Source organism: Actinomycetospora flava, from assembly GCF_037400335.1.
Classification (GTDB): Bacteria; Actinomycetota; Actinomycetes; order Mycobacteriales; family Pseudonocardiaceae; genus Actinomycetospora; species Actinomycetospora flava.
On record NZ_JBBEGM010000008.1, the window covers coordinates 57,672 to 113,307 of the forward strand.

General features: G+C 74.9%; 60 protein-coding genes (2 of these 60 only partly in view). 38 read left to right on the forward strand and 22 right to left on the reverse strand.

Annotated features, from left to right (window positions below):
- Together WCD58_RS19105 and WCD58_RS19110 are read left to right on the forward strand one after the other, a co-directional pair.
- Window positions 1–4 carry the 3' portion of a rhodanese-like domain-containing protein gene (locus tag WCD58_RS19105; protein ID WP_373696250.1) on the forward strand. It extends 335 nt beyond the left edge of the window, so the window shows 4 of its 339 coding nt (coding positions 336–339); its start codon lies beyond the left edge, outside the window; the stop codon is at window positions 2–4.
- Window positions 5–13: 9 nt separating this feature from the next.
- Entirely contained in the window at window positions 14–1,093 is a 1,080-nt protein-coding gene (locus WCD58_RS19110) for a DUF4328 domain-containing protein (protein ID WP_337704655.1), read from the forward strand.
- Here WCD58_RS19110 and WCD58_RS19115 read toward each other — a convergent pair.
- From WCD58_RS19115 to WCD58_RS19135, 5 genes are all read right to left on the reverse strand, one after another.
- Window positions 1,022–1,576: a ferritin gene (locus WCD58_RS19115; RefSeq protein ID WP_337704656.1), complete on the reverse strand. Its 555-nt coding sequence runs from the start codon at window positions 1,574–1,576 to the stop codon at window positions 1,022–1,024. The two genes, WCD58_RS19110 and WCD58_RS19115, sit on opposite strands and share 72 nt — an antisense overlap.
- Before the next feature lie 28 nt (window positions 1,577–1,604).
- Window positions 1,605–2,975, reverse strand: a complete 1,371-nt coding sequence (locus WCD58_RS19120; protein ID WP_337704657.1) for a ferric reductase-like transmembrane domain-containing protein — start codon at window positions 2,973–2,975, stop codon at window positions 1,605–1,607.
- A gap of 325 nt (window positions 2,976–3,300) precedes the next feature.
- Window positions 3,301–4,044, reverse strand: coding sequence for a class I SAM-dependent methyltransferase (locus tag WCD58_RS19125; RefSeq protein WP_373696254.1), 744 nt, complete (start codon window positions 4,042–4,044; stop codon window positions 3,301–3,303).
- Window positions 4,045–4,332: 288 nt separating this feature from the next.
- Window positions 4,333–5,271, reverse strand: a complete 939-nt coding sequence (locus WCD58_RS19130) for a Rieske (2Fe-2S) protein (RefSeq protein WP_337704878.1) — start codon at window positions 5,269–5,271, stop codon at window positions 4,333–4,335.
- A 165-nt stretch (window positions 5,272–5,436) separates the two neighbouring features.
- Window positions 5,437–6,624: an arginine deiminase gene (locus tag WCD58_RS19135; protein ID WP_337704658.1), complete on the reverse strand. Its 1,188-nt coding sequence runs from the start codon at window positions 6,622–6,624 to the stop codon at window positions 5,437–5,439.
- Between the two features lie 90 nt (window positions 6,625–6,714).
- Here WCD58_RS19135 and WCD58_RS19140 point away from each other — a divergent pair, with 90 nt between their 5' ends.
- A complete protein-coding gene (locus tag WCD58_RS19140; protein WP_337704659.1) occupies window positions 6,715–7,626 on the forward strand; it encodes an SDR family NAD(P)-dependent oxidoreductase in 912 nt (303 codons plus the stop codon).
- A 55-nt stretch (window positions 7,627–7,681) separates the two neighbouring features.
- Here WCD58_RS19140 and WCD58_RS19145 read toward each other — a convergent pair whose 3' ends face one another.
- Window positions 7,682–8,497, reverse strand: coding sequence for a CPBP family intramembrane glutamic endopeptidase (locus tag WCD58_RS19145; RefSeq protein ID WP_337704660.1), 816 nt, complete (start codon window positions 8,495–8,497; stop codon window positions 7,682–7,684).
- A gap of 56 nt (window positions 8,498–8,553) precedes the next feature.
- On the opposite strand from WCD58_RS19145, the gene WCD58_RS19150 reads away from it, so the two are divergent.
- The 3 genes from WCD58_RS19150 (at window position 8,554) to WCD58_RS19160 (ending at window position 10,600) form a co-directional block, all read left to right on the forward strand.
- Window positions 8,554–9,753, forward strand: coding sequence for an FAD-dependent monooxygenase (locus WCD58_RS19150; protein WP_337704661.1), 1,200 nt, complete (start codon window positions 8,554–8,556; stop codon window positions 9,751–9,753).
- 65 nt (window positions 9,754–9,818) lie between these two features.
- Window positions 9,819–10,265 carry a hypothetical protein gene (locus WCD58_RS19155; protein WP_337704662.1) on the forward strand — a complete coding sequence of 149 codons (447 nt, stop codon included), beginning with the start codon at window positions 9,819–9,821 and terminating at the stop codon, window positions 10,263–10,265.
- Complete coding sequence (locus tag WCD58_RS19160) at window positions 10,262–10,600, forward strand: DUF3817 domain-containing protein (protein ID WP_337704663.1); 339 nt, start codon at window positions 10,262–10,264, stop codon at window positions 10,598–10,600. Before WCD58_RS19155 ends, WCD58_RS19160 begins: the two co-directional genes overlap by 4 nt.
- Here WCD58_RS19160 and WCD58_RS19165 read toward each other — a convergent pair.
- Window positions 10,572–11,408, reverse strand: coding sequence for a DUF2470 domain-containing protein (locus tag WCD58_RS19165; protein WP_337704664.1), 837 nt, complete (start codon window positions 11,406–11,408; stop codon window positions 10,572–10,574). The genes WCD58_RS19160 and WCD58_RS19165 overlap by 29 nt on opposite strands.
- Before the next feature lie 135 nt (window positions 11,409–11,543).
- Here WCD58_RS19165 and WCD58_RS19170 point away from each other — a divergent pair, with 135 nt between their 5' ends.
- The 3 genes from WCD58_RS19170 to WCD58_RS19180 are packed head-to-tail and all read left to right on the forward strand — an operon-like array spanning window position 11,544 to window position 14,104.
- Window positions 11,544–12,446: a hypothetical protein gene (locus WCD58_RS19170; RefSeq protein WP_337704665.1), complete on the forward strand. Its 903-nt coding sequence runs from the start codon at window positions 11,544–11,546 to the stop codon at window positions 12,444–12,446.
- 33 nt (window positions 12,447–12,479) lie between these two features.
- On the forward strand, window positions 12,480–13,451 hold the full coding sequence (gene pheA, locus WCD58_RS19175) for a prephenate dehydratase (protein ID WP_337704666.1): 972 nt from the start codon (window positions 12,480–12,482) through the stop codon (window positions 13,449–13,451).
- Window positions 13,448–14,104 (forward strand): histidine phosphatase family protein, encoded by a 657-nt coding sequence (locus WCD58_RS19180; protein ID WP_337704667.1) that lies wholly within the window; start codon window positions 13,448–13,450, stop codon window positions 14,102–14,104. Before pheA ends, WCD58_RS19180 begins: the two co-directional genes overlap by 4 nt.
- Window positions 14,105–14,122: 18 nt before the next feature.
- On the opposite strand, the gene WCD58_RS19185 is transcribed toward WCD58_RS19180, so the two are convergent.
- Both WCD58_RS19185 and WCD58_RS19190 read right to left on the reverse strand, forming a co-directional pair.
- Window positions 14,123–14,470 carry a metallopeptidase family protein gene (locus WCD58_RS19185; RefSeq protein WP_337704668.1) on the reverse strand — a complete coding sequence of 116 codons (348 nt, stop codon included), beginning with the start codon at window positions 14,468–14,470 and terminating at the stop codon, window positions 14,123–14,125.
- An 11-nt stretch (window positions 14,471–14,481) separates the two neighbouring features.
- Window positions 14,482–15,723, reverse strand: a complete 1,242-nt coding sequence (locus WCD58_RS19190) for a septum formation family protein (protein WP_337704669.1) — start codon at window positions 15,721–15,723, stop codon at window positions 14,482–14,484.
- Between the two features lie 117 nt (window positions 15,724–15,840).
- On the opposite strand from WCD58_RS19190, the gene WCD58_RS19195 reads away from it, so the two are divergent.
- From WCD58_RS19195 to WCD58_RS19215, 5 genes are all read left to right on the forward strand, one after another.
- Window positions 15,841–16,758, forward strand: coding sequence for a hypothetical protein (locus tag WCD58_RS19195; RefSeq protein ID WP_337704670.1), 918 nt, complete (start codon window positions 15,841–15,843; stop codon window positions 16,756–16,758).
- A 37-nt stretch (window positions 16,759–16,795) separates the two neighbouring features.
- The gene (locus tag WCD58_RS19200; RefSeq protein WP_337704671.1) at window positions 16,796–17,956 is read left to right on the forward strand and encodes a glutathionylspermidine synthase family protein; all 1,161 of its coding nucleotides are present in this window, start codon (window positions 16,796–16,798) and stop codon (window positions 17,954–17,956) included.
- A 60-nt stretch (window positions 17,957–18,016) separates the two neighbouring features.
- Complete coding sequence (locus WCD58_RS19205) at window positions 18,017–21,127, forward strand: arabinosyltransferase domain-containing protein (RefSeq protein ID WP_337704672.1); 3,111 nt, start codon at window positions 18,017–18,019, stop codon at window positions 21,125–21,127.
- A 77-nt stretch (window positions 21,128–21,204) separates the two neighbouring features.
- A complete protein-coding gene (locus tag WCD58_RS19210) occupies window positions 21,205–21,615 on the forward strand; it encodes a DUF350 domain-containing protein (RefSeq protein WP_337704879.1) in 411 nt (136 codons plus the stop codon).
- A gap of 92 nt (window positions 21,616–21,707) precedes the next feature.
- Window positions 21,708–24,842 (forward strand): arabinosyltransferase domain-containing protein, encoded by a 3,135-nt coding sequence (locus WCD58_RS19215; protein ID WP_337704673.1) that lies wholly within the window; start codon window positions 21,708–21,710, stop codon window positions 24,840–24,842.
- 3 nt (window positions 24,843–24,845) lie between these two features.
- Here the strand turns inward: WCD58_RS19215 and WCD58_RS19220 are convergent, their stop codons facing one another.
- A complete protein-coding gene (locus tag WCD58_RS19220; protein ID WP_337704674.1) occupies window positions 24,846–25,451 on the reverse strand; it encodes an endonuclease in 606 nt (201 codons plus the stop codon).
- A gap of 83 nt (window positions 25,452–25,534) precedes the next feature.
- Between WCD58_RS19220 and WCD58_RS19225 the strand changes: the two genes are divergently transcribed.
- The 4 genes from WCD58_RS19225 (at window position 25,535) to WCD58_RS19240 (ending at window position 28,538) form a co-directional block, all read left to right on the forward strand.
- A complete protein-coding gene (locus WCD58_RS19225; RefSeq protein WP_337704675.1) occupies window positions 25,535–26,347 on the forward strand; it encodes an HAD family hydrolase in 813 nt (270 codons plus the stop codon).
- A gap of 126 nt (window positions 26,348–26,473) precedes the next feature.
- Window positions 26,474–27,055 carry a phosphatase PAP2 family protein gene (locus tag WCD58_RS19230; RefSeq protein WP_337704676.1) on the forward strand — a complete coding sequence of 194 codons (582 nt, stop codon included), beginning with the start codon at window positions 26,474–26,476 and terminating at the stop codon, window positions 27,053–27,055.
- Complete coding sequence (locus WCD58_RS19235; RefSeq protein ID WP_337704677.1) at window positions 27,052–28,086, forward strand: decaprenyl-phosphate phosphoribosyltransferase; 1,035 nt, start codon at window positions 27,052–27,054, stop codon at window positions 28,084–28,086. Before WCD58_RS19230 ends, WCD58_RS19235 begins: the two co-directional genes overlap by 4 nt.
- On the forward strand, window positions 28,086–28,538 hold the full coding sequence (locus WCD58_RS19240) for a GtrA family protein (RefSeq protein ID WP_337704678.1): 453 nt from the start codon (window positions 28,086–28,088) through the stop codon (window positions 28,536–28,538). The genes WCD58_RS19235 and WCD58_RS19240 overlap by 1 nt, the downstream gene beginning before the upstream one ends.
- 3 nt (window positions 28,539–28,541) lie before the next feature.
- Here WCD58_RS19240 and WCD58_RS19245 read toward each other — a convergent pair whose 3' ends face one another.
- The 3 genes from WCD58_RS19245 to WCD58_RS19255 are packed head-to-tail and all read right to left on the reverse strand — an operon-like array spanning window position 28,542 to window position 31,326.
- Window positions 28,542–28,988 carry an FHA domain-containing protein gene (locus tag WCD58_RS19245; protein WP_337704679.1) on the reverse strand — a complete coding sequence of 149 codons (447 nt, stop codon included), beginning with the start codon at window positions 28,986–28,988 and terminating at the stop codon, window positions 28,542–28,544.
- Window positions 28,985–30,217, reverse strand: a complete 1,233-nt coding sequence (locus WCD58_RS19250; RefSeq protein WP_337704680.1) for a PP2C family protein-serine/threonine phosphatase — start codon at window positions 30,215–30,217, stop codon at window positions 28,985–28,987. The genes WCD58_RS19245 and WCD58_RS19250 overlap by 4 nt, the downstream gene beginning before the upstream one ends.
- 5 nt (window positions 30,218–30,222) lie before the next feature.
- Entirely contained in the window at window positions 30,223–31,326 is a 1,104-nt protein-coding gene (locus WCD58_RS19255; RefSeq protein WP_337704681.1) for a protein kinase domain-containing protein, read from the reverse strand.
- 335 nt (window positions 31,327–31,661) lie between these two features.
- On the opposite strand from WCD58_RS19255, the gene WCD58_RS19260 reads away from it, so the two are divergent.
- Entirely contained in the window at window positions 31,662–32,102 is a 441-nt protein-coding gene (locus WCD58_RS19260; protein WP_337704682.1) for a hypothetical protein, read from the forward strand.
- A gap of 98 nt (window positions 32,103–32,200) precedes the next feature.
- Window positions 32,201–32,578, forward strand: a complete 378-nt coding sequence (locus tag WCD58_RS19265; RefSeq protein ID WP_337704683.1) for a hypothetical protein — start codon at window positions 32,201–32,203, stop codon at window positions 32,576–32,578.
- 109 nt (window positions 32,579–32,687) lie between these two features.
- On the opposite strand, the gene WCD58_RS19270 is transcribed toward WCD58_RS19265, so the two are convergent.
- The 4 genes from WCD58_RS19270 to WCD58_RS19285 form a co-directional block, all read right to left on the reverse strand.
- The gene (locus tag WCD58_RS19270; protein WP_337704684.1) at window positions 32,688–34,319 is read right to left on the reverse strand and encodes a peptide chain release factor 3; all 1,632 of its coding nucleotides are present in this window, start codon (window positions 34,317–34,319) and stop codon (window positions 32,688–32,690) included.
- Between the two features lie 73 nt (window positions 34,320–34,392).
- On the reverse strand, window positions 34,393–35,361 hold the full coding sequence (locus tag WCD58_RS19275; protein ID WP_337704685.1) for a TIGR03557 family F420-dependent LLM class oxidoreductase: 969 nt from the start codon (window positions 35,359–35,361) through the stop codon (window positions 34,393–34,395).
- 244 nt (window positions 35,362–35,605) lie between these two features.
- Window positions 35,606–35,896: a PASTA domain-containing protein gene (locus WCD58_RS19280; protein WP_133826614.1), complete on the reverse strand. Its 291-nt coding sequence runs from the start codon at window positions 35,894–35,896 to the stop codon at window positions 35,606–35,608.
- A gap of 20 nt (window positions 35,897–35,916) precedes the next feature.
- Window positions 35,917–36,375 (reverse strand): ATP-binding protein, encoded by a 459-nt coding sequence (locus tag WCD58_RS19285; protein ID WP_337704686.1) that lies wholly within the window; start codon window positions 36,373–36,375, stop codon window positions 35,917–35,919.
- Between the two features lie 169 nt (window positions 36,376–36,544).
- On the opposite strand from WCD58_RS19285, the gene WCD58_RS19290 reads away from it, so the two are divergent.
- The 15 genes from WCD58_RS19290 to WCD58_RS19360 all read left to right on the forward strand — a co-directional run bounded on the left by WCD58_RS19290 (window position 36,545) and on the right by WCD58_RS19360 (window position 49,115).
- Window positions 36,545–38,059 (forward strand): alpha/beta hydrolase, encoded by a 1,515-nt coding sequence (locus tag WCD58_RS19290; protein ID WP_337704687.1) that lies wholly within the window; start codon window positions 36,545–36,547, stop codon window positions 38,057–38,059.
- Window positions 38,060–38,067: 8 nt separating this feature from the next.
- Complete coding sequence (nhaA, locus tag WCD58_RS19295; protein WP_337704688.1) at window positions 38,068–39,363, forward strand: Na+/H+ antiporter NhaA; 1,296 nt, start codon at window positions 38,068–38,070, stop codon at window positions 39,361–39,363.
- Between the two features lie 128 nt (window positions 39,364–39,491).
- Window positions 39,492–40,544 carry a ParA family protein gene (locus WCD58_RS19300; RefSeq protein WP_337704689.1) on the forward strand — a complete coding sequence of 351 codons (1,053 nt, stop codon included), beginning with the start codon at window positions 39,492–39,494 and terminating at the stop codon, window positions 40,542–40,544.
- Window positions 40,541–41,242 (forward strand): PadR family transcriptional regulator, encoded by a 702-nt coding sequence (locus tag WCD58_RS19305; RefSeq protein ID WP_337704690.1) that lies wholly within the window; start codon window positions 40,541–40,543, stop codon window positions 41,240–41,242. The genes WCD58_RS19300 and WCD58_RS19305 overlap by 4 nt, the downstream gene beginning before the upstream one ends.
- A gap of 434 nt (window positions 41,243–41,676) precedes the next feature.
- Complete coding sequence (locus WCD58_RS19310) at window positions 41,677–42,588, forward strand: hypothetical protein (protein WP_337704691.1); 912 nt, start codon at window positions 41,677–41,679, stop codon at window positions 42,586–42,588.
- The gene (locus WCD58_RS19315) at window positions 42,581–43,825 is read left to right on the forward strand and encodes an SRPBCC family protein (protein ID WP_337704692.1); all 1,245 of its coding nucleotides are present in this window, start codon (window positions 42,581–42,583) and stop codon (window positions 43,823–43,825) included. Before WCD58_RS19310 ends, WCD58_RS19315 begins: the two co-directional genes overlap by 8 nt.
- A 149-nt stretch (window positions 43,826–43,974) precedes the next feature.
- Window positions 43,975–44,325, forward strand: a complete 351-nt coding sequence (gvpJ, locus tag WCD58_RS19320) for a gas vesicle protein GvpJ (RefSeq protein WP_373696251.1) — start codon at window positions 43,975–43,977, stop codon at window positions 44,323–44,325.
- Window positions 44,326–44,336: 11 nt separating this feature from the next.
- The gene (locus WCD58_RS19325) at window positions 44,337–45,146 is read left to right on the forward strand and encodes a GvpL/GvpF family gas vesicle protein (RefSeq protein WP_337704694.1); all 810 of its coding nucleotides are present in this window, start codon (window positions 44,337–44,339) and stop codon (window positions 45,144–45,146) included.
- Between the two features lie 11 nt (window positions 45,147–45,157).
- Window positions 45,158–45,391 carry a gas vesicle protein GvpG gene (locus tag WCD58_RS19330; RefSeq protein ID WP_274283050.1) on the forward strand — a complete coding sequence of 78 codons (234 nt, stop codon included), beginning with the start codon at window positions 45,158–45,160 and terminating at the stop codon, window positions 45,389–45,391.
- Window positions 45,388–46,644 (forward strand): gas vesicle protein GvpO, encoded by a 1,257-nt coding sequence (gene gvpO, locus WCD58_RS19335; protein WP_337704695.1) that lies wholly within the window; start codon window positions 45,388–45,390, stop codon window positions 46,642–46,644. Before WCD58_RS19330 ends, gvpO begins: the two co-directional genes overlap by 4 nt.
- A gap of 68 nt (window positions 46,645–46,712) precedes the next feature.
- A complete protein-coding gene (locus WCD58_RS19340) occupies window positions 46,713–47,207 on the forward strand; it encodes a gas vesicle protein (protein ID WP_337704881.1) in 495 nt (164 codons plus the stop codon).
- A complete protein-coding gene (locus tag WCD58_RS19345) occupies window positions 47,204–47,968 on the forward strand; it encodes a GvpL/GvpF family gas vesicle protein (RefSeq protein ID WP_337704696.1) in 765 nt (254 codons plus the stop codon). The genes WCD58_RS19340 and WCD58_RS19345 overlap by 4 nt, the downstream gene beginning before the upstream one ends.
- 41 nt (window positions 47,969–48,009) lie before the next feature.
- On the forward strand, window positions 48,010–48,273 hold the full coding sequence (locus WCD58_RS19350) for a gas vesicle protein (protein ID WP_337704882.1): 264 nt from the start codon (window positions 48,010–48,012) through the stop codon (window positions 48,271–48,273).
- Window positions 48,266–48,574, forward strand: a complete 309-nt coding sequence (locus WCD58_RS19355) for a gas vesicle protein K (RefSeq protein ID WP_337704697.1) — start codon at window positions 48,266–48,268, stop codon at window positions 48,572–48,574. Before WCD58_RS19350 ends, WCD58_RS19355 begins: the two co-directional genes overlap by 8 nt.
- Window positions 48,575–48,629: 55 nt before the next feature.
- Complete coding sequence (locus tag WCD58_RS19360) at window positions 48,630–49,115, forward strand: Asp23/Gls24 family envelope stress response protein (protein WP_337704698.1); 486 nt, start codon at window positions 48,630–48,632, stop codon at window positions 49,113–49,115.
- Between the two features lies 1 nt (window position 49,116).
- On the opposite strand, the gene WCD58_RS19365 is transcribed toward WCD58_RS19360, so the two are convergent.
- On the reverse strand, window positions 49,117–49,722 hold the full coding sequence (locus tag WCD58_RS19365) for a dTDP-4-dehydrorhamnose 3,5-epimerase family protein (RefSeq protein WP_337704699.1): 606 nt from the start codon (window positions 49,720–49,722) through the stop codon (window positions 49,117–49,119).
- Window positions 49,723–49,782: 60 nt separating this feature from the next.
- On the opposite strand from WCD58_RS19365, the gene rfbB reads away from it, so the two are divergent.
- Together rfbB and rfbA are read left to right on the forward strand one after the other, a co-directional pair.
- Window positions 49,783–50,778, forward strand: a complete 996-nt coding sequence (gene rfbB, locus WCD58_RS19370) for a dTDP-glucose 4,6-dehydratase (protein ID WP_337704700.1) — start codon at window positions 49,783–49,785, stop codon at window positions 50,776–50,778.
- Window positions 50,775–51,674: a glucose-1-phosphate thymidylyltransferase RfbA gene (gene rfbA / locus WCD58_RS19375; protein ID WP_337704701.1), complete on the forward strand. Its 900-nt coding sequence runs from the start codon at window positions 50,775–50,777 to the stop codon at window positions 51,672–51,674. The genes rfbB and rfbA overlap by 4 nt, the downstream gene beginning before the upstream one ends.
- Window positions 51,675–51,708: 34 nt before the next feature.
- Here rfbA and WCD58_RS19380 read toward each other — a convergent pair whose 3' ends face one another.
- The 3 genes from WCD58_RS19380 to WCD58_RS19390 form a co-directional block, all read right to left on the reverse strand.
- Window positions 51,709–52,104, reverse strand: a complete 396-nt coding sequence (locus WCD58_RS19380; RefSeq protein WP_337704702.1) for a DUF2267 domain-containing protein — start codon at window positions 52,102–52,104, stop codon at window positions 51,709–51,711.
- 91 nt (window positions 52,105–52,195) lie between these two features.
- Window positions 52,196–52,348: a hypothetical protein gene (locus WCD58_RS19385; RefSeq protein WP_337704703.1), complete on the reverse strand. Its 153-nt coding sequence runs from the start codon at window positions 52,346–52,348 to the stop codon at window positions 52,196–52,198.
- A 106-nt stretch (window positions 52,349–52,454) separates the two neighbouring features.
- Window positions 52,455–52,700 carry a hypothetical protein gene (locus WCD58_RS19390; RefSeq protein WP_337704704.1) on the reverse strand — a complete coding sequence of 82 codons (246 nt, stop codon included), beginning with the start codon at window positions 52,698–52,700 and terminating at the stop codon, window positions 52,455–52,457.
- A 74-nt stretch (window positions 52,701–52,774) separates the two neighbouring features.
- On the opposite strand from WCD58_RS19390, the gene WCD58_RS19395 reads away from it, so the two are divergent.
- Window positions 52,775–53,035, forward strand: coding sequence for a hypothetical protein (locus tag WCD58_RS19395; RefSeq protein ID WP_337704705.1), 261 nt, complete (start codon window positions 52,775–52,777; stop codon window positions 53,033–53,035).
- 3 nt (window positions 53,036–53,038) lie between these two features.
- On the opposite strand, the gene WCD58_RS19400 is transcribed toward WCD58_RS19395, so the two are convergent.
- Window positions 53,039–55,636 carry the 3' portion of an arabinosyltransferase domain-containing protein gene (locus WCD58_RS19400; protein WP_337704706.1) on the reverse strand. The gene runs 672 nt beyond the window's last position, so 2,598 of the gene's 3,270 nt are visible here — the last part of the coding sequence; its start codon lies off the right edge, out of view — the gene reads right to left on this strand; the stop codon is at window positions 53,039–53,041.

Genomic DNA, 55,636 nt, shown 5'->3' on the forward strand with positions numbered 1-55,636 from the left:
CTGAGGTGCGGCCGTGATCTGTCCGCGGTGCGGGCGGCCCCAGCCGCCGCCGGACTCGCCGGGTGCGCCCCGTGCCGGGGCCACGCGCTACTGCGTGCACTGCGGACGCGTCCTCGCCGGCGTGCGGTGGGTGGCCCTGCCGCCCGACGCGCTGCGCCCGCGCGAACCACGCCGGCCGCGCCGTCCCTACGCCGGCCCCCCTCGCTACGCCGCGACGCCGCGCTGGAGCCTGCGCGCCTGGATGCCGGCCCCCGCACCGGGCCCCGAGGGCGCGCTGCCCGCCCCGCCGCCCCGCGAGCCCGACGAGGTGCTGCGCGGGGCCGCGGAACTGCTCGTGCGGGTCGCGACGGCGACGCTCGTGCTCGCCGGTCTCGGTGCGCTCGCCGAGGCGTGGCGCTACGGGCTGCTGGTGGCGAGCCGCAGCTCGGCGCTGTCGTCGGGGCCGCTGGCGGTCTCGGACGGGCTCGTTACACTCGTGGGGCTGCTGGCACCGGTCGGGGCGCTCGCGACCGGCGTGCTGTTCCTGCGCTGGCTCCACCTCGGCCGGGAGATCGCCGCGGCCTACTCGGGGACGCGCCCGGCGCGTCGGATGTGGGCGGTCGTCGTCGGCAGCGTCCTGCCCGGCCCGAACCTCACCGTCCCCGGCGCCGCGCTCACCGAGCTCGAGCACACGGCCTCGGCGCTGCCCGCCGACACGCGTCCCCGGCCGTCCACGCCGGTGCTGCGCTGGTGGGTGGCGTGGGTCGCGAGCGTCGTGCTCGGCGTCGCGGCCGTGCTGCGAGGGCTCGGCGTGAGCACCCAGGCGCTCGCCGACTCGGTGCTCCTGCACGCGATCGCCGACGTCGCCGCGGCCGTCGCGGCGTGGGCGACGATCCAGGTCGTCACCCACCTCACCGAGCTGCTCGCGCCCGAGCTGCGGCCCGCGGGGCGGGAGGCGGTGGTGGGACTGGGGCCGTCGACCCGCGCCGAGTCGACCCCGGGCGCGGAGGAGTCGGGCGCCGAGGAGTCGGGCGCCGGGGAGTCAGGCGCCGCCGAGGACCGCGTTGCCGCCGGCGGCGGGCGGAGCGGTGGGGTCGGTACCGAGGTCGGGTGACATCTCGCGGGCGACGAAGTCCTCGACGTGGAAGAGGTTGTCGCCGGCCCGGCGGACGATGCGCAGGAGCGTCGTCATGGAGGCGACCTCCTCGACCTGCTCCTTGAGGTACCACTGCATGAACTGCTCGCCGAGGTAGTCGCCCTCGTCGCGGGCGGTGCGCGCCAGCGTCGCGATCTGCTCGGTGACCGTGCGCTCCTGGTTGAGCACCAGCTCCACGACGTCCTCGACGTTCGCGAACTCGGTGCGCACGTCGTCGATGCCCGGGATGGTGACGGGCAGGTCGTTGTCGAGCAGGAACTGCACCATGCCCATGGCGTGGTTGCGCTCCTCGAGCGCCTGGGCGTAGAAGTGCGCGGCGAGCTGGGGGAGGTCCTCGTCGTCGCAGTAGACGGCGGTGGCCGTGTACTGCTGCGAGGCGGTGAATTCGTTGCGGATCTGTGCCCGCAGCAGCTCGTGGAACTTCGACGTCGGCGCGGACATGTGGCCGAGTGTAGGCGGCGCCCCGAGCTCAGGTCTTGGCCGATCGCCGTCCGTGACGACTGCCATGGCGCTGGGAAGGCACCGCGGCGTCCGAATCGGGCAGCGGGATGGCGCCCGACCAGCCGAACTGCTCGGTGTGGATGCGCGCGTCCGGCACCCCGAGCTGCTCCAGCGCGGCGAGCGAGCCGGCGAGCACCGAGGGGGAGCCGCACACGAAGTAGTCGAGGACCCGCCGCGCGGCGGGCTCGTCGGGCAGCACCTCGGTGAGCAGGTCGGCGTCGATGCGGCGGCCCTCGGTGCGCAGGACGCGCAGGTCGAGGCGCCGGGCCAGCGCGGTGAGCTCGTCGGCGAACAGCGGCTCGGTGCCGCGCTCGGCGAGGACGAGGCGGTGGGTGCGGCGGTCGCCGCGGTCGGCGAGCGTGCGCAGCATGCTCATCATCGGCGTGATGCCGACGCCGCCGGCGAGCAGCACGAGGCCGGCCGCGTCGGGGGCCGCCTCGTCGGTGAACGAGCCGTGCGGGCCGTCCAGCCACACCTTGCTGCCGGTGCGCAGCGTCGCGAGCAGGCCGGAGAAGTCGCCCTGGTCGCGGACGGTGAGCTCGAGGCGGCCGGTGACCCGGGCGCTCGAGGCGATCGTGAAGGGATGCTCCTCGGTGCCGACCACGGCGCGCTTGAGGCGCAGCCACACGAACTGCCCGGGGGCGAAGCGCAGGCCGCCGCGGCGCAGGTGCACGGGCGCGAGCACGAGGGTGCTGACCGTCGGGCTCTCGCGCCGCACCCCGTAGACGACGTAGGCGCCCTGGCGGGAGAACAGCGGGCGCCACACCCAGCGGTGGGCGAGCACCCCGAGCAGCGCCAGGGCCAGCGCCGAGAGCACGACCCGCATGACGGGGTCGGTCACGAGGTTGCCCAGCCAGAACACGTGCAGGCCGGCGAGGACGAGCGCGGCGGCGGCGAGCAGGACGTGCAGGCGCGCCCAGATCTCGTAGCGGGCCCCGGGCCGCCGACCGCGGACCGCGACCAGCCCGACCAGCAGCAGCGCCGCCACCGACGTCCACCCGGCCTTCGCCGCCGAGGTGGCCTGGAAGGGGTTGAGCAGCTGCGGGTGGTTCGCGATCGCGACGCCCATGTGCAGCGCGACGAGCAGGATGGCCAGCGTCCCGAGCCAGCGGTGCAGGCCGAGGACCTTCTCGACCCCGAACGCGCGGGTCAGCGAGCGGACGCGCGAGGGCACGACGACGACCACGATCAGCAGGCTCAGGGCGAGCAGGCCCAGCCCGACGGAGAGCATGCCCGCCACCGACGTCCCGCCCGCCCGCGAGGCCATGAGGACCACCGGGACCACCACGAGAGCGGCGAGCACCGCGATCCAGAGCGCACGAGTCAGCTTTGCCGGCACGGCGCGGAACGGTAGGCAGTGTGGATCAGCGTCCCCGGCGCGTCTGAGAGTCCGTCCGGGCACGGCGCGACGACGGGCGCCCACCGCGCGCCCAGGCGCCGCGGGTACCCCCGATCGGGCGAACCTGTGCTCCGTCTGCCTCGCCGCCCTCTCAGGTTCCCCGGGGGGACGTGCGCCCGGCGGTGCGAGCGATGCGGCGTCGCTGGCGTGTGACGCCAGGATCGCCACATCCTCGCGGGCGCGACACGCCGCGGGGGCTTGGCCTGGCGTGTGTCAGCGTGGCGGCCACGCTGACGTTCAACGTCAGGAAATCCACCGGCTCGGGTCAGCGGCGGCCGAGCACCGTGTGCACGATGCCGCGCTGCCAGCCGTCGACGGGGCGCGTGTGCACCTCGCGCAGACCCGCGTCGCGCAGCCGCTGCTCCAGGCGTGTGAGCCCGTCGAAGGCGAGCACGCTGCGCCAGAGGTAGCGGTAGAGCGAGGCGTCGCCGGTGACGCGCCGGCCCAGCGGGATGATCACGGCCCAGCACACGGCGCTCCACACCGACCGGGCGTAGGCGGAGTCGGCCACGGAGTACTCGTGGACGGCGATCGGGGCGCCGGGCGTGAGGTGGTCGACGAGCACGGCGACGCCGGCGTCGCGGTCCGGGAGATTGCGGACCAGGTACGCGGCGAGCAGGCCGTCGAACGGGCCCTCGAGGCCCTCCCGCGCGAGGGCGGCCGTGAGGTCCTCGGCCCGCGAGTGGACGAATCGGACGGTCTCCGGCCAGGCCTTCTCGCGCGCCTTGGCCAGCATCTCGGCCGACGCGTCCACGGCGACGACGCGGGCCTCGGGGTAGGTCTCGACCAGCGCCGCCGTCGAGAGCCCGGTGCCGCAGCCGACGTCGAGCAGCACCGCGCCGGCGCCCCGGTCGGGCAGGCCGAGGCGCTGCGCGGACAGGCGCAGGTGCTCGTGGTAGCCGGGGTTGGCGCCGACGAGGCGGTCGTAGGACGCGGCGTCCTGGTCGAACTGTGCCGACACCCCGGCCGCGGCGGACTCACGGTCGAAGGCGCCCTCCCGGCCACGCAGGGCCCGCCAGGCCGGCGGCACGAGGGCCACCGTGGCCGCCGCGAGGGCGAGCGCCGCGGGGGCGCGCAGTCGGGTCCGGCTCGATCGCGAGGTCACGCGCGCATCCTTCCGGTCGGCGCCGCCTCGGGCGCGAGCTGGGGGATCTCCTGACGTTCAACGCCAGCGTGGCCGCCACGCTGGAACACCTCGGAACTCGCTCGGTCGGCGTGTCGCGCGAGCGAGGATGTGGCGATCCTGGCGTCAGACGCCAGCGACGCCGCATCGCTCGAACGGGCGCTGGCGAGCGGATCAGCCGCGGCGGCGGGCGGCGCGGACGGCGTAGGTGCGTTCTGCGTACTCGATGTCGTCGGTCCACAGGCGTCTCGCCGCCCACTCCATCGCCGGGCGCACGAGGCCCTGCACGCGGCGGGCCTTCGCGAACCCGGGCCGCGGGGAGTGGGCGATCGTCGCCTCGACGACCGCAGTGCGGGGGCGGCCGTCGGGGTGCGGGGCCAGCGGGGTCGCGTGGGTCTCGACGACGCTGCCGGCGCCCTCGCCCTCGGTGATGTGCATGACGATCGTGCGCGGCTCCGGGCACGTGAACCGCGCGCGCACCGGCACGCCCCAGTTCTTCGAGATCCGGAACGCCACGCGCAGGTCGAAGTGGTCGTCGGCCTCGGCGGCGTCGCGGGCCGGCGCGCTCTCCACGCGCAGGTCGGCGAACGAGTGCGGGTGGAACCACGCCCCGTGCCAGGGGTCGAGCCGGTTGGCGATGACGTCGGCGGGCTCGCACGTGCCGACCATCGACGCCACGGCGACGAGGCTCTCGGGCACCGGCGGGCGCACCGGGAGCACCGGCGCCTCGGTGGGCTCCTCGCCCCCGACCGCGTCGACGCGGACCCACGCCAGCGCGCCGTCGTCGTACGCCGGCAGCGTCCGCCACCCGGCGCGCCCCGAGGGTCCGAGCGCCAGGCCGTGCCAGCGGCAGATCAGCTCGCAGCCCTGCTGCACGGCGGTGGACATGTCCGCGCCCAGGTGCGGGCACGCGCCCGGCCCGGCGTGCAGCGAGCCGTCCGGCGACCGCCACACCACCAGCTCCACGCCCGCCACCGACGTGCCGAACGGGGTGCCGGTGCGGATGTCGCGGCTCGCGCCGACCACGTACCAGTTGCCCGAGGGCCGCGCCGTGGCGCGCGAGAGCGCCGCGTCGATGACGCCGACCTTCGCCTCGCGCCACGTGGGCTCCATCGCCGCCCACTCCTGGCCGGAGAGCCGTCGCAGCGGGTGCACCGGCGTGCGCCGTTCCGCCTTCTTCAGCACGAACCGGACGCTAGGCCGGGTGTCGCAACAACGCAGTGAGGGGACGCGGGCTGTGGCCGGACGCACGTCGTGCTGCGCCGAACGTGCAGCCCCTCACTCCACAGGGGCACGCTCCCAGGGGCACGACAGGCACCGCGGGCCACCACGCCCCGACCCGAGCTCGAACCCCGCGATCGTGAGGACCTCGATCCCGGCGGCCTCCAGGCGGGCGTTCGTCGTCGTGTTCCGCTCGTAGGCGACGACCCGCCCGGGTGCGACGGCGAGGGTGTTGTTGCCGTCGTCCCACTGCTCGCGCTCGGCGGCCACCGATTCCAGCCCGGTGTCGACGGCGCGCAGCGTGTCGATGCCCATCGCGCGGGCCGCCGCCGGGCGGAACGGCTCGGGACCGGTGATCCGCAGACCGGAGGGTCCCTCGGGGCGCACGGTCCACGCCTCGAGCCCCTCGAGCACGCCGGGGTAGATGACCATCGTGTCGACGTCGACCATCGTCGCCACCGTGTCGAGGTGCATCGTCGCGCGGCGCTGGGTGATCGGGACGGCGAGCACGGTGTGCGCCAGGCCGTCGGCGAACATCGCCCGCGCGAACGACTCCGCGCCCGCGGGGCTGGTCCGTTCGCCCACGCCGATCGCGAGCACCCCGGGCGCCAGGAGCAGCACGTCGCCGCCCTCGACCGCCGACGGGTCCCGCGGCGCCGTGGGGATCACGACGCCGAGCTCGGGGTGGTGGCGCTGGGCCAGCGCGACCAGCGACGCCTCGCGACGGCGCGCCGGCATCCCCATCGAGGACGCCACGACCCGCGGGCCCACGCGGACCGACGAGTCGCGCGTGAACATGAGGTTGGGCAGGGGGTCGACGGCGAAGTCGTGCGGCCCGGCCATCGCCCGCACCAGCGAGTGGCCGGTGACGCCGAGCTCGGCGAACGTGCGTCCCCCGACGAGGGCGTCCGCGACGGCGTCGTCGTCGAGGCTCGCCAGCTCGGTGAACACGGCCGCGGCCAGCTCGCGGCCCAGCGCGCGCTCGTCGACGGCGGCCTCGATGCCCGCCTCCCGGGCGTCCGGGGCGGCCGCCAGCGACTCGCGCAGCACGTCGCCGAGCAGCAGGACCCGCACGCCCTCGGCGCGCAGCAGGTCGGCGAAGGCGTCGTGCTCGATCTGCGCGCGCTCGACCCAGGGGATCCCGTCGAACAGCAGCCGGTCGGCGTTGCGCGGGGTGAGGCGCTCGAGCTCGGGACCGGGGCGGTGCAGGACGACGGTGCGCAGCGCGCCGACCTCGGAGTCCACGCGCGGGAGACGGAGCGCAGCGGAGCTCGACCCTGACAGCGGCACGTCCACGGTCGGCGACCCTAGGGCGCCCGCTCTACTGTGCGCGGCATGGGACTCCTCGAGGACAAGGTGGTCGTGGTCACCGGTGCCGGTCGCGGCATCGGTCGCGGTGAAGCGCTGGAGTGCGCACGGCAGGGCGGAGCCGTGGTCGTCGCGGAGTTCGACGGCGAGGCGGGCGAGGAGGTCGCCAAGGAGATCGTCGCCGCCGGCGGGCGCGCGGTCTCGGTGGCCGGTGACGTCGCGGACGCCGACGTCGCGGACTCGCTCGTGACGGCGGCGGTGGAGAACTTCGGCGCGCTCGACGCCGTCGTCAACAACGCCGGCATCCTGCGCGACCGCACGCTGGTCAAGATGTCGGACGCCGAGTGGGACGACGTCATCCGCGTCCACCTGCGCGGGCACTTCGCCCCGACGCGCGCGGCGTGTCGCTACTGGCGGGAGAGCTCGCGCCCCGGGCACCTCGTCCACACCGCGTCGACCTCGGGGATCCTCGGCAACTTCGGCCAGTCGAACTACGGCGCGGCGAAGGCGGGCATCGCGGCGTTCTCGACGATCACGGCGATGGAGATGGCCCGCTACAACGTCACCTCGAACGCCATCGCGCCCTCGGCGCTGACCCGGATGACCGAGTCGCTGCTGCCGCCGGAGGTCCGCGAGGCGCGCGAGGCGATGCTCGCCCGCGGAGACTTCGACTTCTTCGACCCCGAGAACGTCGCGCCGTTCGTCGCCTACCTCGCGTCGGACCACGCGGCGCACATCAGCGGCAAGGTCTTCGGCGTCCAGGGCGACTCGATCGAGCTCTACCAGCCTTTCACCTCGGTCGCGGAGATCCGCGGCGACGGGCACCGCTGGGACCCCGAGGCCATCCCGGAGCGCATGGCCGAGCTGTTCGACGCCGCGGGGATCGACCCGGCACCGGAGAACATGATGGCGCGCTCGCGCCACAAGATCATCAGCTGAATCGAGCGCGTGGCGTGACGGACACTCATCGTCTGCAGCGCCACGCCGCTGACATCTACGCGGGCAGGAAGGGCAGCGCGCCGCGCAGGAGCGCCGAGCCGACGAAGGCGATGACGTCGAGCAGGGCGTGCGCGCCGACGAGGGGCCAGAGCCGGCCGGTGCGCTGCCACACCCGCCCGAACACCAGGCCCATGAGCAGGTTGCCGAGCCCGCCGCCGAAGCCCTGGTAGAGGTGGTACGAGCCGCGCAGCACCGCCGAGATCGCCAGCGCCCTGTTCTCCGAGACGCCGAGCCGGCGCAGCGCGTGCAGCAGGTAGCCGACGACGAGCACCTCCTCGGCCCAGGCGTTGGCGCACGCCGAGACGACCAGCACCGGGACCGTCCACCAGTACTGGTCGAGCAGCGACGGGATGACGGTCGTGTTCAGGCCCAGCGCGCGGGCGGCGAGGTAGAGCCCGAGGCCCGGGATGCCGATCAGGGCGGTGAGGCCGACCGCGCCGAGCGCGTCGCGCCCCGGCCGGCGCCCGTCGAGCCCGATCGCGCGCGGTCCCGCCCCGGCCCGCACCAGCAGGTACAGCCCGAGGCAGCCCCACGCGACGAGGACGAACGACCCGGCGAGCTGGGCGGCGAGGTCGGCCCACGGGTTGCGGGCGAGGGTCTCGTCGATGGCCGTCGTGCGCTGGTCCAGCGGCACCGGCGACGAGAGCGCGTCGAGCAGCGAGACGAGGCTGCGCACGCCCGAGAGGCCCAGCGTCACCGAGAAGACGATCACCAGCTCGGTGCGCAGCAGCCGCCGGTCGCGTTCCCCGAGCGGAGCGACCGCCGGGCCGGCCGGGCGCGTCCACCCGCGCCACACGTCCCGCGCCGTCACGCGCGCCACGGTAGGGGCAGCGTGGCGGGCGTGCCGGTCGCGGGTACCGCTAGCCGGTGAGCCGCCACGCCCTGATCTCCGGTGCCAGCATCGCCGGTCCCGCCGTCGCCCACGAGCTGAACGCCCGCGGGTGGCGCACCACCGTCGTCGAGCGCGCCCCCCGGCTGCGCGACGAGGGCCAGAACATCGACGTCCGGGGCGCCGGGCGCGAGGTCCTGCGCCGCATGGGCCTCGAGGACGCCGCCCTGGCGGCCGGCACCGGCGAGGTGGGCCTGCGCTTCGTCGACGACGACGGCGCCGCGGTCGCCGAGTTCCCGGCGGGCGAGGGCGACACGGCCGGCGGCACCGCGGAGATGGAGATCCTGCGCGGGGAGCTGTCGCGCCTCATCCACGAGCGCACCCGCGACACCACCGACTACCGGTTCGGCGAGCAGATCCGCGAGCTGACCGAGCACGGCGACCACGTCACCGCCCGCCTCGCCGGGGGCGAGGAGATCGACGCCGACCTCGTGGTCGTCGCCGAGGGCACGCGCTCGCGCACCCGCGACCTGGTGCTGCCCCCCGACGAGGCGGCCGAGGTCACCGAGCTCGGCCTCCAGGTCGCCTACCTGACGATCCCGCGCACCGGGGACGACGACCGCTGGTGGCGCTGGCACAGCGCCCCGGGCTCGCGGAGCACCAGCCTGCGTCCCGACAACCGCGGCACCACGCGCGCGATGCTCGCGTTCCTCTCCGACGTCCGCGGGCTCGGGGAGCTGGACCGCGACTCCCAGATCACGATCCTGCGCCGCACCTACGCCGACGTCGGCTGGCAGGCCCCGCGGGTGCTGGCGGCGCTCGAGGACGCGTCGCTGTACTTCGACGCCGTCGCCCAGGTCCGTCTGCCGCGCTGGAGCACCGGGCGCACCGTGCTGCTCGGCGACGCCGCCTGGGCCACCGGCCCGTTCGGCACCGGCACCACACTCGCGCTCGTCGGGGCCTACATCCTGGCCGGCGAGCTGGGCGACGGACAGGACACCGGTGCGGCCCTGGCCCGCTACGAGCAGCGGATGCGGCCCTTCGTCGCGCAGGCCCAGGACGTCAAGCCGGCGGCCCTGCGCGCGATGAACCCGCGGTCCGGGGCAGGCCTGGCGGTGCAGCGCCGGGTGCTCGGTCTCGCCGGGTCGCTGTCGTCGGTGTTCGGCGGACTGGTCGAGAAGCTCGCCGGCCCGCCGGCCGAGGGCATCGAGCTGCCCGAGTACCGGTTGACGGCCTGACGACGACGCTGTCCGGATCGCGGCAGCTCCGCTCCGCTTCGTGCCGCGGCGGTAACCTCGGTGCCGTGCTGCGCCTGCTCGTCACCCCCCGCTGGATCGGGTGGACGCTGTTCGCGCTCGCGGCCGTCGTCGTGTGCGGCGGGATGGCGTACTGGCAGGTCGTCCGGGCCGAGTCGCCCGGCGGGTCGCTGCTCAACGCGGGCTACGCGTTCCAGTGGCCGCTGTTCGGCCTGTTCTTCGCCGCCCTGTGGTGGCGCATGCTGCGGGCCGAGGCGAAGGCGCTCGACGAGGTGCAGGCCGCGCGGCGGGTCCGCGAGGCGCCGGAGCCCGTGCGCGCCGCCCCGGCGGACTCGCCGTTCGGGCCGCGGCCGGTCGGGGTCGCCGCGGGGGTGATGGACGGCGCCGTGGACGGGACGTCGTCACCCGAGCGTGCGCGCTGGAACGCCATGTACGCCGAGCTGGCGGCCGCCGAGCGAGGCCCGACCCCGAACGAGGAGACCGATCCACGGTGACCACGAGTGAGACCCAGGCCCCACCCACCCCGGAGGTCGTGGCCGCGCTCAAGCGCTACCGCGTCGGGGCGTGGGTGGTCGGTGTCGGCCTGCTCGTGCTCGTGCTGATCGGGATGCCGCTGAAGTACATCGGGGGTGACGGCACCGTCGTGGCGATCGTCGGCCCGATCCACGGCTTCCTGTACATGGGCTACCTGCTGCTCACCGCGGACCTTGCCTACCGCGACCGCTGGCCGGTCGGGCGCGCGGTGCTCGTGGCGCTGGCGGGGACGATCCCGTTCGTGTCGTTCGTGGCGGAACGGAAGATCACGCGCCCGCTGCGGGACGCGACGTAGGACGCAGGCCGGGCACGTCGTCGTCGCAGCCGATGAGGCTGCGGACGGCCTGGCCGAGCTGACCGGGGCACGACAGCGGCGCCGCGAACGGCAGGCGCACGTCGTGGTCGCCGGGCTCGGGGCCGTCGGTCTCGACGCGCAGCCGCAGCCCGAACCGGTCGACGCCGAGCGGTGAGATCCGATGGCCCGGGCGGCGCAGGTGCAGCGGGAGCCGCGGCACGAGCGCGGAGAGCGTGCCGGCGTGCGCGGCGGCGAGGTGGGCGAGCCACGGGTCGCCGGTGGCCGCGACGGGGTCCGGCGGCGCGGCGGCCATCGCGGTCGGCGCGAGCGCCTCGGTGCCCTCGGCGTCGGAGAGCACGACCATCGCCGGCTCGAGGCGCAGCAGCGTCTCGCCGTGGCCGACGTCGAGGAGGCGCTCGTCGGGGAGCTCGGCGGCGATCCGCAGCGCGGCGCGCCGGGCCACCCGCATCGGGAGCACGCGCAGCCGCCCGCTGACCCACAGCAGCCCGCGCACCGGCCGGCGCACCGTCACCGGCGCGACGTCGGCCAGCTCGAGCATCACGGGCAGCAGCGACTCACCGCGCTCGCGCACCCGCAGCACCAACGGGTGGTCCTCGGGGAACTGCAGTGTCGCCGCGCCCGTCGAGGGCACGTGGTGCAGCGTCGGGGTGGCGCGCAGCTCGCCGTCCTCGTCGGCGGACCCGACCGCCTCCCCGATCACCGCGGCGTGCCGGGCGCGGCCCGCGAGTGTCCGCGCGCGCTCGGCGGGCGGCGGGACGGGCGGGGCGGGCGGTCGGCTCCTGGCCATCGGACTCCCTCGGTGCGGACGAACTAAGGGGAGCCTAATCAAACTTCCGGGTCCGGCGCGAGACCCTCGTGAGCCACAGTGGATCCCCGGTACCGGTGGCCGGTGCCGGGCGGGCGCCCCGCTACCGTGCGGGACGTGTCCACCGTCCCCGAGGCCGGCGGGGCACCGGTCGACGGTGTGCCCGCTCTGCTCCGAGCGATCGTCGACGACGCCGCGCTCGTCGCCGAGGGCACGCGACCGGACATGGCGACGGTCGTCGACGAGCACCTCGCCGCCCGCGCCGACGACGCCGGCGGGCTGCTCGGCTCGCTGGTCGTGCCCGTGTCGCGGCTCTCCGAGCTGGTCAGCGTGCTGGTCAAGCGGCGTCCCTCCGCGCCGCTGCCGATCGCCCTGGCCGTCGACACCGGGCTCGGCGGCGTCCCCAAGGCGCTGTCGCTGACCTCCTCGCGCGCGGCCCTGCTCGACCCGCGCACCGTCGAGATGCCGGCGCCGCACGACGTCGACACCGTGTGGCTCGAGCGCGTCACCGAGTTCGTGCCCGAGGACGTGGTCGCGGTCGTCGAGCCGCGCCGCCCCGACGCCGACGGCTCCGAGGACTGGCTCGACGGGGTCCGCCGCGTGGTCGACCACGGCTGCCGGCCCAAGCTGCGCTGCGGCGGCGGCCGGGCCGGGGCGTTCCCGGGCGTGCAGGACGTGGCGGGCTTCCTGGCGCTGGCCGTCGGGGCCGGGCGCTCGTTCACCGCGAGCATCGGCCTGCAGTCGGCGGTCCGGCACACCGACCCCGACACCGGGTTCACCCACCACGGCTGGCTGAACCTGCTGGTGGCCACCGTGCGCGCGCTCGCCCCCGGCACCGACAGCCCGGTCGAGGAGCGCATCGGCGAGGCCCTGCTCGTCGACGACGGCGACGCGCTCGCCGCCGAGCTCGGGGAGGTCGGGTCCGACGCCGCGGTGCGGGTGCGCTCGCTGTTCTCGTCGTTCGGGTCGACGGCGGTCGCCGTCCCGGGCCCGGAGCTCGCGCGCCTCGGCCTGCTCTGACCCTTCGCGCGCGGCCCCGTACGCTCCTTGGACGTGACAGGGTTTCGGGTCGCCTTCCTCGGGCCGCACGGCACCTTCTGCGAACAGGCCCTGCGCACCCTGACGCCCGCCGTGCTCGGCGACGCCCTGGGCGAGCCGGAGCCGGCGCTGCTGCCGTTCGCGAGCACCACCGCGGCGCTCGACGCCGTGCGCGCGGGGGACGCCGAGGCCGCCTGCGTGCCCGTGGAGAACTCCGTCGAGGGCGGGGTGCCGGCCACCATGGACGGGCTGGTGGAGACGCCGCCGCTGGTGATCGTGCGCGAGATCCTGCTGCCGGTGCGCTTCTCGGTGCTCGTCCGTCCGGGCACGACGGCCGACGAGGTCGGCAGCGTCGCCTCGCACCCGCACGGCGAGGCCCAGACCCGGCGCTGGATCGCCGAGCACCTGCCCGCCGCGGAGGTCCGCCTGACGTCCTCGACGGCGGCGGCCGCCGCGCAGGTCGCCGCGGGCGAGGTCGACGCCGCGGTGTGCGCGCCGGTGGCCGCGGCCCACCACGGGCTCGTCGAGCTCGCCTCCGGGGTGCACGACACCGGGGACGCCGTGACGCGGTTCGTGCTGGTCCGCCCGCCGGGCGCGCCCGGGCTGCCCGCGCCGACGGGCGCCGACCGCACCTCGATCGCCGCGACCACGGTCAACCAGCCGGGCGCGCTGCTCGCGGTGCTCACCGAGATCGCGGTGCGCGGGGTGGACCTCACCCGCATCGAGTCGCGCCCGCTCAAGGACCGCCGCGGCGACTACTGGTTCTTCCTCGACGGCACCGGCCACGTCGCCGAGCCCGCGATGGGCGAGGCCCTGGCCGCGCTGCGCCGGCGCTGCACCGACGTCCGGTTCCTCGGCTCGTACCCGCGCGCGACCGTCGCGGGCGAGGAGGGGCCGGGCGGCGACCCCGGGCCCGGCCAGACCGTCAAGGACTACACGGAGTCGGCGTCCTGGCTCGCGGCGCTGCGCGACGGGAGCGGTGCATGAGCGACCTGCGCCTCGTGCTCGCCCGCCACGGCCAGACGCCGTCGAACGTCGAGCACGTCCTCGACACCGTGCTGCCCGGACCCCCGCTCACCGACCTCGGCCGTGCCCAGGCCCACGCGCTGGGCCGCGAGCTCGCCGAGGGCACCGAGGGCCGCGTGACCGCGCTGTACCACTCGCCGGCGCGGCGGGCGGTGGAGACGGCGGAGCTGGTCGCCGAGCACCTGGGCCTGGACCCGATCGAGGTCGAAGGCGTGCACGAGGTGCAGGTCGGCGACCTGGAGGGCCGCAACGACGAGCCCGCGGTCGCCGCGTTTCGGCGGGTCGTCGACCGGTGGCTCGACGGCGACCTCGACGCCCGGCACCCGGGCGGCGAGAGCGGGCAGGACCTGCTCGACCGCTACGAGCCCGTCGTCGCCGACCTGCGCGAGCGCCACCCCGACGGCGGCACGATCGTGCTCGTCAGCCACGGCGCCGCCCTGCGCCTCGCGGCCCAGGAGCTCGTCGAGCGTGTCGGTGTGCCGGCCCGCGACGAGGAGCACGTCGGCAACTGCGGGCGCGTCGTCCTGCGCCCGCGGGGCAGCAGCTGGGAGCTCGTGGCCTGGCGCAGCGCCGTCCCCGGCGGCCTGCCCGCCACGAACGACCCCACCGGATAGGTCTCACGCACGTAGAGGTCAGCCCCAGCCCAGGCGGTGCAGGGTCGCCTCGTCGATGCCGAAGTGGTGCGCGATCTCGTGCACGACGGTGACGGCGACCTCCTCCCGGAGCTCGTCCTCGTCGGCGCACACGTCCGCGAGCGCGAGGCGGTAGAGCGTGATCCGGTCGGGCAGGACGCCGCCGTAGTCGCTGTAGCGCTCGGTCAGCGCCACGCCCTCGTAGATCCCGAGCAGGTCGGGCTCCTCGCCGTGGCGGTCCTCGACGAGCACGACGACGTTGTCCATCGCCCGCGTCAGCGGCTCCGGGAGCTCGTCCAGCGCGTCGGCGACGAGCTCCTCGAACCGCTCGGGCCCGACGTCCACCACGGAAGAGGACGCTAGCCGCCGCCGAGGCCCGGGACCGGCAGCGAGGGCACCGGCAGGCCGGGCTGCTGGCCGGAACCGGGCTGCGTCGCACTGCCGCCGGCCGCGCCGCCCTCGGGGGCCGGGGCGGCGGTCGTCGAGCCGGGCACCGACGCCGGCGCGCCGGGGCGCAGGCTCGGCACCGTGGACGCCGGCGCCTCGCCGCCGATGGTGACGCCCTCGGCGGCCTTGCCGGTCAGCGGGGCGAACCCGGAGCTGTCGGCGAGCAGCGAGCCCAGGTTGCAGCTCACGCGGCGGGTGCCCGCGGTCCAGGACTCCTCGGCGAGGTTGGTCCAGTACACAGTGAGCTTCGAGTCGGTGAGCTTCTGCGCCGAGCCGACGTACTGCTCGGCGATCCGCTGGCAGGTCGGCTGCAGGTAGTTGTCCTGTTCGTCGACCGACGGGAAGCCCTGGCGGAACTGGGTGCCGAGGTCGACGGTGCCCGCCACCTCGGCGGCGTGGGTCTCGCCGCACGCGGTGGGGTCGGAGACCTCCTTGCCCGCGAGCCCGAGGCAGGTGCCCTGGTCGAACACGACGGCCTGGTCGGCGTCGGTGACCCGCCCGGTCGACGAGAAGAGCGCCCCGGTGCGACCCGGTGCCTGCAGCCCGCAGCGCACGGTGCGGTCGCCGGCGTCCCACGCGGCCTGGGTCGGCTTCAGCGCGCCCGCCTTGTAGCGCCCGGCCGGGTCGAGCTTGCCCTGCAGGTAGGTCCGCGCCTGCGGCGTGCACTGGTCGGTGACGAGCTGCTGCCACGCCGGGTCGGCCGGGAACGGCGCGCCCGGCGGCTGCGCGGCGTCGACCGCACCGACGCTCTCGAACAGGTGCGACTGGGCGCAGTCGACCTCGCGCACGTCGCCGGCGTCGTCACGGCTCCACGTCAGGCAGGCGCCGGGCTGGGTGGTCAGCGGGGGCGGCCCGTCGTCCTCGCCCGCCGAGGACGCGCCGGCCGGCCCGGACGACGACCCCGAGAACCCGAGGACCTCGGGGCCGGACCCGGTGGCGGCGAGCGCGGTGGCGGCGATCAGCATGATCAGCGCGCCCGCCAGCACGCCGACGACGCCGCGGCGGGCGGCGCGGCGGCGGGGGTCGGCGGCGTCGTCGGCGCCGAGGACGCGGTCGAGCCAGCGGTCCACACCGCGGGCGTCACCGTCAGCGTTGTACTCGCCGTCGGGGCCACCGTCACCGGACGGCCCGGACTGGCGTTCCCGGAGCAGCATCGCCCTGTCATCATGCCGCTCCGGGATTCCCCGGGCCGGGTGACCCCGAGTCGGGCAGGATCGGTGGTGACCGGTGCGCGCCGGACGGTGCCGGCGAACGGTTGGGCGGAGGGGACCATGACAGGCCGAGGCGACGAGCGGGACCAGCCGTCGGAGCGACGGACCGAGAAGGTCGACCTGAACGCCTTCTCCGAACAGGCGGCGGATCCGTCTCAGCGGCCCACCGAGAAGGTCGACACGTCCGCCGTCGCCGGCGGGCGCCACCGCGGACCCGACGACACCCCCGACACGCCGGGCGCACCGGACACCGACGACACCGCGACGCCCCCCTCGGGCGTGCCGGCGGCCACCGCGGGATCGGGCAGCGGCGCGCTGGCGGCCGTGGGTGCGGACGCCGGCGCGGACGAGGGCGAGCAGCGCCGCGGTCGCGTGCGCTACCAGGACCCGGCGACCACCAAGCCCCGCGAGCCCACGGTGGCCGAGCAGCGCGCCCGCCGCGAGGCGCAGCGCCGCGAGCGTGCCCAGCGCGACGCCGCCGCGGCCGCCGAGGAGCGCAAGCGCAAGATCCGCAAGCGCGTGCTGGTCGGCGGCGGGGTGGCGGTCGGCGTGGTCGCGCTCGTGGCCGTCGTCTACGCGGCGAGCTCGCCGGACGAGGTCGAGGCCCAGTGCGTCGACCCGCAGGGCGTCGTCGTGCCCGACGAGAACTGTGGCGGCACCCAGCAGGGCGGCTACTACAACAGCAGCGGCGTCTTCGTCCCGATCTTCATCGGGGGCTTCGGCAACCAGTACCACTACAACTACGGCTCCAGCTCGCCCGTCGGCACCGTTGCCTCGGGCGGGAGCACCTCGCCGCCCGCCAGCGGCACCTCGGTGCGCAGCGGCACCTCGGGCAGCAGCCTGGGCAGCACCAGCAGCAACGGCACGGTCAGCCGCGGCGGCCTCGGCGTGGGCGGCAGCTCGAGCAGCGGCAGCAGCAGCGGGTCGGGCAGCTCGAGCAGCGGCTCGTCGTCGGGCGGCAGCTCGTCGGGTAGCTGACAGAGGAGCCGACCGGAGATACGGCAGGATCACCGTCGTGCAGCGCGCGACCGGAAAGCCCCGCCCCGGCTGGCAGCAGAAGATCGAGGAGCAGGGGCTGGTGTTCGGCACGCCCGCGGCCGGTCTCAACGGCGCCCGGCCGTACTGGGACGAGTCGGTGCACTACGTCCTCGACATGGCCGAGGTGCTCTCGCTCGAGGCGGACGTGGAGCTCCTGCACTCGATGTGCCTCGAGGCCGTCGACCACGTCGTCACCACCGAGCGGTTCCGAGACTTCGCGCTGCCGGAGTGGTGCTGGGAGCAGGTCGCGGCGTCGTGGCGCCGCGGCGACCCGCACCTCTACGGCCGCTTCGACCTGCGCTACGACGGGTCCGGGCCGGCCAAGCTCATGGAGTACAACGCCGACACCCCCACGACGCTGCTCGAGGCGTCGATCTGCCAGTGGTACTGGCTCAAGGACGTCCACCCCGACGACGACCAGTGGAACTCGCTGCACGAGAAGCTGGTGGAGCGCTGGGGCGAGATCGCCGCGAAGCTGCCCCGCAACGAGGTCCACTTCTGCTGGTCGCAGGCCGACCCGACCGGCGAGGACCACGTCACGACGGCCTACCTGCAGGAGTGCGCCGCCGAGGCCGGGCTCGACACCGTCGGTCTCGCCATCGAGCAGCTGGGCTGGGACTCCGCGCTCGACCGGTTCGTCGACCTCGAGGAGTCGCCGATCGCCGTCGTCGACAAGCTCTACCCGTGGGAGTGGGTGCTCGGCGACGAGTTCGGCAAGCACGTCACCCGCAGCCTGCCCGAGACCACGTGGATCGAGCCGCTGTGGAAGACGCTGCTGTCGAACAAGGCGCTGCTCGCCGTGCTCTGGGAGATGTACCCCGGGCACCCGAACCTGCTCCCGGCCTCGCTCGGGGACCCGGGGATGCTCACCGAGTACATCCGCAAGCCGCTCCTGGGGCGCGAGGGCGCGAACATGGCGGTCGTCGCCCCCGGCTACGAGACCGAGACCGGCGGGGTCTACGGCGAGGAGGGCTACGTCTACCAGCTCTTCGACCCGCTGCCCGAGTTCGACGGCTACCGCCCCGCGCTCGGCGCCTGGATCGTCGGCGACGCCTCCGCGGGCCTCGGCATCCGCGAGACCACCGGGCTCATCACCGACAACGGCGCCGCGTTCGTGCCGCACCGCATCCCGGACTGAGCCACCCCGGTCCGGGGGGTCCTCGGCGGGGGAGCCCGGACGACCTAGGCTCCCGGGACGTTGTCCGCCCCGCCCGAGACCCCGGCCCGCGCCGAGGCCCCGATCCCGGAGGACACGACTCCCCGCGCCGGCCGGTCGTTGTTCGTCTGGGCCCTGCTGACGATCCTGCTGGGGATCGCGGTCCCGCTCGCTCCGGTGACCGCGCAGGACACCACCGTGACCTGGCCCGACCCGGGCGCGGCCGCCGGCGCGCCGCTGTCCACCACGCTCACCCTGAGCCCCCCGCGCCCGCTGGCGTTCGCGGCGACGGTGCCGTGCAGCGCGCTGCGGGCCGGCGGCGACGTCCTGCGCACCCTGCCCGCCGACGCGGGCGGTGCCGGGCTGACGGTCTCCTCGACCGGCGCCGCGATGCAGGTCGACGTCTCCGGGCGCGCGGTGCTCACCGGCTCGGTCCCGCCCGGCGACTGCCGTCTGGACCTCGCGGTCGACGCGCAGGGCCTGCGGGCCGCGCTCGACGGGCGGGCGCTCCCGCTGACCTGCGGGGCGTGTGACGACGTCCTGCCCCCGCAGGTCAGCAGGCTCTCCACGAGCACCGACGGCACGCCCGCGTCGGCGGGTCTCGGGGCGACGCTGCGGACCGACGACCGCTACGCCTCGACCCCGGGCCCGCTGAAGACGGTGCTGCTGGCCGGGCACCTGATCGCCCTCGCGGTGCTGCTCGTGCTGGTGCACCGGCGCGGCACGCACCGGCACACCCGGCGGGGCGCGCACGGCCGGGTCGGCGCCCGCGGGTGGTTCGACCGGCTGCGACGCCACGCGTCGTGGGCGGACGCGATCGTCGTGGCGGTCTCGGTCGGCTGGCTCGTGGTCGGCCCGCTGGACTTCGACGACAGCTGGTACCCGCTGATGGCCCGGGACGCCGGCGAGGCGGGCTACGTCGGCAACGCCGTCTACATGTTCAACGTCACCGAGAACCCCTTCGTCGCGTCGCAGTACGCGACCCAGCTGTGGGGGGCGATCGGCGGCTACGGGCTGGTCTGGCAGCGGTGCCTGCCCCTGCTGTTCGGCCTGCTGACGTGGGCGATGCTGCGGGCGTTCTTCGTCCTGCTCGCCCGCCGCGTCGACGTCCGGCCCGCCCGGGTGCCGTGGGCGCTGCTGCTGGCCCACCTCGTGTGGTGGCTGCCGTTCGGGCTCTCGCTGCGCCCGGAGCCGCTGATCGTGCTGCTCTCGGTGGTGGTGCTCCTGCTCGTCGAGCTGGCGCGCGACCGGGACGCGCCGGTCCTCTGGGCCGGCGCGGTGATGGCGGCCGCGCTGGCGCTGACCTGCTCGCCGACCGGTCTCGTGGCGGCCGCGCCGCTGCTGGTGGAGATCCCGCGGGCGGGGCCGCGGATGCTCGCCGCGCCCCGCGCCGAGGCGCTCGGCGCCGTGCTGGTCGCGGGCGCGGCGGCGAGCGTCGCGATCCCGATCGCCTTCGCCGACGCCTCGCTCGGGGACGTCCTCGAGGCCTCGGCCGTGCACGCCTGGTACTACGACACCGTCCCCTGGTACGACGAGCTCGACCACTACGAGACCCTCCTGCGCCCCGGCGAGACGCCGTGGGGGCAGCGGGCCCCGGTCCTCGTCACGCTCGCGACGGCGGCGCTGGTCGCGGCGGGCAGCGCCCACCGCGGGCCCGACGACGACGCGCTGCGCCGGGTGCTGCTGCACTCCGCCGCGACCACCGCCGTGGCGTTCGCGCTCGTGGCCGTCAGCCCGACCAAGTGGGTCCTGCACTTCCCGGCGGTGGCCGCCTCGGGCACCGTGCTCCTCGCCGTCGCGCTGCTGCGCGGGCCGATGCCGCGCCACGAGCGGGCCCTGGCGACGACCGGGGGCGTGGCCGTGCTCGTCGTCGCCGCGGCCGTGAGCTTCGCCGGGTGGAACGTGTGGCGCCCCTACAGCGACCGCGGCCAGCCCTTCGGCGACCACGCCGACCCCGACCCGACCGCGCTGAGCGAGAACCTCCTCGCGCCCCACCTCGGTCCGGTGTTCCTGCGCAACCCGCTCGTGTGGATCGGGGTCGCGCTGCTCGCCGCGGCCTGGGGGCAGTGGGCCCGACGGCGGTGGCCCGCCCGCGACCTGCTCCGCCCCGAGCCCGAGCGGGCCGTCCTCGCGGCGGTGTGCGTCGCGGTCGTGATCGGCATGGTCGGCGTGATGGTGCTGGCGCCGCTGCGGCAGTACCCGGGCTGGACGGTCGCGCTCGGCAACGCCGAGGACATCGCGCGCGGCGAGTGCGGGCTGGAGAGCAACGTGACCGTGCTCCGCCCGTCCCCGGTCCCGCTCGGCGCGCCGACGGGGCCCGCCGTGCCGTCGGGCGACATGGTCGACGACACCCGCGTCCCCCCGCCGCGACCGGTCCCCGGGCTCGGACGCGTCTGGCACGACGACGTCCCCGGCTCCACGGGGCGGGGTGGTCTCGTGACCGGCTGGTACCCCGTGCCGGCGGGCACCGGCGCCTCCGACGTCCTGGTGCCCCTGCTCGCCGCGAACGATCCCGACGAGTCCGTCGCGGTCGAGTTCGGCCGCGGCGGCGGCGTCGTGGGGCGCACGGGGATCGACGACCTGCCCAACACCGACGGCCGGGCCTGGCAGGAGCGGCCCGTCTCGCTGGTGGACGCGCCGCCGGGCGTCGACGCGGTGCGGGTCGTCGTCGAGCGCGGCGGCTCGGTGGGCGAGGACCGGCTCGCGGTGGCCGAGCCCCGGCTGGCGCGCCCGGAGCCGATCCAGGGAATCGTGGACGGCGCGCCCGCGCTGGCCGACCAGAGCTCGTCGAGCCTGTGGCCGTGCGTCGACCAGGTCGCCGTGCACGACGGCATCGCCCCGGTGCCGGCGTTCCGGCTCTCGGTCGACGAGGACCTGACCGGCGCGACGATCAACTCCCAGGACTGGAACGCGCGCGGTGGCGTGTGGCGCCTCGACGACCTCGAGTCCACCTACGTCGCGCTCGCGACCGCGGTGCGCCCCGGCGGCGTGCCCGCGAAGCCCTGGGGCCGGGTCGAGGCGGTGGTCCGCGACCTCCCCGCCGGGCGCTACGGGGTGATCACCACGGAGCGCCCGAAAGCCGGCTGGGAGCGCGGTCCGACCCTGGCGAGGGAGGACTACGCCGACGTGGAGTACCAGGGCGCCGTCGGCTAGATCAGTGCCCTAGTCTGGCGCCCCGTTCGTCCGGATGGAGGGCCCCTGCGGTGCTCGCTCCCGAATTCTGGCCCACCATGGGCGTGAACATCGGCCTCATCGTGGTCTACGCGGTGATCGGCGCGGTGCTGATGTACATCGGCTACTTCGCGATCGACCTGACGACCCCGGGGGACCTGCGCGGCCTGGTCCGCGAGGGCCGGCCGAACGCCGTGGTGGTGTCGGCCGCGGGGCTGGTGTCGATGGCGCTGATCATCGTCACCGCCATCTACGTCTCCGGCGGCGGCTTCGTGGCCGGCATCCTCAACACGTCGATCTACGGCCTGGTCGGGATCATCGCCCAGGTCCTCGCGGTTCGCGGTCTCGAGCGCGTCGCACGCCTGGACGTCGACGGGTGCCTGCACGACGACCGGTTCACCTGGGACTCGGCGATGATCGCGGCGATGCACGTCGCCCTCGGCCTCGTCGTCGCCGTGGCCGTCATCTAGGGACACGCCGCGACCCCCGGGGCCTGACGGGGCCTTCACAACTTATCCTCCATCACGGTGCGTACTCCCCGGTTCCCCACGCTCACGACCCCGTGCCGTCCGCGGGGCGACCGGTGACGACGCTGGTGCGCGCCGGCGAGGCCGCGCCCCGCGGCGAGGAGCCCGATCGGGCGCCGCGGCTGGGCGCCCGCGCCGTCGTCGTGTGGGCGATGCTGACGATCCTGCTGGGGATCGCCGTCCCGCTCGCCCCGGTGACCGCGCAGGACAGCACCGTCACGTGGCCGGACCCGGCGGCCGCCCCCGGCACGCCGGTGTCCACGCAGCTCGCGCTCAACCCGCCCCGCCCGCTCGGGTTCTCGGCCGAGGTCCCGTGCTCGGCGCTGCGGGCGGGCGGCGACGTCCTGCGCACCCTGCCCGGCGACCCGCGCGACGGCGGGCTGGTGCTCGCGTCGGGCAACGGGCTCGCGAGCCTGACCGTCTCCGGGCAGACGGTCGCCGCGGGCCCGGTCCCACCCGGGGACTGCACGCTCGCGATCACCGTCGACGAGGCGGGCCTGCGGGTCACCCAGGACGGCGTCCCGCTGCCGCTGGCGTGCGGCGACTGCGCCGCCGTCCTCCCGCCGATCATCGCCCAGCTCTCGACGAGCACCGACGGGACGCCGGCGTCGGCGGGCCTCGGGGCCACGGTGCGCACCGACGACCGCTACGCGTCCACCCCGGGCCCGCTGAAGACGACCCTGCTCGTCGCGCACCTCGTCGCGCTCGCGGTGCTGCTCGTGCTCGTCTACCGGCAGGGTCGCTGGCGGAAGGTCCGGGGGCTCGTCGCGCCGCGGACCTGGCCCGCGCGCCTGCGTCGGCACCTGTCATGGGCCGACGGCCTGGTGGTGGCGATCTCGGCGGGCTGGGTGCTCGTCGCCCCGATGAACTTCGACGACAGCTGGTACCCGCTGATGGCGCGGGACGCCGGCGAGGCGGGCTACGTCGGCAACGCCGTCTACATGTTCAACGTCACCGAGAACCCCTTCGTGGTCTCGCAGTACGCGATGCAGGCCTGGGGGGCGATCGGCGGGTTCGGGCTGGTCTGGCAGCGGTGCCTGCCGCTGCTGTTCGGCCTGCTGACGTGGGCGCTCCTGCGCGCGTTCTTCATCCTGATCTCGCGGCGCACCGCGGTGCGGCGGGGCTGGGTGCCGTGGGCCCTGCTCGTCGCGCACCTGCTGTGGTGGCTGCCGTTCGGGCTGACGCTGCGTCCGGAGCCGCTGATCGTGCTGCTGTCGGTCGTCGTGATCCTGCTGGTGGAGGTCGCCCGCGACCGCGGCACCCCCATCCTCTACGTCGGTGCGGTGATGGCGGCGGCGCTCGCGCTGGCCTGCTCGCCGACGGGTCTCGTGGCGGTCGCGCCGCTGCTGGTGGAGATCCCGCGCGCCTGGCCGCACATGATGGCCGCCCCGCGGCGCCAGCAGATCGCGCTGCTGGTGGTGCTCGGGGCCGCGTCCTCGATCGCCGTCCCGTTCGCGTTCGCCGACGCCTCGCTGGGCGACGTCATCGAGGCCTCGGCCGTGCACGCGTACTACTACGACACCGTCCCCTGGTACGACGAGCTGGTCCACTACCAGACCCTGCTCGGGCCGGGCCGGACGCCGTGGGCGCAGCGCGCGCCGATCCTCATCACGCTCGCGGTGACGCTGCTGGTGGCGGCGGGCAGCGGGCGCAGCGGGCCGGAGGACGACGCCCTGCGCCGGGTGCTCCTGCACGCGGCGGCGACCACGGCGCTCGCCTTCGTGCTCGTCGCGGCCAGCCCGACCAAGTGGGTGCTGCACTTCCCGGTGATCGCGGCCTCGGGCACCGTGCTGATCGCCCTGGCCCTGCTGCGCGGCCCGATGCCGCGCCACGACCGGGCGCTCGCCACCGTCGGCGGGGTCGCCGTGCTGGTGATCGCGACGTCGGTGAGCTACGCCGGGTGGAACCTGTGGCGGCCCTACACCGACCGCGGCCAGTTCTTCGGCGACCACGCCGACCCGTATCCGACGCCGCTGAGCCTCAACCTGCACGCCCCGCACCTGGGGCCGGTGTTCCTGCGCAACCCGCTCGTCTGGGTCGGGGTCGCGCTGCTCGCGGCGGCGTGGGCGGCCTGGTCGCTGCGGCGCTGGCCGGACCGCGACCTGCCCCGGCCCGAGCCCGACCGCGCGCTGCTCGCGGTCGCGTGCGGCAGCGTCGTCGTCGGGCTGATCGCGGTCATGGTGCTGGCCCCGGTGCGCCAGTACCCGGGCTGGACGGTCGCGCTCGGCAACGCCAAGGACATCGTGCGCCAGGGCTGCGGGCTCGAGGACAACGTCAGCGTCCTACGGCCGACCCCGACGGCACTCGGTCCGCCGGTCACGCCGGCGGTCACGACCGGCGACTTCGTCGATGACACCGTGGCGCCGACACCGCAGCCGGTGCCCGGACTGGGCCGGGTGTGGCACGACGAGACCGACGACTCCAGCGGGCGCGGCACCCTCGTCACCGGCTGGTACCCGGTGCCGCCGGACTCGGGGGCCTCCGACGTGGTCGTGCCGCTGCTGGAGTCCGGCCCGCCGGACGAGCGGGTGTCGGTCGAGTTCGGCGACGGGCCGGCCGCGAACCCGCGCGTCCTGGGGCGGACCCCGATCGACTACCTCCCGCAGGCCGACGAGCGGACCTGGCAGCAGCGGCCCGTCTCGCTGCGCGACGCCCCCGGCGACCCGACGTTCGTGCGCGTCGTCGTCGACACCACCGGCGAGCGCGGCACCGACCGGCTCGCCGTGGCCCAGCCGTTCCTGGCGAGGCAGGAGCCGATCGGGCCGCTGCTCGAGGACCAGCCGGTGCTGGTCGACCAGATGTCGGCCGTGCTGTGGCCGTGCGTGGACCAGGTCGCCTCGCACGACGGCATCGCGCCGCCGTCGACGGTCCGCATCCACGTCGACGAGGACCTCAACTCCTCGTACTACGGGCTGCAGGACAACCGGTACCGCGGCGGCGTGTGGCGCTTCGACACCGTCGGCGTCACCTACGTCCGCCTCGCGACGGCGGTCGCCCCGGGCCGGGAGGCCGCGAAGCCCTGGGGGCGGGTCGACCTCGTGGTGCGCGACCTCCCCACGGGCCGCTACGGGCTCACGACGACCGAGCGCTCGAAGTCCGGGTGGGAACGCGGACCGACGCTCGCGCGCGAGGAGTACGTGGGCGTGCAGTACCAGGGCGCCGTGGGTTAGCTCTCAGCTCTCCGCCCGCACGTCGGTGCGGACGAGGGCGGCGGCGAGGCGGGCGACGTCGTCGCCGGCGACCTGACCGGCGAGCTCCCCGGCGTCGCGCGGCAGGCCGAGCGCCCCGGCCGCGGCGAGGGCCTTGTCGTCGAGGTGCGGGCGGAACTCGGGCCACACGGCCTGCACCTCGCGCACGAAGATGGACGCGCCGACCGGCCCGAGGCGGGGGACCTCGGTGAGGTGCCCGCGCAGGGTGTCGAGGTCGCCGTCCGCGGCCTCGCGCATCCGGCGCAGGTCGCCGCCCCAGCGGTCGGCGACGAGCTCGGCGCCCTGCTGCAGGGCGTCGGTCGTCTGGTCCTTGCTGAGGAACTTCGCGCGCTCGAGGGCGTCGTGGACCGCGGAGCGCTCGGCGTCGCGCATCCGCTCCGGGGTCCCGAACCCGGAGTCGACGAGCTCGCGGCAGGCGCGCGTGCCGAGCTGGGCCTGCACCCGGCTGGACAGCAGCACGCTGAGCACGAGCAGGCGGTAGAGCGGGGCCGGCTCGTCCTTGAGCGTGATCCCGGCCTCGTCGGCGAACGTGCGGCCGGACTCCTCGAGCAGCGTGTCGATGGTGGTCATCGGGGCGGGTACCCGCAGGTGAGCGATCTGGGTCGCCATGGCGACCCAGGTCGCTCACGTGGCCGGAGGCCATAGTGGAGGGCGTGCAGAGCCCACGCCTGGTCGCCACCGACGTCGACGGGACGCTGCTCGGCGCCACGGAGGACCCGTCGCCGCGCACGCGCGCCGTGATCCGGCGGATGGTCGACGCCGGGGTGCCGCTCGTGCTCGCGACCGGCCGTCCCCCGCGGTGGGTGCCGCGGGTCTGCGAGGCGCTCGGGGTGCACGCGCTGACCGTCGCCGCCAACGGCGCCGTGCTCTACGACGCCGCCGACGACCGTGTCCTCGCCGCCGAGACCCTCGGCGTGGACGCGCTCGCCGAGGTCGCCGCCGGCCTCCGGGAGGCGATCCCGGGCTGCGGGCTCGCCGTGGAGCGCGTCGGGGCCGGGGCGTTCGACCGGCGCGAGGAGCAGTTCGTCTCCGAGGCCGAGTACGTGCACGCCTGGCCGCACCCCGACCACCGCCGCGTCGCGCCCGGCGACCTGCTGGGCGAGCCCGTCATCAAGGTGCTCGCCCGCCACCCCACGATGACCAGCGCGGACATGGCGCGCGCGGCCGTGCCGGCGGTCGGGCACCTCGTCGACATCACGTACTCGGCGGGCGGCGGGCTGCTCGAGTGCTCCGTGCGCGGGATCGACAAGGCCCACGGCCTGGAGCGCGCCGCCGCCCACCACGGGGTGACCGCGGCCGAGGTCGTCGCCTTCGGTGACATGCCCAACGACCTCGCCATGCTGCGGTGGGCGGGCCACGGTGTCGCGGTCGCCAACGGTCACCCGGATGTGCTCCACGTCGCGGACGAGGTCACGGCGAGCAACCTCGAGGACGGCGTCGCGTCCGTGCTGGAGAGGTGGTTCTGACCGACCCGGGGCGAACCGCCGCCCCGCGTGGCGCGATGGACCACTGCGGGGCCGTTGTCAAGGCCCGCGTAACATCTCGCGCCGGAGCCCGATCAGGACATCCTCGCCGGCAGGAGGGACGACCACGTGCTCGATCGTGCCGAGGGACCCGAGGTCGCGGTCCTGCGCACCGTCCAGCGCCGCGTCGGCACCCCGCCGGTGGTCGGGGCGGCCCGGGCGATGTCGTTCTTCGGCGAGCACGCCGCCGGGTGGATCGCCCTCGGCGCCCTGGGCGCGGCGCTCGACGCCCCGCGCCGGCGCCAGTGGGCCACCGCGGTCGGCGGGGTCGTCGCGGCCCACGGCACCTCGATCGTCGTCAAGCGCGTGGTGCGCCGCCGCCGGCCCCACGACCCGCGGGTGGCCGTCCACGTCGGCACCCCCAGCCGTCTGAGCTTCCCCTCCTCGCACGCCTCGTCCACGACCGCCGCCGCCCTGCTCTACGCCGGGATGGTCGGGGGAGCCTCGGTGTCCCATGGTCGAGCTCCGCTCCGCTCCGTCTCCCGGGGCGGCGCGAGCCTCCTCGTGCCCGGCATGGCGCTCTCGCGCCTGGTGCTGGGCGTCCACTACCCGACCGACGTGCTGGCGGGCACGGCGCTCGGAGCGGCGTGCGCCCTCGGCGCGCGACGCCTCGTGCGCCGCGGCTCGATCGGCCGCTGGAGGACCGCATGACACCCGTCACGCCGCCCAGCCCCGCCCGCGAGCAGGAGGGCACGGAGACCGCCGTCGACACGGCCGGTAGCCCCGCGACCGCCGACGCCCCCGAGCCCGCGCCCGCGACGAAGGACCGGCCCCGCCCGGTCGCGGTGCCGCTGGGCCTGCTCAAGGCCATGCGCCCGCGCCAGTGGGTGAAGAACGTCCTCGTGCTGGCGGCGCCGTTCGCGGCGGGCCGGCTGCTGGACCTCACGGTGCTGCCGGACGTCGCGCTCGCGTTCGTCGCGTTCTCGCTGGCCGCGTCGGGCGTCTACCTGATCAACGACACCAAGGACGTCGAGGCGGACCGGGCGCACCCGAAGAAGCGCTACCGCCCGATCGCGGCCGGCATCGTGCCGCCGACGCTCGCGGTGGTCACCGGCATCGTGCTGTTCGCGGCGGCGATCGCGGTCAGCTTCGTCGCCGACCCGGACCTCGCGCTGGTCACCGCCATCTACATCGTGGTGCAGCTGGCGTACTGCCTGTGGCTCAAGCACGAGCCGGTCATCGACATCTGCATCGTCTCGTCCGGCTTCCTCATGCGGGCGATCGCCGGCGGCGCCGCGGCCGGGCTGTACCTCTCGCCGTGGTTCCTGCTGACGATGGCGTTCGGCTCGCTGTTCATGGCCTCGGGCAAGCGCTACGCCGAGATGCGGCTCTCCGAGCGCACCGGCGCGAAGATCCGCAAGTCGCTCGAGCGCTACTCGGCGTCCTACCTGCGCTTCGTGTGGTCGCTCTCGGCCACCATCGTGATCATGGCCTACGGGCTGTGGGCGTTCGGCATCGGCGTCACGGCCATGCCGGGCCGGCTGCCCTCGGCGCCGTCGACCTGGGCCATCGTCTCGGTCGTGCCGTTCGTCATCGCCGTGCTGCGCTACGCGGTCGACGTGGACGGCGGCAACGGCGGCGAGCCCGAGGAGATCGTGCTCGGCGACCGCGTCCTGCAGGTGCTCGGCCTGGTCTGGGTCGTGCTCATGGGGCTCGCGGTCTACACGGCGGTGGCCCACTAGTGACCGCCCGGCCGGTGCGCGAGCTCCTCGGGGGGCTCGTGCGCTACGGCCTGGTCGGGCTGGCCAACGCGGCCACCTACTACGGCACCTACCTGCTGGCGCACCCGTCGGCGGGCTACCTCGTCGCGCACGCCGTCGGGCTGGGCGCGGCGATGGTCGTGTCGTTCTTCCTGAACTGCCGGTTCACGTTCCGGGTGCGCCCGACGTGGACGCGGTTCCTGCTCTACCCCGCCTCGCAGATCGTCAACGTGCTGGCGACGACGGTCGGGGTCGTCGGCCTGGTGCACCTCGGGGTCGACGAGCGCCTCGCCCCGCTGCTCGCCGCGGCGCTCGCGCTGCCGGTGAGCTTCCTCGCCGCCCGGCTCGTCATCACGCGCGCGCTGGTCGGCCCGGTGCCGCCCGCGGTGTCGTGGGACGCGCCGACGGGCCCGATCGCGCTCGGCGGACGCTGAGACTCAGCGTCGTTCGACGGTCAGCGTGGTCCACGCGCCGACGTGGATGCAGTCGCCGGAGCGCAGCGCCACCGGGGTGTCCGGGGTCAGCGGCGCCTCGGCGTAGTTCAGCGTCGTGCCGTTGGTCGAGCCCGCGTCGATGACCACCCAGCGGTCGCGGGGCAGCGCGAGGAGCACGGCGTGCAGCTTCGAGACACCCGGATCGCGCGGCGGGCCACCCAGGTCGATCTCGGGGGTGTCCGGGCCGCCTCGGCCGACCCGCGTCTCCTCCGCGGTCAGCACGATCTCCCGCGGCGGCAGGTCGGCGGGGAACTCGCCGGGGGTGGAGGTGTCGTCGGCGCCGCCGCGGGCGAGGACGAGCTCGTGGTAGTCGCGGTCGGCCCACACCGTCACGACCCAGGTGCCGGCCGTGACGTCGGCGGGGGGATCGGGTGGGACGTCGGTGCTCACCGGTCGACCACCCCCTCCCCGTCCAGCGGGATGGGCCCGGTGCGCTCGTCGGGGCCGCGACCGTCGACGGTCACCGAGGCGCGCCCGCCGGCGTCCGCGGGCGGCACGATCGGGATCAGCGCGAGCGTCGCGTTGTCGTGGCCGCCGTCGTCGAGCGCGGCGGCGAGCAGCGCGGCCGCGGCGGCGAGCGCCGGGTGGTCGGGCACGCCGGTCTCCTCGACGTTCTCCGCCGCGGCGGTGCCGCCGAGACCCGGGCGCGCGAGCCGGGCGAGGATCTCGGCGTCGGGCAGGTGGTTCCACAGCCCGTCGCTGCACAGCAGGAGCAGGCCGGGCACCCCCAGCCGCACGCGGCGGGCGTGCGCCGGGCCGCTCGGGGCGTCGCGGCCCAGCCACCGGGTCAGGACGTGCGCGCGGCGGTCGCGCGCGGCCTCCTCGCGGGACATGATCCCGGCGTTGGCGATCTCCTCGGCCCACGAGTCGTCGGTGGACAGCAGGCGCGACGACCCGTCGGAGGCGAGCCAGTAGGCCCGGCTGTCGCCGATCCACGACACGACGGCCTCGCCGCCGCGCACGACGGCCGCGACGTAGGTGCACGCGGGGCTGTCGCCGCCGCCGAGCCCGAGGTCGGCGGCGGCGGTGGCGGCCGCCGCGGAGGCCGCGGTGGCCAGCGCGTCCAGCTCGCCGGACACCCCGGTGCCCGCGCGGCCGCCGGAGGTCGGGGTCTCGCCGGTGGTCGCCTCGGCGTCGGCCCCGCCGTCGTCCGCGCTCTCGGTCGGCACCGGGCCGGTGTCGCGGGTCGAGATCGCCGGGAAGCCGGTCGGCGGGGTGGCGGGCGCGGCCGCGGTCTCCAGCGCGGCGCCCACGGCGGCGCCGACGGCGACCAGGGAGGCCTCGTCGCCGCGGCGCGCGGAGGCCACGCCGTCGCAGACCACGGCCACCCAGGTCTCGACGCGGTCGTCGCCGCTGCCCTCGACCCGCCGGCCGAGCTCCACGGCGTCCTCGTTGCGGCGGCGGCGCCGCCCCCGGTCGGTGATCGCGGCGGCGTCGCCCAGGGTCAGCTCGACGTGGTCGCGCAGCACGGGGCGCGTCGCGCCGCAGGTCGGGCACGTGCCGTCGGGCGCCGCCGGCTCCTCGTCGCCGCACTGCGGGCACGGCGGCGGGGTGCCGTCGGCGAGCTCCGCGCGCAGGTCGGTGCGCTCGACCAGCGGGCCGCCGCCGGTCCCGGCCATCTCCATCACGGGATCGGTGCTCCTCGGGCCTCGCGGTGGTCGCCGGCGGGGTCGGCCGGACGGCCCCCGCCACGTCTGGTGGATCCATCTTCCGGGTGCGCGCCGACGCCCACGCCGGAGTCGCCCGGTCGGGCGGTGCCGTCCGGGGCGCGGCCGGCGGGGTAGCGCTCCCGGACCCGCTGCGCCTCCGCGGCGAACGCCTCGACGCTGCGGTGCCGGCGGGCGGGGTCGGCGTCGGTGGCGCGGGCGAGCAGCGCCACCAGGTCCGGGTCGTCGCGCAGGACCGGCACGCCCGCGGGGTCCGGCAGGCGCAGGGCGTGGTTGCGCAGGTGGTCGAAGTCGGCGAGCAGCACCGCGAGCGTGCGTCCGAGCGCGAAGACCTCGGAGGCCACCGAGGGGCCGGGGCCGCCGGGGTGGATCTCGGGCGCCACGAAGCCGGTGGTGGACCACACGTCGCTGTGCCGGTCCTCGACGCGCCGGACGCTGCCCAGGTCGAGCACGGTGATGCCGTGGGGCCCGCGCAGCAGGTTGCTGGGGTTCAGGTCGGCGTGCAGCAGGCCGTGCCGGTGCAGCGCGGCGACCGGGGGCACCGCGCCGAGCACGGCGTCGAGCGCGTCGGCGGGCGGGACGGGCCGGGACGCGGAGAGCACCTCGCCGGGCACGTGGTCGAGCACGAGCAGGCGCACCGCGCCGTCCCGCCCGTCGGCGTGGACGACGTCGCGGGCGTGCACGAGGCCGGGCACGTCGAGGGCGAGCAGCACCTCGGTCTCGTCGACCGCCAGCGCGCCGGCGGCGGGCCCGTCGGGGCCCTCGAGCCTGCCGAGGACGACCAGCGCGCCGTCGTGCCCGCGCGTGGCGGTGTACGACCAGCCCCGCGCGCCGCGCACCAGCGGGGCGCGCACCCGGTAGCGGTCGGCGCGCCCGGCGAGCTCGGTGCCCGTCGCGATGTCCGGCCGGACGTCGTACGCGGCGCCGCACCACGGGCACGTGCCGCGCTCCGGCCCCGGCCGGCCCGAGCGGCCCCGGCCCACGGGCCCGTCGCAGCGCGCGCAGAAGCGCGCCTGCTCGGGGACCGGAGGACCGCTGGTCCCCGGGCCGGGTCCGTCCATGCCGTTGTCCGCCGTTCCGCGCCGTTCCGCGCTGTTCTGCCGGTGTCTGGTGAACCATCGTGTCATCGCCGTGCGCGCGACCGCTCTCCGCCGTCGGACGTGGATCATCAGCGGCCGGAGGACACTCCTCCGTCCGGGTGGCGAGCGACACCCGCTCGGCTCAGGTGCACGTCGATCAGGGTTTCCGGGAGCGCTCTCGGGGAGGGTGCCCGGGCCGATCGGGCCGTGGCCTGCCATGCTGTCGCGGCACCGAAGCCGATCGGGGGGTTGGGTGCCGCGCCTAACAGCAGGCCCGGCGCGCGGCCTTCCGCGCGAGAAAGTCCGGAGGTCGTGCCGTGAGCGCCACCGACGACGCCGAGCGTCCCGTCGGATCCCCCGTGGGATCCGACGAGCTGACCGGGGACCGGTCCGCCCAGCACCGCCGGCCGGAGGCCGACGACTTCGCCGACCGGGGCAGCATGCCCGGCCCGGGGGCCTCGACGCCCGCCGCCACGCCGGGCGGACCCGGATCCGACACGACGGCGCCGACGCCCACGAGCACCTCGGGCGCTGCGGGCACCTCGGTCACCGCGGGCACCTCCGACGCCTCGTCCATCTCCGACGCGGCGGCCGAGGCGGAGCGCGCCCTGGCGCAGGCCGCGCGCGACGCCGAGCAGGCGGTACGCGACGCGCACACCGACGGCACCCAGGCCGTGGAGAAGGGCTTCGCCGACGCCCAGCGCGCCACCGAGCGCGCCTACGAGGAAGCCGCGGCGAAGAACGACCGGCTGTCCTGATCCCCCGGCCCTCTCGCCGGACCAGGTCGCGTCGTCGTCCTCCGGCGACGCGCGTGGTCCGGCGACCGAGGTCGCTCCGCGCACGAGGCAGGTGAGACATGGCGGTCCAGGTCCGCATCACCGCGGACGGCCTCGTCGTGCGCTTCACCGGCACCGACCGCGTGTGGGCCTGCCGCCGCGGCGTCTACCTGCCGCTGAGCCGCGTGCTGCTCGCCCGGCCCATGGCGCGGCGTGACGCGGTGACCGCGAGCCCCCGGGTCCACCTGCCCGGGGTCAGCGTGCCGCGGGTGCTGCGCGCCGGCTCGTACGGCGTCGGGGAGCGCCGCCAGCTCTGGATGGTGCGCCGGGCGGAGCGCCTGCTCGCGATCTACCTGCGCGGCGACCCGTACCACCGGGTCGTCGTCGAGGTCGCCGACCCGGAGGAGACGAGCCGGACGATCAACGACGCGCTGCCCCCGCGTCGGCTGCCTGCTTGATCGGGTCGAGCTCCGCTCCGCTTCGTCTCCCTGCTTGATCGGGTCGAGCTCCGCTCCGCTTCGTCTCCCTGCTTGATCGGGTCGAGCTCCGCTCCGCTTCGTCTCCCGCCTAGAGGGTGTCGGCGACCAGCGGCGCCAGCAGCATGTCCGGGTTGTTCTGGGCGACGGCCTGCAGGCGCCACTTGTGCGGGAACAGCGCCAGCAGCTCGCCGTCGAGGCGCCGCGTGAGGACCTCGATGCCCACGGCGCCCTTGAGTCCCGCGGCGCCGGACTCGTCGGTGCGGCGCGCGAGCGTGTAGTCGAGGCGGTCGAGCTTCACCGGGGCGCCGAACTCGTCGGCCAGGCGGGCCGACACGACCTCGAACTGCAGCGGGCCGACCGCGGCCAGCACCGGCGCCTGGTCGCCGCGCAGGTCGGAGGACAGCACCTGGATGACGCCCTCGGAGTCGAGCTGCTCGATGCCCTTGCGGAACTGCTTGGTCTTCGACATGTCGGCCACCCGGCAGACGGCGAAGTGCTCGGGGGCGAAGCTCGGGATGGTCGGGAACGTGACCGGCTCCTCGGCCCACAGGGTGTCCCCGGGCCGCAGGGCGGTCGCGTTGACGAGCCCGACGATGTCGCCCGGGAACGCCTCCTCGATCGTCGAGCGGTCGCGCCCGAACATCGCCTGCGCGTACTTGGTGGCGAACGGGCGCCCGGTGGCGTCGTGGGTGAGCACCATGCCGCGCTCGAAGCGTCCCGAGCAGATCCGCACGAACGCGACGCGGTCGCGGTGCGACTTGTCCATCGAGGCCTGCACCTTGAACACCAGCCCCGAGAACGGGGCGTCGACCGGGCGCGGCTCGCCCTTCTGGTCGGGCCGCGGCCCGGGCGGCGGCGCCAGCTCGACCAGCGCGTCGAGCAGGCGGGCCACGCCGATGTTCGACAGCGCCGAGCCGAACATGACCGGCGTCGCGGTGCCGGCGTGGAAGGCCGCCATCGCCTCGTCGCTGCCGAACCCGGCGCCGATCTCGTCGAGCAGCGCGAGCTCCTCGGTGGCGCGCTCCCAGTCCGGGCCCTCCTCGGCGGCGGCGCGCTCGGCCTCGAGCACCTCGGAGGTCGCCTTGGAGGCACCGTGCGCGGCCCGCGTGAAGCGGTGCATGGTGCCGTCGGCGCGCTCGACGAGGCCGTGCAGGTCGCCGGCGATGCCCACCGGCCACGTGATCGGCATCGGGCGCAGGCCGATCGTCTGCTCGACCTCGTCGACCAGCTCGAGCGCCTCGCGGCCCGGGCGGTCCCACTTGTTGACGAACGTCAGCACCGGCACGCCCCGGTCGCGGCAGACGTCGAAGAGCTTGAGGGTCTGGGGCTCGAGGCCCTTGGCGGCGTCGAGCAGCATCACGGCGGCGTCGACGGCGGCGAGCACCCGGTAGGTGTCCTCGGAGAAGTCGCCGTGGCCGGGGGTGTCGAGCAGGTTGATGACCTGGTCGCGGTAGGCGAACTGGAGCACCGCGGAGGTCACCGAGATGCCCCGCTCGCGCTCCATGTCCATCCAGTCGGACGTGACGCCCTTGCGCCCGCCCTTGCCGTGCACCGCGCCCGCCGCCGAGATGACCTCGGCGTGCAGGGCCAGCGCCTCGGTGAGGGTGGACTTGCCGGCGTCCGGGTGGCTGATCACGGCGAACGTGCGGCGGCGCTGCGCCTGCGTCCCGGGATCCTCGGCCGTTCCCTCGCCGGTGGACGGGGCCGACACCGCGGTCATGCTGTTCCTCCCGCAGTCGTTGTCCCTCGGGGCCGTTCACGTCGAACGCCCGCGATCGAGGGTACGGCGGCGCTCAGCCCGCCGGCGTCAGCGCCCGCAGCGGCTCGGCGAGCTCGGTCGTGAAGTGCTCGAAGAACCCGTCGACGTCGGTGCCCGCGTTGATCAGCGCGAGGTGGTCGTAGCCCGCGTCGACGAACGGCTGGGCCGCCGCGAGCTGGGTCGTCACCTCGGGCCCGCACCCGAACGCCTGCCGCATGTCCTCGGTGGTGACGTAGGCGGTCGCGGCGTCGAAGTTCACCGGGTTCGGCAGCTCGGACTGCACCTTCCAGCCGGTGACGCCGAAGCGGAACAGCCGGCGCGCCGACTCCGCGCCCTCCTGCTCGGTCGGCGCGTACGCCAGCGGCACCTCGCAGTACCGCGGTCCCTGCCCGCCGGCCGCGGTGAAGGCCTCGACGAGGTCGGTGCGCGGCTCGGTGGTGAAGATGCCGTCACCGAGCTCCGCGGCGAGCTGCGAGGCCCGCGCGCCGCCGGTGGCGACGACGATCCTCGGCAGCTCGTCGGGGAGGTCGAAGACCCGCGCGTCCTCGAGCGTGAGGTGCCGGCCCTCGTAGCTCTGGTACCCGCCCTGCCACAGCAGCCGGATGATCTCCAGCGACTCGCGGAACATCTGGTGCCGCACGTGCACCGCGGGCCAGCCCTGCCCGACCACGTGCTCGTTGAGCCGCTCGCCGGACCCGACGCCGAGGGTGAAGCGGCCGTCGGCGAGCAGCTGGGTGGTCGCGGCGGCCTGGGCGATGATGGCCGGGTGGTAGCGGATGAACGGGCAGGTCACGCCGGTGGCCAGCTCGATCCGCTCCGTCTTCGCGGCCATCGCGGCGAGCATCGACCACGCGAACCCCGAGTGCTGCTGCTCGGAGACCCACGGGTGGTAGTGGTCGGAGATCTCGACGAAGTCGAAGCCCGCCTCCTCGGCGCGCACGCACTGGCGCACCATCTCGGCGGGCGAGTAGGCCTCGGCGATCAGCTTGTAACCGATCTTCACGGACGGACACCTCCGGGGTCGGGGGAACGACCCGCCGGGTGTTCCCGATCGGTCCCGGAATCCACGCGGGCGCAGGCGTAACGCCGCTCTCCCGGCGGACGACAGACAGGGTGGCCCCGCGGGGCGGCGGACCCCCGACCCGCCGTCCCGCGGGCCTTCACCGTTCCGGCCCCGGCTGTGTCAGCGTGGCGGCCACGCTGACGTCGAACGTCAGCGGATCCCCCACGATCACCAGGGGCGCGACTCAGTTGGCCCCGGCGCCGTCCAGCGGCTTGTCGGGCTCGATGCGGGGCATGTTGCCCCCGCCGCCACCGCCGCCGCCCGAGTCGGGCTCGACCCAGATCGTCACGGCCTCGCCGGCCGGCACCCGCGTGCCCGGCTCGGGCTGCTGGGCCGTCACCGTGCCCTCGACCGTGGGCGGGGTGTCGGGGTCCGGGTCGACGGCCACCACCCGGGCGGCCATCGCGACCTCGTGGGCCTGCGCCGCCGGCAGCCCCACGAGCGCGGGCACGAGCACCAGCTCGGGTGTCCTCATGCGCAGGGACGGTAGCCAGCTCACGGTGGCCGGTGCCACCACAGCCGCACCCGCGTGCCCGCCGCCTCCCGCTGCAGGTCGTGGCCGTCGGTGACACCGGAGAGCAGCAGCAGGCCGCGCCCCCGGTGCCCGGGGTCGTCGGGCGGCGGCTGCCAGCCCCCGCGGTCGGAGACGGCGATCTCGAGCCACGGCTGGTCGGCCGGGCCCGACACCGCGAGCCGGGCGGTCACGTCCACGGGCCCGGTACCCCCGGGATAGGCGTGGTCGACGACGTTGGTGAGTGCTTCGTAGAACGCGGTCGCCACGTCCTCCAGACGCGCGGTCAGCGCGGCCTCCGAGGTGTCCCCGGAGGCCTCCGCGGTGGCGCGCACCCAGTCGACGAGGTCGGTCCGCAGCGCCCGCAGATCCTGGGCGCGGACCACCTCGTGGGCGACCTCGTGCACCACGCAGCGTGTCTCGGTCCCCGCCGTGCCGTGCATGGTCGGAGGGTCGACCGTCCCGGCCCGGTCGAATCATCGCGTGCGGGGGACCCGGTGTGTACACGGTGTGAAGCCGTCGTCACCCGGAGCCGCCCGCGGCTCCGTCCGGCGGCCCGGCATGATGGGCCGCCCGGCGCAACCGGGCGTTCGGGGACGGCAGGAGTGGCACATGGCACGGACGCACGCCCGGCCCGGCTCGCCCACGTCCGGCCGCCTCCGGCGGCGGGCGCGCGGTCTGCTCGTCGTGGCCGCCGCGGCGCTCGCGGTCGCCGGGTGCACGGGAGGCCCGGAGCCGGCGGTGCCCCCGATCCCGATGTCGTCGACGACCCCGTCGGCCTCCGCCGCGCCGCCGCCCCCCGACCCGAGCGGCGTGGCGCGGTTCGTCCCCTGCCGCGGGGATCTGCAGTGCGCGTCCGTGTCGGTCCCGGTCGACTACGCGAACCCGGCCGGGCCCACGATGCCGATCGCCATCGCCCGGCGGCCGGCGACCGACCAGGCCGCCAAGCTCGGCGTGCTGCTCGTCAACCCCGGCGGGCCCGGCGGGTCGGGCATCGAGATCGTCCAGGCGGGCGTGCTGCCCCCGGAGGTCACCGACCGCTTCGACGTCATCGGCTTCGACCCGCGCGGCGTCGGCGACAGCACCGGCCTGCAGTGCCCCCTCGGCCCGGACACCCCGTACTTCGGCGACCCCGACCCGGGTGACCCGGCCGACGAGGCCGCCACGAACGACGCGGTCGACCGGTACGACGCGGCGTGCGGCGAGCGCTACCGCGACCTGCTGCCCCACCTCGGCACCCGCAACGTCGCGCGCGACATGGACCGCATCCGCGAGGCCCTGGGCGAGGACCGCATCAACTACCTGGGCTTCTCCTACGGCACCTCGATCGGCCAGACCTACGCCCAGCTGTTCCCGACCCGCCTGCGCGCGATCGTGCTCGACGGCGTGGTCGACGTGAGCAAGCCGGGCCTGGACTCCGCGCAGGCCGAGAGCTTCGAGAACTCGCTGCGCCAGTTCGACGCCGCGTGCCGCACCGACCCGCGCTGCCCGGTGCGCGCCGACCCGATCGGCACCCTCGACCGCGTGCGCGCCCGCGTCACCGCCGCCCCGCTGCCGGTGGCCGGCACGACGCCGCTCTCGGCCGGCCTGCTCGAGATCGGCGTCGTCTACCCGCTCTACAGCACGACCAGCTGGCCCCAGCTCGCCCAGGCGCTCGCGGCCGCCGACCGCGGCGACGGCACCCCGATGCGCGCGCTCGCGACCGCCTACTTCCGGGGCAGCAACTCCGACACCTACAACGCGGTGACCTGCCTGGACAACGCGTGGCCCACCGAGGATGCGCAGGTGTTCGCGGCCTCCCGCGCCACCGAGCTGCGCGCCCCGCACTTCTCGGGCAACGTGCTCGTCAGCGGCCTGACCTGCGCCGACTGGCCGGCACCGCAGCAGCCGCTGACCCCGCTGGAGAACTACACCGGCCCGCCGATGCTCATCCTGGGCACCACGAACGACCCGGCCACCCCGTACCAGAACAGCGTGGCCCTGGCCGGACGCCTGCCGGGCTCGGCGCTGCTGACCTACCGCGGCGACGGCCACACCGTCTACACCAACGGCGTCCCGTGTGTCGACGACGCCGTGAACCGCTACCTCGTCGAGGGGACCCTCCCGCCCCCGAACACGACCTGCTAACAAGGTCCGTGACCCGCCCGACGCCCCGCCTCTTCGCCCGCCGCTCCTGGCCGGAGACCAGCCGGATCGGCGACATCCTGCGGCGCGAGACGGTCGGCGGGGTCCTGCTCCTCGTCGGCGCCGCGGTGGCGCTGGTCTGGGCCAACTCGCCGTGGCGCGACGCGTACACGGCGCTCTCGGAGCTGACGGTCGGCCCGGCGTCCCTGCACCTGGACCTGGACCTCGCGACCTGGGCCGCCGACGGCCTGCTCGCGATCTTCTTCTTCGTCGCGGGCCTCGAGCTCAAGCGCGAGTTCGTGGCGGGCGACCTGCGCGAGCCCGCCCGGGCGCTCCTGCCGGTCGCCGCCGCGGTCGGCGGCATGATCGCGCCGGCGATCCTCTACACCGCGATCAACCTCGGCGGTGACGGCCTCGCGGGCTGGGCGATCCCGACCGCCACCGACATCGCGTTCGCGCTCTCCGTGCTCGCGATCATCGGCTCGTGCCTGCCCGACGCGCTGCGCACGTTCCTGCTCACGCTGGCGGTGGTCGACGACCTGCTCGCCATCACGATCATCGCGCTCTTCTACACCGAGCGGCTCGCGATCGGCCCGCTGCTGCTCGCCCTGCTGCCGCTCGCGGCGTTCACCGTCCTCGTCCAGCGGCGCGTCCGCTCGTGGTGGCTGCTGCTCCCGCTCGCCGCGCTCACCTGGGTGCTCGTCCACGAGTCCGGGGTCCACGCGACCGTCGCCGGGGTGCTGCTCGGGTTCGCGGTGCCGGTGGTCCGCCGCCGGGAGGGACCCGGTCCCGGGCTGGCCGAGCACTTCGAGCACCGCTGGCGCCCCCTGTCCGCCGGCGTGGCGGTGCCGGTCTTCGCGTTCTTCGCGTCCGGCGTGACCGTCGTCGGCGGCGGGCACGGCGCGGCCTTCACCGACCGGGTCACCATCGGGATCGTCGTCGGCCTCGTGGCCGGCAAGGTCGTCGGCATCACGGGCGCGACGTGGATCGTGCAACGGGTGACGCGTGCGCGACTGTCGGAGGACCTCGCCTGGAGCGATGTCTTCGGGCTGTCGCTGCTCGCCGGCATCGGCTTCACGGTGTCCCTGCTCATCGGCGAGCTCGCCTTCGGCACCGGCAGCGCGGCGGACGACCACGTGAAGATCGGTGTCCTGACGGCCTCGCTGCTCGCCGCCGCCCTCGCGACGGTGGTGCTGCGCCACCGGAACCGCGTGTACCGGCGGATCCAGGAGCGCGAGCGTGCCGACGCGGACGCCGACGGTGTGCCCGACGTGTACGAGGAGGACGCCCGCGAGCGCGGCGAGTGAGCCTGCTCGCCGCGCGTCGCAGCGCGTTGGGCCGATGGCGGCGTGCGGGTGCGGCCGTGCAGAGCCAAGCGGGTGGCGTCGCGGGTGTCGGCCTTGCCGGGGCGTGAGTCGGGCCGCACCCTCGCCGCATGACCGGACCGGCGGACCGCGCCGCCCGCAGCACCTCCGGCCGACGTCGGGGCACGCGCGTCGTCCGGCCCGTCGAGCCCGTGCCGCCGCTGCCGCCCGAGGAGCCCCCGCCCGGCATCGACCGCGAGGCCCTCTCGCGCACCATCGCGATGGTCAACGACAAGGGCGGCGTCGGGAAGACCTCGCTCGTCGCGAACCTCGCAGGACAGTTCGCCGCGGCCGGCTACCGGTGCCTGCTCGTCGACCTCAACCGCCAGGCCAACCTCGCCGACGACCTCGGCTTCCGCGACGGTCCCGCCGACGACCGCGGCGCCGGCCTGCTCGTGTCGGTGGTGGCGGGGACACCGCTGCGGCCGGTCGAGGGCGTGCGCCCCGGGCTCGACGTCGTCGCGGGCGGGGCGCGGCTGGTGGACCTCGTGCCGCTGATGGTCTCCCGCGTGCAGGAGCAGGGGCGCGAGGCGTTCCTCGCCCTCGCCGAGGTCCTGGCGCCTGTCGCCGGGGACTACGACCTCGTGTTCGTCGACTGCCCGCCCGAGACGACGATCCTCACCGACCTCGCGCTCGCCGCGGCCCGCTGGGTGCTCATGCCGACGAAGTCCGACGGCGGCGGGCTGGTCGGGATGCGCCTGGTCGGCGAGCGCTTCGCCCTGGCCCGCGAGCTCAACCCCGACCTCGGGCTGCTCGGCGCCGTGCTGTTCGCGACCGGGTCGCGGTCCCGGGTCGTGCACGCCGAGGTCCGCGAGGCCGTCGAGGAGGCGTTCGGCGGGCACTCGCCGCTGTTCACCACGTCGATCCGCCACGCCGAGCGCACCGCCCAGGACGCCCGCCGCCTCGGCCGGCTCGCGCACGAGCTCGAGCAGGAGGTGGCCGCGCAGCCGGCGTGGTGGGCGGCCCTGCGCGAGGGCGGCACCGGCGCGCGCCGCCTGTCGCCTACCGCCGCCAGCGTCGCCGGCGACTACCGCGACCTCGGCGTGGAGCTGCTCACGCTCCTGCGCGCCACCGAGGAGTCCACGAGCCAGGACGTCCGCCCCGAGCAGGAGGCCACCCCGTGACCGCCGAGCCGAACTTCGCCGCCGACCGGTCCGCCCGCGCCGATCGCTCCGATCGCTCCGACCGCGATGATCGCGACGACCTCAGCAGCGCGTTCGGGCGTCCCGCGACGTCGAGCCTGCGCGGACTCCTGCCCCCGCGCCCGCGGCGCAGCACCGAGCACCTCATCGAGGTCCCGGACGACGTCGTGGAGACGGTCGACGCGGAGCCGGCCGACGCCGCCGTCGCCGAGGAGCCCGCGCCGGAGAGCCCGGCCCCCGACCCGGCCCCGGCGGCTCCCGCGGACGCCGTGCCGGCTCCGCGGACGCGCCGTCGCGACGCGGCCGCGGCGGGTGGGGAGCGGTCGGCGCCGCCCGCCGCGGGCGTCGCCAACCGACGCTGGGGCACGGTGCGGCTCGCGTCCCGGGAGCACGTCGAGCTGCTCGTCCTCGTCGCCCTGCGCCGCGGTCCGGCGGACGGCCGCGAGCTCGCGGCCCGCCTGCGCGAGGACAGCGGCGGCGGGCTCGTGCCGCCGCCGACGACCGTGCAGCGAACTCTTCATCACCTCGCCCGCCACGGACTCGTGGCCCGCGACGAGGGCAACGATCGGCGTTTTCGGCTCACTCCTCTCGGAACTCGGATAGGCCGCGCGCGCGTTCGCGCATGGCACGCGATGCGCCGTGCCGTGGACTCCGTCGTGCGCGCCGCCGACGAGAACTGACCCTCCTTTCACACCCGGCGTCCGGCGTCCGGCGGTTGCGGCGTTCCGCCTACCCGTGGTGCCGTGGAACGGTCGCACCGCTGACCCCGGTCGACCGAGGGGCTCGACGTACCGTTGCCGCCCGCCCGTGATGCCGCTCTGTCGTCACGTGCTCGCTCGGCGTACGAGGGTGGCGCATTCGGTGCAGCTATGCGTAGCATTCTGAGGAATCGTTGATCGGCATTCGGGTGTCAGGTTTTGAGCATTCGAATGACGGCCGAACGCGTGACCTTGCTTCGTGCTGTCGTGATCGACAATTGGGTCGATCGGCCCACCGACAATTTGATCTTTGCGGTCTAGCGCTTTCCCGAACGACGCGCTGTAATGTCCGGCCCTGATGGCGGCGGGCTGTGGTCCACCGCACTGGTGAGACCAAATCCGTTCGGAGGTGCACGGTGCCCGGAACCGGCCTGAAATTGGCCCTCGCGGTCATCGGCGGCTATCTGTTGGGCCGTACGAAGAAGATGAAGCTCGCGATCATGCTGGGCGGTGCTCTCGCCGGAAAGAAGATCTCGACCGACCCGGCCGCGATCCTCGGGCAGGTGTCGAAGCTGGTCCAGGCGTCGCCCGAGCTGCAGAAGCTCGACAGCGCCGTGCGCGGCCGCCTGCTCGAGGCGGGCAAGGACGCGGCCCTCGCGGTCGCGAGCTCCCGCATGGAGGCGCTGACGGACAACCTCGTCAACCGCGTCGAGAACCTCGGCAAGCCGGCGACCGAGGCCGCCGGCGCCGCGGGCCAGGCCGTGGGCGAGACCGCCGGTGCGGCCGGCGACGCCGTCGGTCAGGCCGGCGGGGCGGTCGGCGACACGGTCGGGGGCGTGGCCTCCACCGCGGGCGGTGCCGTCGGCGACACGGCGCGCGGGCTCTCCGGGCGTGGGCGTCGCTCGAAGGCCGACAAGGCCGAGGACGCCTCGGGTGACGAGGGTGTCGACGTCGCGGAGGAGACCGCCGACGACGCCGACGACGTGGAGGCCGACGAGGCCGACACCCAGGACGCCGAGCCCCAGCCGGCCGCGGCGACGTCGGGCTCCTCGGGCTCCGGCGGTCGCCGGCGCTCGACGAAGTCGTCCGGCTCCTCGAGCAGCTCCTCGGGCGGCTCGGGCCAGGAGCGCCGCCGGCGCTCGACGTCCTCGGACGAGGGCTCCTCCTCCTCGAGTTCCGCCTCGCGCTCGGGCAACGGCTCGACGCGCCGGAGCGGTGCGAGCGGCAAGTCCCGGTCGTCCTCGTCCTCCTCCGAGGGCAGCGGGTCGCGCAGCCGCGCGACGGCCGGCTCCGGCACCCGACGGACGGCGGCGAAGCGCGATGACTGAGGCCGCCACGGACGTCGCGTCGAACGGCCACCGACCCGACACCGACGCCGGGTCGCTGACCGACATGCTGCCGACGGACCGCCTCAAGCAGGCCGCGATGACGCTGCTGAAGGCGGCCACCGACAAGGCGGTCTCCTCGGCGCTCGACCAGGTCGAGGGCCTGACCAACAAGCTCACCGACGTCGCGGAGAACCCGAGCGTCGGTCTGCAGTCCGCGCTCGGCGCGGGCTCGTCGATGCTGCAGGGCGGGAGCGGCGTCGGCGGTGCGCTGAAGGGCGGCTTCTCCGCCGTGAAGGACAAGGTCACGGGAGCGCTCGGCATGGGCGACGACGACGACGACAGTGACGAGAGCGGCAGCGGCAGCGGCGGTGGCAACACCAGCGGTCGCGGCAAGTTCAAGTTCATGAACATCTACGAGGTCCAGGACGTCGGGGTGCCGCTGCGCGTCGCCTACGACCAGTGGACGCAGATGGCCGACTTCCCGAGCTTCATGAAGAAGGTCGAGACGGTCAACCAGGAGTCCGACGAGAAGGTCACCTGGACCGCGAAGGTGTTCTGGTCGCGGCGCTCGTGGGAGACCACGATCCGCGAGCAGGTGCCCGACAGCCACATCCTGTGGGTCTCGTCGGGGGCCAAGGGGTCCGCGGACGGCATCGTGACGTTCAGCGAGCTCGCGCCGAACCTCACGCGCATCGTCCTGATCATGGAGTACTACCCCCAGGGCTTCTTCGAGAAGACGGGGAACCTCTGGCGGGCCGTCGGGCGCCGGGCGCGGCTCGAGTTCAAGCACTTCTGCCGCCACGTCATGATGGACACCCTCATCAATCGCGAGGAGCTCGAGGGCTGGCGCGGCGAGATCCGCGACAGCGAGGTCGTCAAGACCCACGAGGAGGCCCTCGAGGAGGAGCAGCGCGCCTCCGAGGAGGACGGCGACTACGAGGACGAGCTGCCCGAGGACGAGCTCGAGGACGACGCCGAGGACGAGGACGACGACCTCGTGGCGGAGGACGACGAGTACGACGACGACCTCGAGGACGACGACGAGGACGCGGACGGCGAGCTCGACGAGGACCTCGACGACGACGTCGAGGACGACCTCGACGAGGTGGACGACGAGCTCGAGGACGAGCCCGAGGACGCCGCCGACGACGAGGCCGAGGACGCCGCCGAGGCGGACGAGCCCGACGAGGACGAGCGTCCCCGCCGCCGCTCGCGCCGCCAGCGCACCCCGGCCTGATCCGGCCCGACGACCCCAGCACCCCGGTTGAGACCGCAGCCGGGCCGACCGTCACACGACCCGTTCCCGGCGCCGGCACCGGCCGGCGCCGCACCCCGTCGTTCTAGAGAGGGGGCACGGTGACCGTCAGCCAACGGCAAGGCGGAGGCGTGCAGAAGGAGCCGCAGGGCGGCCTGGCCGAGGTCCTCGACCTGATCCTGGACAAGGGCCTGGTCATCGACGCGTTCGTGAAGGTGTCGCTGGTCGGGATCGAGATCCTCACCATCGACGCCCGCATCGTGGTCGCCAGCGTCGACACCTACCTGCGGTTCGCCGAGGCGACCAACCGTCTGGACCTGCACGCCAAGGGCGGCAAGGACCTGAGCGAGGTCGTCGGCGGCATGACCGAGGGCGCCACGCAGGGCGGCGCGAAGGGCAAGACCAAGGGCGTGCTCGACGCCGGCAAGGAGAAGTGGGACGAAGTGCGCGGTGAGCGCCAGAGCCGCCGTGAGCAGGCGTGAAGGAGGCCGGCGTGACCACCACCGAGGACTCCACCAAGGGCTCGCAGACCAGCGCCCGGGCGTCCTACATCTACGGCATCGTGCCCGCCGGGGTGCGGATCCCCGACGGGCTCGACCCGATCCCCTACGGCGAGGACGGCAACCAGCTCGGCCTCGTCACCGAGGGCAAGCTCGCCGCGGTCGTCAGTGACGTCGCGGCCGACCGCGCCCTGGGGACGCGCAAGGACCTGATGGCGCACGAGGCCGTCCTCAACGCCATCGCGCAGGACACCCCGGTGCTCCCGATGCGCTTCGGGGCCGTCGTCACCGACGACGACGCCGTCGCCGAGGAGCTGCTCGCCCCGCACCAGGACTACTTCGTCCGCGCGCTCGAGCAGCTGAAGGGCCACCTGGAGTTCCGCCTGCGCGGCGACTACGACCAGGACGCGGTGCTGACGCGCATCATCGAGGCCGACCCGCGCATCCAGACGCTGCGGGAGAAGATCGCCGGGGTCGACGAGGACGCCAGCTACTACGACCGCATCAAGCTCGGCGAGGCGATCTCGCAGGCCATGGACCAGCTCCGTGCGGACGATGCGCAGGCCAGCGTCGACGCGCTGTCGAAGTTCGCGGTGGCGACGGAGGTCAAGGAGGCGGGCGGCGAGAACGGTGCCGTGCACCTCGCGTTCCTCATCCGCACCGACCACCGCAGCGACTTCGAGCGGGCGGTCGACGAGCTGGGTGACGCGTGGTCGGGACGGATCGAGCTGCGGCTCATCGGCCCCACCGCGGCCTTCGACTTCCTGCCCGAGTTCGACGCGCCCGACGAGGCCCAGGCCTAGAGGGGCGTGACGTGGGCTTCTTCACCGAGCTGCTGCTCCTGCCCCTGGCGCCGGTCCGGGGTGTCGCATGGGTGGGCGAGAAGATCGCCGACCAGGTCGACCACCAGATGAACGACCCGGCGGTCATCCGCGCCCAGATCGACGAGCTGGACGCGGCCTTCGAGCGCGGCGAGATCACCGAGGCCGACCGTGACGAGCAGCAGGAGGTCCTCCTGCAGCGACTCGTGGGCGGGGGTGGGGCGTGACGCGCTCCGCCGACCGCGAGGCGGCGGCCGACGAGACACCCGACGACCCGCCCCTCACCGACCAGGAGCGGCCTCGCCGTCGACGGTCGGGGGGCGGCGAGGCCGCTTCCGCGCCGTCGGAGGAGAAGCCGCGGCGCCGTCGCAGCAACGGCAACGGCAACGGCACCGCGCCCGAGGGTGGGGACGAGGAGCGCCCGCGCCGTCGTCGCCGTCCCGCGGACGACGGGGCGGACGAGAAGCCGCGCCGCCGGCGTCGCCCCGCGGACGAGGGGGCGGACGGAGGCAGCGAGGAGAAGCCGCGCCGCCGGCGTCGCCCCGCCGAGACCTCGGGGGATGACGCGGAGGAGCGGCCTCGCCGTCGGCGTCGCCCCGCGGGCGAGGGCGCCGGGGACGGAGGCGGCGAGAAGCCCCGGCGTCGGCGCCGTCCCGCCGAGAACCCGGGGGGTGACGCGGAGGAGCGGCCCCGCCGTCGGCGTCGCCCGGACGGCGAGGGCGCGTCGGACGAGGAGCGGCCACGGCGTCGGCGCCGGTCGGACGCCGACGCCCCGGACGCCGCGGAGTCGTCGGAGCCGTCGCAACCGTCGGAACCGTCGGAGCATGAGCGCCCGCGGCGCCGTCGCCCGCGGGACGCCGAGGACGGCGACCGCGAGCGACCCCGCCGTCGCCGCCGTCCGCCGGACGAGGAGCCCGCGGCCGAGCAGGAACGCCCCCGCCGTCGCCGTCCGCGCGAGGAGCCGGCCGAACCCGAGCCGGAGGACCTCGACGAGCAGGACGACCTCGACGACGACCTCGACGAGGACGATCTCGACGAGGAGTCGGCGGCCGAGGCCGAGGACGACCTCGAGGACGAGGACGAGGACGAGGACGACGACGTCGACGACGAGGACGAGGACCTCGAGGACGAGGACGTCGCCGAGGACCAGGCCGAGGCCGCCGAGCCGGAACCCGAGCCGGAACCGGAGCCCGAACCGGAGCCCGAGCCCGAGAAGCCCAAGAAGATCCCCGCCCGCAAGATCGCTCGCTGGGCCGCCGAGCAGGTCCAGGAGATGAGCGGCAAGGAGAGCGAGGCCATCACCTCGGTGCGCAAGACCGAGGACGGGTACGTGGTGGGCCTGGAGGTGGTGGAAGCGCGCAAGATCCCCGAGACTGCTGACCTCCTCGCCTCCTACGAGGCCGAGATGGACGCCGACGGCGAGCTCATCAGCTACCACCGGGTCCGGCGCTACACCCGGGGCCGCGGCGACGACGACTGACAGCCGACGGGGGCGGGGGACACGAGAGGAAGCGACCCATGAACGACCCGGTGCGTTGGACCGGGCAGATGCCGTCCACCCCGAACCAGGCGAGCCCCGCGCGGCAGGGCGGTGGCGGGGACGGCACGAACCTCGCCGACATCCTCGAACGGGTCCTGGACAAGGGCATCGTCATCGCCGGTGACGTCCAGATCAACCTGCTGGACATCGAGCTGCTGACGATCAAGCTGCGGCTGGTCGTCGCGTCGGTCGACCGCGCCAAGGAGATGGGCATCGACTGGTGGGAGCGCGATCCCACCCTCTCCTCGGGACACGCGGAGCTCGAGGAGGAGAACCGGCGTCTGCGGGAGCGCCTCGAGGCCCTGGAGGGCCGCAACGGTCACGCCCCGGCGCTGGACCGCGGCGACGACGAGGACGACGACCTCGACGAGGACCTCGACGACGCCGAGATCGTCGAGGAGGACGAGCCGGTCGACGAGGAGCCGGTCGAGGAGGACGAGGAGCCCGAGCCGGCCCCGGCGCCGCGCAAGCGCTCGAGCGGTCGCAAGAGGTCCGACCGATGAGCGACACGCTGACCTACGTCTACGCGCTCGCCCGCGACGTCGACCCCGCCGACGTCGGCGACCTCGCGGGCGTCGGGGGCGGGCCCGTCCGGGTGCTGGCGGCGGACGGCGTCGCGGCGATCGTGAGCGACGTCGACCGCGCCGAGTTCCAGGAGCGGGCGCTCGAGGAGCGCCTCGAGGACCTCGAGTGGCTGACGACGACGGCGCGGGCGCACCACCACGTCGTCGACACCCTCGGGCGCGACCACCTCGTCGCGCCCCTCGCCCTCGCGACCGTCTACTTCGACGACGAGCGTGTGCGCGCCGTGCTCGCCGAGAACGGCGCGGCGTTCTCCGCGGTGCTCGACCAGCTCGCCGGCCGCGCCGAGTGGGGCGTCAAGATCTACGCGCGCCAGGGCGGCGGCACCGAGGCCGGGGAGGCGCCCAAGCCGAAGAGCGGCGCCGAGTACCTGCGGGCGCGGCGCAAGGCGCTGCGCGAGAGCGAGACCTCGCTCGACGACGCCCGTGAGGCCGCCCTGGAGGTCGACGCCGCCGTCACCGCCCTCGCCGCGGCGACCCGCAGCCACCGGCTCCAGGACGCCCAGCTGTCGGGCCAGTCGGATCCGATGGTGCTCAACCACGCCTACCTGCTGCCGGTCGAGCGGGCCGACGAGCTCCGTGACCTCGTCGCGTCGCTCGCCGACCACCCGCGGGTCCGGGTCGAGGTCACCGGGCCCTGGGTGCCGTACTCCTTCGCCCAGGCGGCGCAGGGCGCGTCGTGACCGGGCCGGGCTCGGGCGAGCTCGAACCCCGCGCGACGACGCTGTTCGGGGACGAGGAGGTCGCGCTCGTCGACCTGCTCGACCGCCTGCTGGCCGGTGGCGTCGTGCTCGCGGGCGACCTGACGATCTCGCTGGCCGGCGTCGACCTCGTGCGCATCTCGCTGCGGGCGCTCATCACGTCGATCGCGCCGGTGGAGCGGCCGGGCACCCTCGCCGCGAGAGCGGAACGAGGCGGCACGCAGCGGAGCGGAGCTGACGCGCCGGAGGCCGTGACAGCCCGGGAGCTGGAGTCGGGGCGTGGCTGAGGACGAGGAGACCGGCCACACCCGCGCCAACCGCATCGAGATCGACAAGGACGCGGTCCGCCGCGACCTCATGAAACTGGTGCTGACGATCGTCGAGCTGCTCCGCCAGCTGATGGAGCGGCAGGCGATCCGCCGCGTCGAGCAGGGCGATCTCACCGAGCAGGAGGAGGAGGACCTCGGCACGTCGCTGATGCACCTCGCGGAGGCGATGGACGAGCTCACCGAGCAGTTCGGGCTCACCGCCGACGACCTCAACCTCGATCTCGGACCGCTCGGGCCGCTGCTGCCGCGGAACCGGTGAGCAGAGGCGCCGAACGGGCGGACTCCGTCCCGGCGCGGCGGGGTACTCGGACCGCATGACCAGCGCTCAGCGTCCGAGCAGCACCCCGTCCAGCCCGACCCCGACCGCCACCTCCGTCCCCGGCGCGGCGGGCGACCCGACCACCGTCGAGGGCACCACCGAGGTGCTCCCCTCGGTGATCCAGAAGGTGACGGCGTTCTCCGCACGCGAGATCCCCGGCGTCGTGGCGCTCGGGGGGAGCACGTCCCGGGCCGTCGGCGCCGTGCGCCAGACCCTCACCGGCAACACCGAGAACACCGCCGGCGTGCGCGTCGAGCTCGCCGACCAGCAGGCCCACGTCGGCCTGGACGTCGAGATCGAGTACGGCGTCGGCGCCCGCGAGCTCGTCCGTGCGCTGCGCCGCCACGTGCCGAAGGCCGTCGAGGAGATCACCGGCGTCACGGTCGTCGAGCTCAACATCGTCATCACCGACGTCCACCTGCCCGGGGCCGACCTGGACGCCGACGCGGACACCGTCGCGCCGCCGGCCGCCACGCTCTGACCTACCGCAGGCCCGCCACCCACGCGCGGCACGCCTCGGCGGTCGGCAGCACCCCGGCCTCGCGGGCCTGCGCGAGCGTGGGCGCGGCGCGGTCCTTGTCCGACAGGACGAGGTCCTCGCGCGCGACGTACTGCTCCCAGGGCAGGCCGAGCGCGGGGTCGAGGGGGTCGACGCCGTGCTCGGCGGCGGGGTCGTAGGGCGTCGAGCAGAGGTAGCTGGTGACCGAGCCGTCCTCGAGCGCGAGGAAGGCGTGCCCGAGGCCCTCGGAGACGTAGACGCCGGTCATCGTCGCCGCGTCGAGGCGGACCGCGTCCCACCGCCCGTAGGTGGGGGACTCGACCCGGATGTCGACGACGACGTCGAGCACGGCGCCGGCGACGCAGTGGACGTACTTCGCCTGCCCCGGCGGCACGTCGGCGAAGTGGAGGCCGCGCAGCACGCCGCGGCGAGACACACTGGTGTTCGCCTGGGCCACGGTCAGCCCGTGGCCCACGGCCGCCCGGAACGGCTCGCCCTGGAACGGCGCGGCGAACAGTCCGCGGGCGTCCGGGAAGACCGGGGGCGTGAACCGCCACGCCCCGGGCACGGCCAGCTCCTCGGTCTCCACGACCGGGGAGCCTAAGGACGTGCGTGGGAGGATCGTCGTCACGCCCGGCCGAGGGAGACGATGAGTACGGTTCTGGTGACCGGTGCCGCGGGGTTCATCGGGTCGAACTTCGTGCGGTACTGGCGGCGTGAGCACCCCACCGACCGGGTGGTGGCGCTGGACGCGCTGACCTACGCGGGGGTGCGCGGCAACGTCGATGGCCTCGACGGTGTGGAGTTCGTGGCGGGCTCGATCGCGAACACCGAGCTGGTCGAGCACCTGCTGCGCGCCCACGCGGTGGACGTGGTGGTGAACTTCGCCGCCGAGTCGCACAACAGCCTGGCGATCCTGCGGCCGGGCGACTTCTTCGCCACCAACGTCATGGGCACCCAGGGCCTGCTCGAGGCGGTGCGGCGGGTCGGCGTGTCGCGGTTCCACCACATCTCGACCTGCGAGGTCTACGGCGACCTCCCGTTGGATGTCGACGACGCGTTCACCGAGGACTCGCCGTACCGGCCTCGCACGCCCTACAACGCGGCCAAGGCCGGCGGGGACCACGTGGTGCGGGCCTACGGGCTGACCTACGACGTGCCGGTCACGATCACCAACTGCGCGAACAACTACGGGCCCTTCCAGTTCCCGGAGAAGGTGATCCCGCTGTTCACCACCCGCGCGCTGGCGGGAGAGCCGCTGCCGCTCTACGCGTCGACGAAGAACCGCCGCGAGTGGCTGCACGTCGACGACCACGCCCGCGCCATCGACGCGGTGCTTCACCACGGGCGGGTCGGGGAGACCTACAACGTCGGTTCCGGGCACGAGGTCGACATCGAGGGCATCGCGGACAGCGTCCTCGGCGCGCTCGGGCTCGGGCCCGAGCTCAAGACGATCGTGCCGGACCGGCCGTCCCACGACCGGCGCTACCTGCTCGACAGCTCCCGCCTGCGCAGCGAGCTCGGATGGGCGCCGCAGGTGGCGTGGGACGACGGCATCGCCGCCACGGTGGACTGGTACCGGCGCAACGAGGCCTGGTGGCGCCCGCTGATCGGGCGCAGCCCGGTCGTCGAGGGGGACTGGTGAAGGGCATCGTGCTCGCCGGCGGCAGCGGCACCAGGCTGCACCCGGTGACCCGCGCCGTCTCGAAGCAGCTGCTGCCGGTCTACGACAAGCCGATGATCTACTACCCGATCTCGGTGCTGATGCTGGCCGGGATCCGCGAGATCCTGATCATCTCCACCCCCGTCGACCTGCCCGCGTTCCGGCGGCTGCTGGGCGACGGCGGCGAGCTCGGGCTGTCGTTCTCCTACGCCGAGCAGGCCGCCCCCAACGGGCTCGCCGAGGCGTTCCTCATCGGCGCCGAGCACGTCGGCGACGACACCGCCGCGCTCGTGCTGGGCGACAACATCTTCCACGGCCAGGGCTTCGCGTCGATCCTGCAGCAGCAGCTCCGGCGCCTCGAGGCGGAGAAGGGCTGCGTGCTGTTCGGCTACCCGGTCCGCGACCCCGGTCGTTACGGGGTCGGCGAGGCCGACGAGACCGGGCGCCTGCTCTCCATCGAGGAGAAGCCCGCGAAGCCGCGGTCGAACCGGGCGATCACCGGGCTCTACTTCTACGACAACGACGTCCTCGACATCGCCCGCACCCTGACCCCGTCGGCCCGGGGCGAGCTGGAGATCACCGACGTCAACCGGGCCTACGTCGAGCGGGGCGACGCCCGGCTCATCGACCTCGGGCGCGGCTTCGCCTGGCTCGACACCGGCACCCACGAGTCGCTGATCGAGGCCTCGCAGTACGTCCAGGTGCTCGAGCACCGCCAGGGCGTGCGCTTCGCGTGTCTCGAGGAGATCGCCCTGGCCAAGGGGTGGATCACCGCCGACCAGGCGTTCGTGCTCGGGGAGCGGCAGGCCAGCTCCGGCTACGGCGACTACGTCATGGACGTCGCCCGCCGCATGGGGGCGGATCGTCCGTCGAGCTGATCCGTGGCGCGCCGTATCTCCTTGGCGCGAACGACTAGTGCTTCTCGACGGGCTCGGTGCCGAGGAAGTCCTGGAAGTCCTTCGGGAGCTGGCTGGTGAAGTTCCGCCACTCGCCGTCGGTGAGCGCGGTCTCCAGCCCCTTCGCGATCGCGCGCGCGTGCTGGCGGGCCTGCGCCACGGTGACGCCGTCGCCCTCCTGGTCGGCGATCCGCTGGTAGAAGGTGTCGACGTCGAACCGCTCACCGGCACCCTGGCTCGGCAGCGCGTCGGCCAGGCCGCCGGGCAGCTGGGAGGCCAGGTCCTTGGCCTCGCCGCCCTCGAGACGCTGCCCGAGGACGGTCAGCGTGGCGCGTACGGCGCGCTCGGCGCTCTGGTTGTCCGGCAGGTCGAGGCTCTCCTTGACCGCACTGACGAACTCCTGCTGCTGCATCGTTCTCCTCTCGCGCTCGTGACCACGTAGGTCTCCGACGCGCGCGGGTGCCCGACTCGGCAGGAGCTCCACACGTCGCGGCGGGGCAGGATCAGAAGAGCGCGCGGACGAACTCCACGAGGGACTCGGCGAAGCTCGCGAGGATGGCCAGGATGCTGGTCACGGTGGCCGCGGCTGTCGTGGGTGAGTCGATGATCCAGAACAGCACGAGGGCCAGAGCGAGGAGCCCTACCACACGTTGCATGTTTCATACGGTAATCGCCACGGTCGTGTCCGTCACGCTGTGGCGACAGAACGGGCCCGAACTTCCCCTCGTCGGGCGACTTTCGTGCTCCGCGGGACGGAGGATCTCAGTCGTCGAGGCGAGCCGCGAGGCCCCGGTTGAGCTCCGAGACCTCGAGCGTCCGAGGCCCCTCCGAGAACGTCACCGACGCGATCACGCCGTAGTTGACGAGCACCGCGCTGGTCTGATCGAGCACGTACCGGTGGACCTCCCCGTCGCGGACGAGCTGGTGGAAACGGTCCATGACGGCCCCGAGCTCCTCCTCGAACTTCAGGGTCAGCGGGATCTGCGGGAGCGACACATAGACCGTCACAGTTCCTCCAGGCGCCACAGGAATTGCTCCGAGTGCCGCGCGTGGAGAGGACGGCGGCTACCGATCCTAGAGCCATGGAGATCGACGGGGTCGAGGTCTTCGAACAGACGGAGGACTACGGCTACTCGTGGCACTGGGATGATCCGCGCGGATTCCAGTCGGAGATCCTCTGGCACCGCGAGGTCGGCCACCTCAGCCTCGGTACCCGGCAGCTGCCGGGCGGGTGGACCCACAACCGTCTCGACCCGAGCGCGTGGGGCAGCGCGCGGACGATCTACGAGGCCCGCCAGGTGGTCGAGACCTACGTGATGCAGGCGGCGGCGAAGCCGGGTTGAGCCTCAGGGCATCCCGGGCACGGTCTGCCGCTCCCGGGTCAGGTCGTAGCCGTCCGCCGGGTAGGGCGGGCGCAGGTCCACCACGTGGACGTCGTCGATCTCGTCGCCGACACCGCGGACGCGGGTGGTGAGCTGGGTGGGCTCGCCGTCTGGGGCCTCGCGCCCGGCGTGGCCCAGCAGGCCGCCGCGGGACGGGTCGAACGCCCAGCCGCCCAGCGCGGCCTCGAGGGTCTCGCCGTACCCCACCGCCGCCACCGCCGGCTCCGTGATCCCGGCCTGCTGGCGCGGCTGACGCTGGCAGGGGAAGAGGAAACCGATCTCCCAGGGCAGCCCGACCGCCGCGCCCGCGGGCAGGTACTGCTGCAGCGGCACCCAGGGCCGCTCCATCGGCGCGGTGAACGCGAGCCAACCGCCCGTCGAGGCGCTGCGGTCGTCGGCGACCAGGCGCACGGCGTCGGCACCCGGCGGCGGGGGCGTGTTCGGCGAGGGCCGCGTGGCCGTGGGATCGGGCTCCTCGGTGAGCGCCACCGGGCGCCACGCCGTGGACTCGTCCTCGGTGGCGACCGGGGTGCTGCCCATCGGCACGAAGCCCCCGGGACCCGTGCGCCCGTACTCCGCGCGCAGCGACACGTCGTCGCCGGTGCGGCCGGACACGGCGACGACCACGCCGCCCCGGGCCGGGTCCGGGAGCCGGAACCAGCCGGTGGTGAAGGTGCCCTCGCGGGAGTCGGCGTTCGCCCCCGACCCGGGCACCAGGAAGCTGCCCCACGCCGGCGTGCCGGGCGGCACGTCCGCGGGCAGCGGGCTGCGGGGGAAGAACGCGCCGGGGACGAACGGCTCGCCGCGCTGCTCGGGGGCGGGGGCCTCCGGGTCGTCCACGGCGGGGATCGGCGGCTCGGGCGGTGCACCGGGCAGCGTCACCGGCGCGAGGGCCCGCGAGCCGCGGGGATCCAGGACGTCGATCTGCTCCGCCAGCCCGCACCGGGCGCCCCCGGGGTCGCGCAGGGCGTCGACCTGCGGGGACCACCCGTCGGCGGTGAGCCGGGTCGCGCGGACGAAGTCACCGACCGTCCAGAGCGTGAAGGTCAGGAGCAGGACGCAGGCCATCACCGGCACGGCCGCGCCGAGCGCCAGGCGCTGCAGGTGCGGGGCCCGCCACCGGGCGAGCAGCCAGACGGCGACCGTCACCGCCGCGAGCCCGAGGGCCCACCAGAGGGGCTGGTCGAAGTCGACGCCACGCACCGATGGGACGTCGCCGTCGGACGGCCGCCCCATGCCCCAGCCGTGCGGCCACATCGCGCGGCCGTGCCCGGCGAGGGCGAAGACGAGCACCGCGGTGACCGCGGCGGCGACCATGGCGCCCTGGGGGACGCGGCGATGTCGGTCGAGGGCCGCGAGCAGGCGGGGGGCCTCCACCACGACCAGGGCGATCAGGACCGCCCCGAGGCCGGCGAAGGCGCCGAAATGGTGGGTCGGCTTGCTGGGGGTGGGCAGCAGCAGGGCGAAGGCGAGCATCGTCGACCACGCGGCCAGGGGCAGGCGGGCCGGGATCACGACCTCCCGCGCGCGGGCGGCGACGAACAGGACGAGGAACCACACGAGCGCCAGGAAGCAGATGAGGATCACGGCGCGGCGCGCGTAGGACCCGAAGTGGGTCAGGGTGTCGAGGAGCGCGCCGTAGCGCACGATCTCCTCGTACCAGGTCTGGGCGCGCTGGATGGGCGCGTAGATGTCCTGGGACCGGACGAAGTCCCGGTAGGCGCCGTCGGCGAAGCCCAGGAGGCTGCCCACCGCGACCGGGGCGAGCACCACGACCCAGCGGCCGGCGGCCGCCCACGCCGACGACGAGCGCTCCGCGATGTGCCGCCACATCGCCGGCGCCGCCACGATCAGCGGCGCGAGGGTGATGAAGCCGGTGGGTGCGGCCATCAGCCCGGCCATGGCGAGCCCGACCGCGAGGCCGAGCAGCGCGAGGCGGCGGCGTTCGAGCCCCTCGGCGACCGCGACGAGCGTGGCCACCGTGAAGAATCCGACGACCGGTTCCGGGCGGACCCCCATGTTGTAGGCCAGCCACCACGCGAGGAACGCCGCGGCGAGCGCGAGCCGCGCCAGGGCCGGTGCCCACCAGGCGGACAGCGAGCGGGTGCCGAGCAGAGGCGTGGACGCCACGTACGCCCGCGCCAGGAACCAGGTCCCGATGCCCAGCACCAGGGCGGGGATCCGGAGCATCACGGGGCCGAAGCCGACGACGCCCTCCCACCAGGACAGGGCGTAGTAGGGCCACGAGAACGGGGTGTAGCCCTGGTTGAACAGCTGGAAGTAGTTCGGCACGTAGCCCGAGAAGGGCACGTTCGCCGCCATCGCGCTGTAGTAGCCGTCGTCGTCGGTGATCGGCGCGAGGAACAGCCAGGCGACGAGGACCGCCGGGACGACGAGGTCCACCACGCGGGGACGCAGCCCCCACGGCGCCGCGCCCGGCCGCCGCGCCAGCCGGTGCCGGACCCGGGCGAGCAGGTGCGCGCCCGGCGGTCCCGGCGGACCCTGGGTGTCGGCACGGGCGGCGAGCACCCCGAGGACGCCCATGGCGGCGGCGCCGACCGC

Coding starts and splice junctions, on each gene's coding strand:
- WCD58_RS19115 (WP_337704656.1), bottom strand. CDS start 1,576: ATGTCCGCGCCGACGTCGAAGTTCCACGAGCTGCTGCGGGCACAGATC.
- WCD58_RS19130 (WP_337704878.1), bottom strand. CDS start 5,271: ATGGAGCCCACGTGGCGCGAGGCGAAGGTCGGCGTCATCGACGCGGCG.
- WCD58_RS19140 (WP_337704659.1), top strand. CDS start 6,715: ATGGGACTCCTCGAGGACAAGGTGGTCGTGGTCACCGGTGCCGGTCGC.
- WCD58_RS19165 (WP_337704664.1), bottom strand. CDS start 11,408: ATGGCCAGGAGCCGACCGCCCGCCCCGCCCGTCCCGCCGCCCGCCGAG.
- WCD58_RS19180 (WP_337704667.1), top strand. CDS start 13,448: ATGAGCGACCTGCGCCTCGTGCTCGCCCGCCACGGCCAGACGCCGTCG.
- WCD58_RS19190 (WP_337704669.1), bottom strand. CDS start 15,723: ATGCTGCTCCGGGAACGCCAGTCCGGGCCGTCCGGTGACGGTGGCCCC.
- WCD58_RS19195 (WP_337704670.1), top strand. CDS start 15,841: ATGACAGGCCGAGGCGACGAGCGGGACCAGCCGTCGGAGCGACGGACC.
- WCD58_RS19210 (WP_337704879.1), top strand. CDS start 21,205: ATGGGCGTGAACATCGGCCTCATCGTGGTCTACGCGGTGATCGGCGCG.
- WCD58_RS19220 (WP_337704674.1), bottom strand. CDS start 25,451: ATGACCACCATCGACACGCTGCTCGAGGAGTCCGGCCGCACGTTCGCC.
- WCD58_RS19235 (WP_337704677.1), top strand. CDS start 27,052: ATGACACCCGTCACGCCGCCCAGCCCCGCCCGCGAGCAGGAGGGCACG.
- WCD58_RS19250 (WP_337704680.1), bottom strand. CDS start 30,217: ATGGCCGGGACCGGCGGCGGCCCGCTGGTCGAGCGCACCGACCTGCGC.
- WCD58_RS19255 (WP_337704681.1), bottom strand. CDS start 31,326: ATGGACGGACCCGGCCCGGGGACCAGCGGTCCTCCGGTCCCCGAGCAG.
- WCD58_RS19265 (WP_337704683.1), top strand. CDS start 32,201: ATGGCGGTCCAGGTCCGCATCACCGCGGACGGCCTCGTCGTGCGCTTC.
- WCD58_RS19270 (WP_337704684.1), bottom strand. CDS start 34,319: ATGACCGCGGTGTCGGCCCCGTCCACCGGCGAGGGAACGGCCGAGGAT.
- WCD58_RS19280 (WP_133826614.1), bottom strand. CDS start 35,896: ATGAGGACACCCGAGCTGGTGCTCGTGCCCGCGCTCGTGGGGCTGCCG.
- WCD58_RS19285 (WP_337704686.1), bottom strand. CDS start 36,375: ATGCACGGCACGGCGGGGACCGAGACACGCTGCGTGGTGCACGAGGTC.
- WCD58_RS19290 (WP_337704687.1), top strand. CDS start 36,545: ATGGCACGGACGCACGCCCGGCCCGGCTCGCCCACGTCCGGCCGCCTC.
- WCD58_RS19300 (WP_337704689.1), top strand. CDS start 39,492: ATGACCGGACCGGCGGACCGCGCCGCCCGCAGCACCTCCGGCCGACGT.
- WCD58_RS19315 (WP_337704692.1), top strand. CDS start 42,581: ATGACTGAGGCCGCCACGGACGTCGCGTCGAACGGCCACCGACCCGAC.
- WCD58_RS19340 (WP_337704881.1), top strand. CDS start 46,713: ATGCCGTCCACCCCGAACCAGGCGAGCCCCGCGCGGCAGGGCGGTGGC.
- WCD58_RS19345 (WP_337704696.1), top strand. CDS start 47,204: ATGAGCGACACGCTGACCTACGTCTACGCGCTCGCCCGCGACGTCGAC.
- WCD58_RS19360 (WP_337704698.1), top strand. CDS start 48,630: ATGACCAGCGCTCAGCGTCCGAGCAGCACCCCGTCCAGCCCGACCCCG.
- rfbB (WP_337704700.1), top strand. CDS start 49,783: ATGAGTACGGTTCTGGTGACCGGTGCCGCGGGGTTCATCGGGTCGAAC.
- WCD58_RS19380 (WP_337704702.1), bottom strand. CDS start 52,104: ATGCAGCAGCAGGAGTTCGTCAGTGCGGTCAAGGAGAGCCTCGACCTG.
- WCD58_RS19385 (WP_337704703.1), bottom strand. CDS start 52,348: ATGCAACGTGTGGTAGGGCTCCTCGCTCTGGCCCTCGTGCTGTTCTGG.
- WCD58_RS19395 (WP_337704705.1), top strand. CDS start 52,775: ATGGAGATCGACGGGGTCGAGGTCTTCGAACAGACGGAGGACTACGGC.